Annotated in this window: 59 protein-coding genes (2 of these 59 cut by a window edge); 44 read left to right on the forward strand and 15 right to left on the reverse strand. The window is 40.6% G+C overall.

All coding sequences use genetic code 11. The features are described 5' to 3' along the window. Positions 1-70, forward strand: partial view of a citrate synthase/methylcitrate synthase gene (locus tag ACX9YW_RS05490; protein WP_460343003.1) — the 3' end only. 1,022 nt of this gene lie to the left of the window's left edge; the window shows 70 of its 1,092 coding nt (coding positions 1,023-1,092); its start codon lies off the left edge, out of view; its stop codon occupies positions 68-70. Between the two features lie 67 nt (positions 71-137). Here the strand turns inward: ACX9YW_RS05490 and ACX9YW_RS05495 are convergent, their stop codons facing one another. After that, positions 138-560: an OsmC family protein gene (locus ACX9YW_RS05495; protein ID WP_460343006.1), complete on the reverse strand. Its 423-nt coding sequence runs from the start codon at positions 558-560 to the stop codon at positions 138-140. A gap of 205 nt (positions 561-765) precedes the next feature. On the opposite strand from ACX9YW_RS05495, the gene ACX9YW_RS05500 reads away from it, so the two are divergent. The 4 genes from ACX9YW_RS05500 to ACX9YW_RS05515 all read left to right on the forward strand — a co-directional run bounded on the left by ACX9YW_RS05500 (position 766) and on the right by ACX9YW_RS05515 (position 4,025). Next, positions 766-1,587, forward strand: coding sequence for an MBL fold metallo-hydrolase (locus ACX9YW_RS05500; RefSeq protein WP_460343009.1), 822 nt, complete (start codon positions 766-768; stop codon positions 1,585-1,587). A gap of 37 nt (positions 1,588-1,624) precedes the next feature. Beyond that, complete coding sequence (locus ACX9YW_RS05505; protein WP_460343012.1) at positions 1,625-2,611, forward strand: phosphotransferase enzyme family protein; 987 nt, start codon at positions 1,625-1,627, stop codon at positions 2,609-2,611. 98 nt (positions 2,612-2,709) lie between these two features. Next, entirely contained in the window at positions 2,710-3,507 is a 798-nt protein-coding gene (locus ACX9YW_RS05510; protein WP_460343015.1) for a DUF2935 domain-containing protein, read from the forward strand. A 260-nt stretch (positions 3,508-3,767) separates the two neighbouring features. Continuing rightward, the gene (locus ACX9YW_RS05515) at positions 3,768-4,025 is read left to right on the forward strand and encodes a hypothetical protein (RefSeq protein WP_460343018.1); all 258 of its coding nucleotides are present in this window, start codon (positions 3,768-3,770) and stop codon (positions 4,023-4,025) included. 30 nt (positions 4,026-4,055) lie between these two features. Here ACX9YW_RS05515 and ACX9YW_RS05520 read toward each other — a convergent pair whose 3' ends face one another. Both ACX9YW_RS05520 and liaG read right to left on the reverse strand, forming a co-directional pair. Next, complete coding sequence (locus ACX9YW_RS05520) at positions 4,056-4,652, reverse strand: VanZ family protein (protein WP_460343021.1); 597 nt, start codon at positions 4,650-4,652, stop codon at positions 4,056-4,058. A 95-nt stretch (positions 4,653-4,747) separates the two neighbouring features. Next, entirely contained in the window at positions 4,748-5,608 is an 861-nt protein-coding gene (liaG, locus tag ACX9YW_RS05525; RefSeq protein WP_460343024.1) for a LiaG family protein, read from the reverse strand. A 287-nt stretch (positions 5,609-5,895) separates the two neighbouring features. Between liaG and ACX9YW_RS05530 the strand changes: the two genes are divergently transcribed. Continuing rightward, on the forward strand, positions 5,896-6,735 hold the full coding sequence (locus ACX9YW_RS05530) for an arylamine N-acetyltransferase (RefSeq protein WP_460343028.1): 840 nt from the start codon (positions 5,896-5,898) through the stop codon (positions 6,733-6,735). A 14-nt stretch (positions 6,736-6,749) separates the two neighbouring features. On the opposite strand, the gene ACX9YW_RS05535 is transcribed toward ACX9YW_RS05530, so the two are convergent. From ACX9YW_RS05535 to ACX9YW_RS05550, 4 genes are all read right to left on the reverse strand, one after another. Next, entirely contained in the window at positions 6,750-7,649 is a 900-nt protein-coding gene (locus ACX9YW_RS05535) for a phosphotransferase enzyme family protein (protein ID WP_460343031.1), read from the reverse strand. 12 nt (positions 7,650-7,661) lie between these two features. Then, positions 7,662-8,105 (reverse strand): SRPBCC family protein, encoded by a 444-nt coding sequence (locus ACX9YW_RS05540; protein ID WP_460343034.1) that lies wholly within the window; start codon positions 8,103-8,105, stop codon positions 7,662-7,664. A 135-nt stretch (positions 8,106-8,240) separates the two neighbouring features. Next, positions 8,241-8,399, reverse strand: coding sequence for a type II toxin-antitoxin system antitoxin (locus tag ACX9YW_RS05545; protein WP_460343037.1), 159 nt, complete (start codon positions 8,397-8,399; stop codon positions 8,241-8,243). A gap of 12 nt (positions 8,400-8,411) precedes the next feature. Beyond that, positions 8,412-9,278, reverse strand: coding sequence for an SPFH domain-containing protein (locus tag ACX9YW_RS05550; protein WP_460343040.1), 867 nt, complete (start codon positions 9,276-9,278; stop codon positions 8,412-8,414). Positions 9,279-9,480: 202 nt separating this feature from the next. On the opposite strand from ACX9YW_RS05550, the gene ACX9YW_RS05555 reads away from it, so the two are divergent. After that, on the forward strand, positions 9,481-10,668 hold the full coding sequence (locus tag ACX9YW_RS05555; RefSeq protein WP_460343043.1) for an iron-containing alcohol dehydrogenase: 1,188 nt from the start codon (positions 9,481-9,483) through the stop codon (positions 10,666-10,668). Positions 10,669-10,857: 189 nt separating this feature from the next. Beyond that, the gene (locus ACX9YW_RS05560) at positions 10,858-12,105 is read left to right on the forward strand and encodes an MFS transporter (protein WP_460343243.1); all 1,248 of its coding nucleotides are present in this window, start codon (positions 10,858-10,860) and stop codon (positions 12,103-12,105) included. 134 nt (positions 12,106-12,239) lie between these two features. Here the strand turns inward: ACX9YW_RS05560 and mprF are convergent, their stop codons facing one another. After that, on the reverse strand, positions 12,240-14,762 hold the full coding sequence (gene mprF, locus ACX9YW_RS05565; protein ID WP_460343047.1) for a bifunctional lysylphosphatidylglycerol flippase/synthetase MprF: 2,523 nt from the start codon (positions 14,760-14,762) through the stop codon (positions 12,240-12,242). 329 nt (positions 14,763-15,091) lie between these two features. Between mprF and ACX9YW_RS05570 the strand changes: the two genes are divergently transcribed. The 9 genes from ACX9YW_RS05570 (at position 15,092) to ACX9YW_RS05610 (ending at position 25,995) form a co-directional block, all read left to right on the forward strand. Next, complete coding sequence (locus tag ACX9YW_RS05570) at positions 15,092-17,116, forward strand: acyltransferase family protein (RefSeq protein WP_460343050.1); 2,025 nt, start codon at positions 15,092-15,094, stop codon at positions 17,114-17,116. A 637-nt stretch (positions 17,117-17,753) separates the two neighbouring features. Then, complete coding sequence (locus ACX9YW_RS05575) at positions 17,754-19,232, forward strand: M81 family metallopeptidase (protein WP_460343053.1); 1,479 nt, start codon at positions 17,754-17,756, stop codon at positions 19,230-19,232. Between the two features lie 164 nt (positions 19,233-19,396). Next, positions 19,397-20,269: a MurR/RpiR family transcriptional regulator gene (locus tag ACX9YW_RS05580; RefSeq protein WP_460343056.1), complete on the forward strand. Its 873-nt coding sequence runs from the start codon at positions 19,397-19,399 to the stop codon at positions 20,267-20,269. 31 nt (positions 20,270-20,300) lie between these two features. Next, positions 20,301-21,713 (forward strand): serine hydrolase, encoded by a 1,413-nt coding sequence (locus ACX9YW_RS05585; RefSeq protein WP_460343059.1) that lies wholly within the window; start codon positions 20,301-20,303, stop codon positions 21,711-21,713. Between the two features lie 86 nt (positions 21,714-21,799). Beyond that, positions 21,800-22,675, forward strand: coding sequence for an alpha/beta fold hydrolase (locus tag ACX9YW_RS05590; RefSeq protein ID WP_460343061.1), 876 nt, complete (start codon positions 21,800-21,802; stop codon positions 22,673-22,675). 200 nt (positions 22,676-22,875) lie between these two features. Then, positions 22,876-23,478: a hypothetical protein gene (locus ACX9YW_RS05595; RefSeq protein WP_460343064.1), complete on the forward strand. Its 603-nt coding sequence runs from the start codon at positions 22,876-22,878 to the stop codon at positions 23,476-23,478. A 150-nt stretch (positions 23,479-23,628) separates the two neighbouring features. Next, a complete protein-coding gene (locus ACX9YW_RS05600; protein ID WP_460343067.1) occupies positions 23,629-24,570 on the forward strand; it encodes a heme-dependent oxidative N-demethylase family protein in 942 nt (313 codons plus the stop codon). Beyond that, positions 24,567-25,022 (forward strand): dimethylamine monooxygenase subunit DmmA family protein, encoded by a 456-nt coding sequence (locus tag ACX9YW_RS05605; RefSeq protein WP_460343070.1) that lies wholly within the window; start codon positions 24,567-24,569, stop codon positions 25,020-25,022. Before ACX9YW_RS05600 ends, ACX9YW_RS05605 begins: the two co-directional genes overlap by 4 nt. Before the next feature lie 22 nt (positions 25,023-25,044). Further along, positions 25,045-25,995 (forward strand): PDR/VanB family oxidoreductase, encoded by a 951-nt coding sequence (locus tag ACX9YW_RS05610; protein ID WP_460343073.1) that lies wholly within the window; start codon positions 25,045-25,047, stop codon positions 25,993-25,995. Between the two features lie 52 nt (positions 25,996-26,047). On the opposite strand, the gene ACX9YW_RS05615 is transcribed toward ACX9YW_RS05610, so the two are convergent. The 4 genes from ACX9YW_RS05615 to ACX9YW_RS05630 all read right to left on the reverse strand — a co-directional run bounded on the left by ACX9YW_RS05615 (position 26,048) and on the right by ACX9YW_RS05630 (position 30,705). Beyond that, positions 26,048-28,045: a S9 family peptidase gene (locus ACX9YW_RS05615; RefSeq protein ID WP_460343076.1), complete on the reverse strand. Its 1,998-nt coding sequence runs from the start codon at positions 28,043-28,045 to the stop codon at positions 26,048-26,050. A gap of 146 nt (positions 28,046-28,191) precedes the next feature. Then, the gene (locus ACX9YW_RS05620; protein ID WP_460343078.1) at positions 28,192-29,178 is read right to left on the reverse strand and encodes a DL-endopeptidase inhibitor IseA family protein; all 987 of its coding nucleotides are present in this window, start codon (positions 29,176-29,178) and stop codon (positions 28,192-28,194) included. Between the two features lie 71 nt (positions 29,179-29,249). Then, positions 29,250-30,188: a hypothetical protein gene (locus ACX9YW_RS05625; protein WP_460343081.1), complete on the reverse strand. Its 939-nt coding sequence runs from the start codon at positions 30,186-30,188 to the stop codon at positions 29,250-29,252. After that, complete coding sequence (locus ACX9YW_RS05630) at positions 30,181-30,705, reverse strand: sigma-70 family RNA polymerase sigma factor (RefSeq protein ID WP_460343084.1); 525 nt, start codon at positions 30,703-30,705, stop codon at positions 30,181-30,183. The genes ACX9YW_RS05625 and ACX9YW_RS05630 overlap by 8 nt, the downstream gene beginning before the upstream one ends. A gap of 218 nt (positions 30,706-30,923) precedes the next feature. Here ACX9YW_RS05630 and ACX9YW_RS05635 point away from each other — a divergent pair, with 218 nt between their 5' ends. Together ACX9YW_RS05635 and ACX9YW_RS05640 are read left to right on the forward strand one after the other, a co-directional pair. Continuing rightward, a complete protein-coding gene (locus ACX9YW_RS05635; RefSeq protein ID WP_460343087.1) occupies positions 30,924-31,502 on the forward strand; it encodes an RNA polymerase sigma factor in 579 nt (192 codons plus the stop codon). Continuing rightward, positions 31,492-32,622 (forward strand): DUF4030 domain-containing protein, encoded by a 1,131-nt coding sequence (locus ACX9YW_RS05640; RefSeq protein ID WP_460343090.1) that lies wholly within the window; start codon positions 31,492-31,494, stop codon positions 32,620-32,622. Before ACX9YW_RS05635 ends, ACX9YW_RS05640 begins: the two co-directional genes overlap by 11 nt. Before the next feature lie 132 nt (positions 32,623-32,754). Here the strand turns inward: ACX9YW_RS05640 and ACX9YW_RS05645 are convergent, their stop codons facing one another. Then, positions 32,755-33,042 carry a YxcD family protein gene (locus ACX9YW_RS05645; RefSeq protein WP_460343093.1) on the reverse strand — a complete coding sequence of 96 codons (288 nt, stop codon included), beginning with the start codon at positions 33,040-33,042 and terminating at the stop codon, positions 32,755-32,757. Further along, the gene (locus tag ACX9YW_RS05650) at positions 33,030-33,464 is read right to left on the reverse strand and encodes a hypothetical protein (RefSeq protein ID WP_460343096.1); all 435 of its coding nucleotides are present in this window, start codon (positions 33,462-33,464) and stop codon (positions 33,030-33,032) included. Before ACX9YW_RS05650 ends, ACX9YW_RS05645 begins: the two co-directional genes overlap by 13 nt. 423 nt (positions 33,465-33,887) lie before the next feature. On the opposite strand from ACX9YW_RS05650, the gene ACX9YW_RS05655 reads away from it, so the two are divergent. From ACX9YW_RS05655 to mdh, 18 genes are all read left to right on the forward strand, one after another. Next, positions 33,888-35,606: an ABC transporter ATP-binding protein gene (locus tag ACX9YW_RS05655; protein ID WP_460343099.1), complete on the forward strand. Its 1,719-nt coding sequence runs from the start codon at positions 33,888-33,890 to the stop codon at positions 35,604-35,606. Between the two features lies 1 nt (position 35,607). Then, positions 35,608-37,467 (forward strand): ABC transporter ATP-binding protein, encoded by a 1,860-nt coding sequence (locus ACX9YW_RS05660; RefSeq protein ID WP_460343102.1) that lies wholly within the window; start codon positions 35,608-35,610, stop codon positions 37,465-37,467. 212 nt (positions 37,468-37,679) lie between these two features. Continuing rightward, entirely contained in the window at positions 37,680-39,104 is a 1,425-nt protein-coding gene (locus ACX9YW_RS05665; RefSeq protein WP_460343105.1) for a sensor histidine kinase, read from the forward strand. A 1-nt stretch (position 39,105) separates the two neighbouring features. Continuing rightward, complete coding sequence (locus tag ACX9YW_RS05670) at positions 39,106-39,678, forward strand: ANTAR domain-containing response regulator (protein ID WP_460343108.1); 573 nt, start codon at positions 39,106-39,108, stop codon at positions 39,676-39,678. 201 nt (positions 39,679-39,879) lie between these two features. Then, complete coding sequence (eutH, locus tag ACX9YW_RS05675; protein WP_460343111.1) at positions 39,880-41,136, forward strand: ethanolamine utilization protein EutH; 1,257 nt, start codon at positions 39,880-39,882, stop codon at positions 41,134-41,136. Between the two features lie 30 nt (positions 41,137-41,166). After that, positions 41,167-41,508, forward strand: coding sequence for an ethanolamine utilization microcompartment protein EutS (eutS, locus tag ACX9YW_RS05680; RefSeq protein ID WP_460343114.1), 342 nt, complete (start codon positions 41,167-41,169; stop codon positions 41,506-41,508). 15 nt (positions 41,509-41,523) lie between these two features. Beyond that, the gene (locus ACX9YW_RS05685; RefSeq protein ID WP_460343117.1) at positions 41,524-42,024 is read left to right on the forward strand and encodes a EutP/PduV family microcompartment system protein; all 501 of its coding nucleotides are present in this window, start codon (positions 41,524-41,526) and stop codon (positions 42,022-42,024) included. Between the two features lie 358 nt (positions 42,025-42,382). Next, complete coding sequence (locus ACX9YW_RS05690) at positions 42,383-43,840, forward strand: ethanolamine ammonia-lyase reactivating factor EutA (RefSeq protein WP_460343246.1); 1,458 nt, start codon at positions 42,383-42,385, stop codon at positions 43,838-43,840. Between the two features lie 27 nt (positions 43,841-43,867). Beyond that, positions 43,868-45,244: an ethanolamine ammonia-lyase subunit EutB gene (locus ACX9YW_RS05695; RefSeq protein WP_460343120.1), complete on the forward strand. Its 1,377-nt coding sequence runs from the start codon at positions 43,868-43,870 to the stop codon at positions 45,242-45,244. 1 nt (position 45,245) lies between these two features. Next, on the forward strand, positions 45,246-46,286 hold the full coding sequence (gene eutC, locus ACX9YW_RS05700) for an ethanolamine ammonia-lyase subunit EutC (RefSeq protein ID WP_460343123.1): 1,041 nt from the start codon (positions 45,246-45,248) through the stop codon (positions 46,284-46,286). An 11-nt stretch (positions 46,287-46,297) separates the two neighbouring features. Beyond that, positions 46,298-46,951 (forward strand): ethanolamine utilization microcompartment protein EutL, encoded by a 654-nt coding sequence (gene eutL, locus ACX9YW_RS05705; protein ID WP_460343126.1) that lies wholly within the window; start codon positions 46,298-46,300, stop codon positions 46,949-46,951. A 30-nt stretch (positions 46,952-46,981) separates the two neighbouring features. Beyond that, positions 46,982-48,514: an acetaldehyde dehydrogenase (acetylating) gene (locus ACX9YW_RS05710; protein WP_460343249.1), complete on the forward strand. Its 1,533-nt coding sequence runs from the start codon at positions 46,982-46,984 to the stop codon at positions 48,512-48,514. Between the two features lie 16 nt (positions 48,515-48,530). Then, the gene (locus tag ACX9YW_RS05715; RefSeq protein ID WP_460343129.1) at positions 48,531-48,812 is read left to right on the forward strand and encodes a BMC domain-containing protein; all 282 of its coding nucleotides are present in this window, start codon (positions 48,531-48,533) and stop codon (positions 48,810-48,812) included. Between the two features lie 39 nt (positions 48,813-48,851). Beyond that, positions 48,852-49,514 (forward strand): phosphate propanoyltransferase, encoded by a 663-nt coding sequence (locus ACX9YW_RS05720; protein WP_460343132.1) that lies wholly within the window; start codon positions 48,852-48,854, stop codon positions 49,512-49,514. Beyond that, positions 49,511-50,176: a hypothetical protein gene (locus tag ACX9YW_RS05725; protein WP_460343135.1), complete on the forward strand. Its 666-nt coding sequence runs from the start codon at positions 49,511-49,513 to the stop codon at positions 50,174-50,176. Before ACX9YW_RS05720 ends, ACX9YW_RS05725 begins: the two co-directional genes overlap by 4 nt. A gap of 15 nt (positions 50,177-50,191) precedes the next feature. Beyond that, a complete protein-coding gene (locus tag ACX9YW_RS05730; RefSeq protein ID WP_460343138.1) occupies positions 50,192-50,473 on the forward strand; it encodes a EutN/CcmL family microcompartment protein in 282 nt (93 codons plus the stop codon). Between the two features lies 1 nt (position 50,474). Continuing rightward, positions 50,475-50,894 carry a BMC domain-containing protein gene (locus ACX9YW_RS05735; protein WP_460343141.1) on the forward strand — a complete coding sequence of 140 codons (420 nt, stop codon included), beginning with the start codon at positions 50,475-50,477 and terminating at the stop codon, positions 50,892-50,894. Between the two features lie 32 nt (positions 50,895-50,926). Continuing rightward, complete coding sequence (gene mdh, locus ACX9YW_RS05740) at positions 50,927-51,871, forward strand: malate dehydrogenase (protein WP_460343144.1); 945 nt, start codon at positions 50,927-50,929, stop codon at positions 51,869-51,871. 98 nt (positions 51,872-51,969) lie between these two features. On the opposite strand, the gene ACX9YW_RS05745 is transcribed toward mdh, so the two are convergent. Further along, the gene (locus ACX9YW_RS05745) at positions 51,970-52,497 is read right to left on the reverse strand and encodes a GbsR/MarR family transcriptional regulator (RefSeq protein ID WP_460343147.1); all 528 of its coding nucleotides are present in this window, start codon (positions 52,495-52,497) and stop codon (positions 51,970-51,972) included. Positions 52,498-52,751: 254 nt separating this feature from the next. On the opposite strand from ACX9YW_RS05745, the gene ACX9YW_RS05750 reads away from it, so the two are divergent. From ACX9YW_RS05750 to ACX9YW_RS05780, 7 genes are all read left to right on the forward strand, one after another. Next, positions 52,752-54,017 (forward strand): quaternary amine ABC transporter ATP-binding protein, encoded by a 1,266-nt coding sequence (locus tag ACX9YW_RS05750; RefSeq protein WP_460343150.1) that lies wholly within the window; start codon positions 52,752-52,754, stop codon positions 54,015-54,017. Next, the gene (locus ACX9YW_RS05755; RefSeq protein ID WP_460343152.1) at positions 53,998-54,849 is read left to right on the forward strand and encodes an ABC transporter permease; all 852 of its coding nucleotides are present in this window, start codon (positions 53,998-54,000) and stop codon (positions 54,847-54,849) included. The genes ACX9YW_RS05750 and ACX9YW_RS05755 overlap by 20 nt, the downstream gene beginning before the upstream one ends. Further along, entirely contained in the window at positions 54,849-55,730 is an 882-nt protein-coding gene (locus ACX9YW_RS05760; protein ID WP_460343155.1) for a glycine betaine ABC transporter substrate-binding protein, read from the forward strand. The genes ACX9YW_RS05755 and ACX9YW_RS05760 overlap by 1 nt, the downstream gene beginning before the upstream one ends. 165 nt (positions 55,731-55,895) lie before the next feature. Next, the gene (locus tag ACX9YW_RS05765) at positions 55,896-56,267 is read left to right on the forward strand and encodes a GntR family transcriptional regulator (RefSeq protein WP_460343158.1); all 372 of its coding nucleotides are present in this window, start codon (positions 55,896-55,898) and stop codon (positions 56,265-56,267) included. After that, positions 56,264-57,160 (forward strand): ABC transporter ATP-binding protein, encoded by an 897-nt coding sequence (locus ACX9YW_RS05770; RefSeq protein ID WP_460343161.1) that lies wholly within the window; start codon positions 56,264-56,266, stop codon positions 57,158-57,160. Before ACX9YW_RS05765 ends, ACX9YW_RS05770 begins: the two co-directional genes overlap by 4 nt. Next, positions 57,157-57,426, forward strand: coding sequence for a hypothetical protein (locus tag ACX9YW_RS05775; RefSeq protein ID WP_460343164.1), 270 nt, complete (start codon positions 57,157-57,159; stop codon positions 57,424-57,426). Before ACX9YW_RS05770 ends, ACX9YW_RS05775 begins: the two co-directional genes overlap by 4 nt. Beyond that, positions 57,426-57,671, forward strand: partial view of a hypothetical protein gene (locus ACX9YW_RS05780; protein WP_460343167.1) — the 5' portion only. Its footprint extends 174 nt past the window's final position; only the first 246 of its 420 coding nucleotides appear in the window; its start codon is at positions 57,426-57,428; its stop codon lies beyond the right edge, outside the window. Before ACX9YW_RS05775 ends, ACX9YW_RS05780 begins: the two co-directional genes overlap by 1 nt.

Below are 57,671 nucleotides of genomic sequence, written 5' to 3' on the forward strand. Positions count from 1 at the left end.
AGAACAAGCCGAAAATAACACTCTCTTCAGACCACAATCCACCTACATCGGCCCAGTCTACTCAGTATAAATAAGCATTTTTCCAACACTTTAACACTTTAAAGGATGTGGGGACTGTCCCCACATCCTTTAAAGCGCTAAAGTGTTTTTTTGTCATTGCCGTTGATGCTGTAGCTGACGGTGAGTGTAGCGTTTAGGGAGTGGGAGACAGAGCAATATTTGTCTTTGGATAGTTCGATTGCCCGAACGACTTTTTCCTCCGGGAGGTCTCCTTCTAACGCATAGTGAATGTGAATGACGGTAAATCGTTTCGGATGTTCATCTGCCCGTTCACCTTCTACTTCCATGTGGAAGGAAGTTGGTTCTAGACGCATTTTGTGCAGGATGGAAATGATGTCAATTCCTGTGCAGCCGGCGACGGCATGAAGAAGTAATTCGGTCGGTCTCGCCCCGCTATTTTCCCCTCCAAAATCCCCTGCAGCATCCATATTGATTTCGTGTCCAGACGGAGTTGTTCCAGAAAAGGCCATTTTTCCATTCCAATTGATTGTTGATTTCATTTTTTTCCTCCTAACATCTTGAACTACTGTTAAATTTACCATTTTTAAAAGATTGATACCAAAAAAATACATGTATATTTTTGTCAACACCTCTTGGAATTTGTTATAGTTTTAATTGGAAGCAATCCGAACCTTCTACTGCTTCCTGTTGGATAAAAATTAGATTAAGCAAGAGACTCGTCCCCTTGCTTTTCAAGGAGGCTGAATGATGAAAAAAATAGTCAATTTAGATAAAATAACGGTTTTTCAAAGTGCACTTTTTCAAACGAATTCGACTGTAATCGAAACGGATGATAGTGTAATTGTGGTGGACCCGACATGGTTGCCGAATGAAGTCGAGGAAATAAGGGAATTTGTTTATGCCATAAAAGGGTCTAGACCGGTATATTTGATTTTTACCCATAGTGATTGGGATCATGTTATCGGATACCGCGCATTTCCTGAAGCGATTACAATCGGTAGCGAAGAAATGGCGAATACGGAGTTAAAACAAGACATTCTCGATCAAATTGATAAATTTGACCAAGAATACTATATTAGTAGAAATTATGAATTGGCCTATCCAACCATTGACCACCAAGTTCGACAAGATGGAGAAACATTAAAAATTGGCGGCACTAAGCTAACTTTCTACAAAGCAAAAGGACATACCGATGACGGAATTTTTACCATTGTCGAACCACTAGGGGTATGGCTAGCAGGGGACTATTTATCAGACGTAGAACCACCCTATATTTATTCAAGCAGCGTCAACTATGAGCAGACGCTAAAAATGGTCCCGAGCATTTTGGAAGAATTCCAAATTCGATTCATGATTCCGGGGCACGGCAATGTTGCTACAACCGTTGAGGAAATCATGTGCAGACAAAAAAAGGGTCAAGCCTATATTACAGATTTAAGAACGGCGCTTGCTGCGGGGGCATCTGAGGAAGAGACCATAAGACTCATAGACGGCTACCCGTTCCCAAGAGGCACAAAGCCGTTCCATCTAGGTAATGTAAAGTTAATGAAAAATGAATCAAATTAAAAGCGCCTAGCTTTTAACGAAAATTGGAGGAAACTGTTTGTTAAAGTTAAGTTTAATGAAGAAGGTAGTCGCAACTGTGGATGAGGAATGGAGAAGCCCTTTTGCAGAAAAAATTCTCGACAGTCGCTGGGACTATGATACTGGACAGGTCTACTATTTCCGCGCCAGCGCGAATGTCTTGTTTGTTTATGGTAAAGGGGAAAAGACCTATTTTTTAAGATTAAGTGATGCATCTGTAAAAAAACGAGAGTGGCTTGAAGCAGAAATTGAAATGTTGCATTATTTGCGGGGAAAAGGGTTGAAGGTCGTTATTCCGGTTAGGTCTAAAAATGAAACCTATGTCGAAACCGTTGAAACTGAGCTTGGAACCTTTCAAGCGGTCGTGTTTGAAGCGCTGCCTGGCAAACAGTTTGAAACGGAAGAACTTCCTTTGGAAAATTATTTTACATGGGGTAGTGCGTTGGGACAATTACATCATACCTTCAAGGGCATGCCGGAAAAAATTAGGCATAACCGGACGAGTTGGCGTGATCAATTAGCGTTCGTTGAGGAGAAATTACCTCAACACGAAACCGCAGCAAAAACGGAGCTGAAAAAAATCTTAGAATGGGCCACTAATAAAGAAGTAACGAGCGAAAGTTTCGGTCTAATCCATTATGATTTCGAATTAGACAATCTCCGCTGGGAAAATAAAGAGGTCGCCATTCTCGATTTTGATGACTGTGTTAATCATTGGTACGTCGCAGATATTGCCTATGCATTGAGGGATCTTTTTAAAGAAAAGATTGACTTAGAGAATGTCTTAGTGAAGGAATTTTTACAGGGATATCGAAGCAAGACAGAATTGGATGTTCGTGAGCTTCAGGATCTAACATGGTTTATGAGAATGCACCATTTGGTTATGTTTACAAAGCTACTGGAGGCGGTTGATTTAGATGATTCGAATCAACCGGAGTGGTTAAGTCAATTTAATAAGAAGCTAATTGGTTATTTAGAAAACTATAGAGTTTCCTTCATAGCCTAATCCTATTTTCCTGCTGCTTCCTAATTTTATACATATCCATTTTATTGATGAATACATTTTAAATGGTATCGAATTCGAAAAATGGGGGGCAGCAGGATATGACAAGAAATGTTGAAGAGGCGGCTCGTTTTGAACATGGCTTTTGGCTTCAGGTTTTAGGTGACCATGCGAGATTTATACATGACTCTTTGGCCGTAAGTGAGGCGGAGTCAATAGAAAAGGCTAGTCATTTTATTACGGTTTTCGATGGGCTTTTGCAAAGAGTCAGTAGTAATAATCCTGTTGAGTTAAGCGTCGTGGCTGACAAGGAAGTCCTTCAATTAAAGGATTTTAAACTGAATTTACTCGAACGCCAATTAGTAGGGAAAATAAAGATTGGGTTACCACCAACATTCATTAACCATATGCTCAATGAGTTAGAAGAATATCAACGAGTATTACAATATTTAAAAGAAGGGCAAACTCCGCCAATTTTCCATGAGTTGCACCATCATTTAATTTGGCTAATTGATGCGGCGGGTCATGCAGGAGCGATCGATGCTGATTTAGATAGGGTTGAGAAAAAGCTGAAGAAAACCAGTAAGGAATTTACAAAAACCTTTGAAGAATTCTACCTAAAAGCAGTTGAAATGGCTGGATATTTACGGACAAACTTATCAACATTTCCGGCACTGAAAAAATTTAACCAAGATGTTCGGTTAGAGATGGAAGTATTCATGGGTTTCCTCCAGGAAATCGAGGAAATGGGCTTAACAAAAGAAATGCTAGGTACCTTCCAGCCGCTAATGGCCGACCACATGTTCAGAGAAGAATGCTACTACCTTACCAAACTAGCCCAATCCACCAACCAATCAACACCCCAATGCGACCCAACCAAACCCCGTCAACAAAACTAAACCTGTACACGAAAACATTTCACCGATTTAAAGAATGATTATTTTTTAAAGCACTAAAGCACTTTAGTGCTTTAATGCTTTAAAAAAATAGGGGACAGTCCCCTGACCTTTTAAAGCACTAAAGCGCTAAAGTGCTTAAAAGATATACATGCAATAAAGCGGTGAGGTGCTTCTGTTTTGTAACGAAATCGATTTATCTTATAATTAAGTGAGTCAATTGTAAAAGTCGCATTATACCATGATGAAAGGAAGTCAGTTTGATGGATTCCACTATTGAAAAACTACAAAAGCTAAATAAATCCGTTCAAAAACTAGAAGCAGTTCTCCAAGAATTTTGGAGTAATGTCGAAGAATTAGAAGAAGAACCTGGATTTAAAAAACTAGTTAAAGAATCAAAACTAGTCGAACAACTAGAAGAATTCGAAAACTGCTTAGGCAGCATACCCGAAGATGGGACAACCGTAGCCGACCTAGAAGACGCCATCGCCGATCTCATCGACACCATTAAAACGCTTTAACACTTTAAAGCAAGTGGGGACTGTCCCCACTTACTTTAAAGCGATAAAGTGTTTAAACAATGGGTAGCTTAGGTAGCCGAGGAGGATTCCGACCATGTTGAGGATGAGGTCGTCGATGTCTAGGCTTCCACGGTGGGTGAGATATTGTAGGCATTCGATTATGCTAATAATTATGAGAGGTAGAAAGAGAAGTTGGAATTTATCCATTTTCCGCAGACATTCTCTTCTAAACATCAAATAAATCCCATAAGGAATAAACAGTCCGATATTTGCAGCTAAATTGTAAAATGCCACCAGCAAACTCACCTTCCCCGAAAGAAAGAAGGAAATGGTTGTAAAGGGAATGAGGTTATAGGAATCATAATTTTGACCACTCGGACGAAAAAACAACAAAATAATAAGGGATACTGAATATACAGTGAGAACCCAATTAATGGTCCTAAAGGACATAGAAATTGTCTCTTTTCGTATCCATAAAACAAAAATGGTGACGACAACCCAAACACAGAAAAATAATGTACTAATCACAATGGGGTGAAGGTAATCAACCAGTTGAAAAACGACCGGTGATATTAGCCCAAACACCAGTAACGAAACTAATGTCGAATAGATAAATGTATTTTTCAAAAAGTGGCACCTCATCGTAACGGTATTCTATTGATTATAGCAAAAAAAAGGTATGTACAAAGCACAAAGAAAGCAAGGGGATTAACCCCCTTGCTTTAATGAATTTCAATAATCCCACTTGAAACATCTAAGTTGATGTCATATTTGCCACTACCATGTTTGCCTTTAATAGAATGTTTATCTTTTTGGTAATTCTCAAGGTCGAAGTCATTGCGAATTAATCCACTATTAACCTCAGCATTCAGTTTGAAATCTGCATTTTTCGGTAAATCCAGACTTGCTTTTCCAGAACTAATTTCAATCTTAATATCGCCTGCCAGCTTATCCATTTCAATATCGAGGTTCCCTGATGATATTTCCGAAACTAACTCTCCACGGTAGTTTTTAAGATTCACGTTTCCGGAGCTAATATCAAGTGAACCCTTACTAGTGATTAAGGAATCAATTTTTACATTACCAGAGGAAACATCTCCTACAAAGCGCTTAGCAGAAATATACTCTAAATCAACATTTCCAGAACCTAGATCTATCGAAAGCTCTTCTAGTTTTAAAGACTTGTTTTTAGAAAAACCTTTACTTTTAAAATTGCCAGAACCGATATCGACATGTAGTCTTTCGTTATAGTCTTCAGGAATATAAACGGTCAGTTTCGTATTCTTTAAAAACCCCAACCCTTCAATCCATCTTCGTTTGTACTTAACTTTAACTGTGTCGCCTTTTTTATCAACGGTAACTTTTCCTTTTCCATCTAATTCAGCTCGTAAACTGCTACCATTAACAGGAATTATTGTCGTACTTGCGCCGGATACGTCAATTTCAATCAAATCAACACGATTGGTAATTTTGGTCGATTGGGAATCACCCTTACTATTGGACCACCACGAAAACACATTGGACTGGAAAAATAAAATATACACACCTGCAATCATCACAGCAGCAATAATTACTTTTTTCATCTAAAACCCTTCTTTCCCCTCATTTCAATAATTTTATTTTATAGCAAATATTGTAAACAGGGAATTGCTCTGAAGGTTTAATTTTTTCTAAGACTTGAGACTTAGTTTGGGTGCCTGTCACCGTTCTCCTATTTTTTTACAACTTTAGCCCCGGTCTGATTAAGGTTATTTAAGGATTCTGACTCCATATTATGTGCCATTCAATTTTAAAGGGGTTTTATTACAATTAAGGTAGAAATTATATAAAAGACCCAGGCGTTTATAATGAAACTAAAGGGGTGGTTATAATGCAATCGATCACAAACGATTACTTAGCTTTGCTGGGGTTAAAATTAGAAGCTCCAACCAATGATTATTTGGAGAAGATATGTCATGCCCATTTAAATACGTTTCCCTTTGAAAATATTAGCAAACTAATCTATTATCGGGACCGCGAGAAAAACAAGTTCGAGATTCCAGCTTATTCTCTTTTCGCAGAGCAATATACCAAATACCATTTTGGGGGAACCTGTTACAGTTTAAATTCTAATTTATATACGCTTCTGAAGGAGCTTGGTTTTAAGTGTTATTTGATTATGTTGGGAAAGGTTCATATGGGTATCGTCGTTGAAATTGAAACTGAACGCGTGTATGTGGATTGTGGAGCGGCAGCGCCGATTTTTAAGCCGATTCGGTTTGAACATAATTCAGAGAATAAAGCGCAATTTGGTGAGGATCAAGTATTTTTGAAATTAGTAAACCCGGATCAGGATGAATTTGAGTATGTTCGTTACCTAGGTGGGGTACAAAGCGGAAATAGCTGGACGTTTCATTCCAAAAAGAAATTTCAACTAAGTGATTTTTATCAAGTCATCACAGACTCTAATCAACCTGGCGCTGATTTTATGACATTACTTCGCTGTCAACTATGGCAAACAGAGCAGGGACGGAGTGTTTCTTTGGTTAATAATGGGTTGACTATCCGAAAATTTGATGGAAGCACCGAAAAATATAACTTAAACTCAGTTGCGGTGATCAAGGAAGTCATCCAGGAAGAATTCCGATTGCCACGGCTACCTGTGGAAGAAGCGATCGAGGTTTTGAAAGAATTAAACATTGATATTTTTGCAAAAAATGACAGCCAATAAGCTGTCATTTTTTATTAGTCCAAATACAAAGAAAAATCTCTTATTCCTGCGTAAGCTGCCCCACTCTTTATTTTGTCCTCCAGGTCTTGGATCGTGTAGGTCTGCCATTCCTCAAGGTTATTTTGGTCCCACACCCGATTAAACAGTTGATACAAGTAAATTTCCCTTAATTTTAGAAAGATAGGAATTTGCTTAAGAGTATCCTTGTGCAGTAGATTTTCAGATTGATAACCTTTGAAAAAGGGAGAAAGGAAATTGGCCTTAAAGCGCTCTTCATCCCCGTTGAATGAGCTATGCTGCCAATAGGCATGATAAAAAAACACCGCCATATCCTGGGCAAACCAATTATACGAACAATCATCAAAATCAATGACAACGATTTCCCCATTTTCATCGAGGATGAGATTCCCCTGATGGAAATCGTTATGGATGAGCCCGAATGAATCAGCGGTGATGACAAAAGGTGCAAGGCTCCTCAGCAGCTTCTTGTAACAGTCTCTCGTCCACGGTTCAAGGTTTTTTTCAATATCAAATACATCAGGGTTTGCATTTGAATAGACCGGACGATGATTTTCCGCTATATTAAATTGCTTCGATAATGCATGCATTTTACCAAGAATCCTTCCAAGCTTGGTAAAAGTAGATTCATTCCAGAAGGAGGAGTCCGTAACATCGAAGGAACGGCCACGGATATACTCAAAATAAGTCACGACTTTGCCGTCTCTCTCCTCAATCAAGAAGGTTTGCGGAACGGTGACTCCATTTCTATACAAATATTTCATCCATTCCAATTCCTGTAAACCTTTGGCCAATCCATTTGGATTAACAGAAATCCTCACTACTTGTTCCAAATCCGGAATATAGTAAATCTCATTGTTAAATCCACCACTAAGTTTGATCCAACTTTCATCCATATTAGATAACTCCTATTCCGAAGATTCTAATGCACGTTTTACACTTTTCAAGTGGTCGCCGTCTTCCTGTTTCAGCATTTTGACAATCAGTGGCTTGGTGAGAGTCATGATCATTCCGCTTGTTTTTACTTCACATTTAAAGTGAACATAGGTGCCGTTCGTTGATTCACTCATTTGGTAATGATAAATAACCTTTAACCCGTTTGCTTCACTTTGTGCGGAAAATGCTTCTGAAGGAATATATTGAACGACCTCTATCGTTGCTTCAGCATTTCGGCCTCTTATTATCTTTGTTTCTTTAAATTTGGAACCCACCCCAATGGGTCCATCGGTGAGTTTTTCAATACTGATAATGTCTTCATTCATTTTAGGGCCATTGCTTAAATCGGAAATGAATTCAAAGACTTCTGCAACCGGACGGCTAATGGTAATCATGTCTGAAAAGGCTGGTTTCATCAAAATCTCCCCAAAAGTAATATTTTGTCATTGATTTATTTTATCTCTTTTGATTATAGCAAACAAATGCAAAAGGCTCAGTCTAAATGTGACTGAACCTTTCATTTACTTTGCGGAAGGTTGGGAGCAACTACTCTACTCGTTGCTTGGCTTTCTACCCGCATCTTTTATAGCCTTTTTTAACAGAACTTCGATTTGTGCGTTGACACTGCGGAGTTCATCGCTTGCCCATTTTTCAAGGGCGTCATAGGTCTTCTGGTCTATTCGAAGTAAAAATTTCTTTTTTTCAGCCACACCATCACGACCTTAATAAATACTACCTGTATTCACAATTGGTTGATTCCCTTTATCAGATACAAGTGCAACCATGAGATTATTCACCATTTGCGCTTTCTTTTCTTCGTCTAATTCGACGACGCCTTCACTGCTAAGTTGCTCAATGGCCGATTTTACCATGGATACAGCCCCATCGACAATAACCTTCCTAGCCGCAAGAACGGCCTTAGCTTGTTGGCGCTGTAACATCGAGGAGGCAATTTCACTGGAATAAGCTAAATGCATGATTCTCGCTTCGATGATTTCAACACCTGCCACATGCAAGCGTTTTTGTAGATCTCTTGTCAGCTCATCGCCTACTTCATCGGAATGCTGCCGCAACGAAATTTCATAATCATTGTTGAAATTATCGTAAGGGTACTGACTGGCAATATGTCGTAATCCCGTCTCACTCTGCGTATGAACAAATCCACGATAGTCCTCAACATCAAACACTGCTTTGGCAGAATCAATTACTTTATAGACAACAACGGCGGCAATTTCAATCGGATTTCCTTCCAAATCATTTACTTTTAGTTTATCACTGTTAAAATTTAATACTCTTAGTGAGACATTTTTACGTAAAGTTAACGGGATGGAAAACCAAAAGCCTTCTTTTTTGATTACCCCTAGATAGGAACCAAATAAGGTAAATACCTTCGCTTGATTTGGCTGAATAATGGTGAATCCGCTCGCCATTAAGACAATGATTAGCCCTAGAATGACAACTCCGACAATAGAGGCGGGGTTTTCATTTAAAATAAATGATTTAAAAAGATATACTGCAGCTACCCCTAAGATGACAACAATCCCAGCCCCTATAAAACCGCTCATTTTGAATATCTCTTTTTCTCTCATACACGTTCACGCCCCATTCCTAATGAAATTGTTTTGATACTAATATGATATCACTTTGTTATCATAATGGAAACGGTTTTTTGGAAAATGGGTGGAAAAATAAAATGCAAGAAGGATTTCGATTTAATAAGTGGAAATAAGAGAAAGAATATCATCCAGCTTAATGTAAGTGTCAAAACAAACCACAAAAGGAGAGGAACAGATGAATAGTTATCGTTACTTCTGTAGTACTAGAATTGAGATGGGAATTGGCAAAACGGAACAGCTAGGAAATCTATTGAATGCTCTTCAAATCGGAAAATCGGTTTTACTAGTAAGTGATCCAGGAGTTGTACAAGCCGGAATCGTGTACCCAATTATAAATACACTTGAAAAATCAGGATTCGAGACTTTAATATTTGATTCCGTCTCACAAAACCCACGCGATACAGAGTGTTTGGAAGGTGCGCAAATTTTTAGGGAAAACAAACTAGATGCCGTTATAGCAATCGGAGGCGGAAGTGCAATGGATACGGGGAAGGCGATTGCCTTGCTTGGACCGAATGGAGGAACGCCAATCGAATATGTGGAAGGAAAACGGGCATACGCCAACATTGCACCTATTGTCTGCATCCCAACCACTGCTGGAACAGGCTCAGAGGTGACGCGTTCATCGGTTATTACCGAATCTGCTACGCATCGGAAACTTACGCTGAAAGATGCTTCTTTACGTCCAACTTTAGCGGTACTTGATCCTCGTTTGACATTTACGGTTCCGCGAGCTGTTACGGCTGCAACGGGGGTGGATGCATTAGTGCATGCCATTGAAGGATATACATGCAAAGTGACTAATCCGATCTCTCAAGCCCTTGGTGCAAGAGCGATGAGAACGATTGTATCAGCTTTACCAACTGCCTTTAAGGATGGGGAAAATGAAAAGGCACGTTATTCGATGCTGGAAGGAAGCATGCTAGCGGGATTGTGTTTTGGTTCGGCAGATGTGGCAGCCGTCCACTGTTTAGCAGAAGCTCTTGGTGGCCTTTATGATACTCCTCATGGAGTGGCCAATGCGGTGTTCCTACCATATGTTTTAAAATATAACGCGGTAGAAGAAAAAGCGATACACGCAGAAATAGCTAAGATCATGAAATTTGCAAATGAAATAGATTCCGAGGAAGTTGCTGTTGAGAAACTCATCAATGGCATTCAAGAATTTACAAACAGGTTGGAAATTCCAAAATTGAAGGACCTTCCAGGTGTGCGTGTAGAGGACTTTGATAGAATCGTAGAACTAGCTGTACAAAACAACTCCACCCCAAGCAACGTCCGAAAAATAGACCACCAAGGCTATACATCAATCCTAAAAGAGGCATACGAAGACATCCCAGTTGGCACCCAACATCGCCACTGAAACTGATAAATATCGTCAACACATGGTACTTTTCATTTTGTGGTGCCAGGCACCGATTCACTAATTTTTGGAAATCCTATAAAAAACAGCTAACTATTTTGCGTGAACTACGTGAAGTTTCCTAGTGCTTAAAGATTTTTTCGGGAGTATAATAGAAAGATACTTTTTGTAGTAGGGGAAGGAATTATGGTGGATAAACAAAATAGCAAATATAGATGGGTTGTTTTTGTGGCGGTCCTGTTTTCATATTTCATTATTGTTAGCCAAAGAACGGCGCCAGGACTGATTACTGAGGAATTAATGAAGGATTTCAAGGTGACAGCGTCGACGATTGGGTTGCTTACGAGTGTGCAATTTTTCGCTTATGCGATCTTGCAAGTGCCCATCGGCATTTTGGCAGACCGATTTGGCCCGAATTATTTTCTCGTTGTTGGGACGTTATTAAATGGGATCGGTACATTTATTTATAGTTTGGCTCCAAATGAATGGGTACTATTGACTGCAAGGTTAATGGTAGGAATGGGCGATGCCACGATTTGGATCAATTTGGTGTTGATTTTGAGTCAATGGTTTAAAGTCAAGGAATTTGTTGGTCTATTAGGTATAGCAGGGATGACAGGCAGCTTTGGCTTTTTATTGGCGACTGTCCCATTTTCGAATTGGATTGATTTCGTCGGTTGGCGCGAACCATTTTTCATCATGGGAATCGTATTATTTTTAACAGGGTTGCTGCTTTATTACGTTTTGGTGAAAAAACCAAAGCAATGGAATGAGCCTGTGCCTGGAAAAATAGCTCCGAAGCGCGAAAAAACACTTCCGCTATTGCGACGAATTTTTAGCAATCGACAAGCATGGGCGACCTTCCTTTGTCACTTTGGTTTAGTTGGTACCTATATTGGCTTTATTGGTTCATGGGCTGTGCCGTTTGGTATGAATATGTATGGGCTAAGCCGGTCGGATTCCAGTCAGCTGATTATGGTCGGGCTTTTTGGAGCGATTGTCGGTGCACCGCTTACTACCTGGATCTCTGGGCGGGTGAATTCGATAAAAAGGCCCTATATCATGGTGCATATAATCATTTTCTTAAGTTGGGTTACCTTTTTATTCTTTCACGGGAACCCACCGCTTATCTTGCTCAATATTCTATTTTTCATAGTTGGTTATGGGAACGGAGCGAGTACGTTGACTTTTGCTGTCGTGCGTAAAGCATTTGAGGTGAAAGAGGTCGGTGTCGTATCGGGTTTTGCAAATACAGGTGGTTTTATTAGTGCGATTCTTTTACCAAGTTTATTTGGGTTATTTATCGATCATTTACCGAATAACGCAGGATACCAATACGGATTTATCATACCAGTGGTTTTTTCCGCTTTAGGAATGTTTGGCGGATTTTTAATAAAAGAGAAATTGGAGACAGCAAAACAACCGTCCCTGAGCTAGGTACCGTGGGGGGGGGCGGTTGTTTTGCTGTTTTTCTGTCCTAACCTGAAAATTTCCTTTAGCGCTTTAAAGCATGTGGGGACTGTCCCCACATGCTTTAAAGCGCTAAAGGAAAGGGGGCATGCCCCCCTTTATTATTTGCCTTTACTTATTAAATAGGTTAGTTGAATCATGGTGAAGAGGAGGGAGGTTTTGCGTTTGTAACCTAAGTATTTTGGCTCCCAATGGTCGGCATATTTTTCTTTGAATCGTCTGACGCCTTGGAAGTGGTAGAAAACATGCCCCTGCCGATAAATTTGCGCGGCGATTTTTTCACTTAAAAAGGAATATTTCGAGATTCCCACATTCGCCAAAGGAGTCATTCCAAGATTAAAGCACTTGTAGCCTTGTTGTTTACCCCATTCGATGAGATTGATAAAGATGTAGTCCATCGTTCCATTAGGGGCCGCCGGTACGAAACGCATTAAATCAACGGAAAATGTCTCATGTCCATCGTACATTGGCATTAAACTGGCGAACGCAATCGCCCTGCCTTTCCGATCTCTCACCATTGCAATCGGCGCACGGGACAGGTAAGCGGGATCGAAAAACCCAAGTGAAAAGCCTTTTTCCTTCCTTCCACCTAACCAATGATCTGAAATCGTTTTAAGCTCCGCCATGCAGTCATCTGAAAAAGGAGGCTCGATTACTTCAAAGGAATAGCCATCTTTGTCAAACTTATTCCTACTAGCCCGTAAAGCCTTCATTTTGTTGCCGCTAAGTGAAAATGCTTGGACATTGACAAACCCTTCCTCACCGAGCTTGAAAAAGTCATACCCATTTTCGTGCAAGTAAGGAATCATCTCCTGACCTACTTGATAATAGATGGGCGTATAGCCATATTGATTGGTCTCATCCCGTAACTCCTCAATCGCTTTAAATATAGCCCCTTTATCTCCTACCGGATTTCCCAACACTACCAATTTGTCGGCACTGGTCTGATACGAAAACAACACCTTTTCATCCTTTGACCAATATACGGCCTTATCATGCAAATAAATCAGATGGGAAAGGGAAGTACCACCATACCTTTCTAAATGCTGGTGAATATAGTTACCATCCGCGTTGGATAATTTTTTTTCAAAGCGTTCCGGCCGTACAATCCAATAAGCAATAGACAGAATCGCCAGCGCAATCAGGAAACCAATTAGGCCGCTAAGCCATAAATCAGACGGTTCGGTGAAAATAAATTCACGAAGTTTGGCCGGAATTTTAATCGGATTTTCAGGTAAATTGGCATACCCAATAATCAAATAAAAACCGATAACGATAAAAATTCCAAGCAAGTCGACCAACATTCGGCCCCATGTATGGACAAAATTTTTCCGGTAAAAGTGATTTCGTGATATCCATAATGCCCATGCAACCAATAAAACGAAAATGGCCTCTTCATAGTTAAAGCTTTTCGAAAGCGTAAATATAGCCCCAACAATCAGCATGATGAATGCTAAATAATAGGCGCGTTTGACCCGATATTCAATTCCCCTGGCTAAACCAAGTAAGGTAATTCCAACCCCTATTGTCAGTTGATGCGATAAATTCATAATCGGAGTAGATAGGAACCCTTGCATAAATTTTAACCGTTCAATCACACCAGGGAATGAGGAAGACATCAATAACAGCACTCCGGAGGCAAAGACCAATATTGTTAAAATTAAATGGCTTACCTGACCAAGTAGAATGGTCGGCAAACCGTTCCACTTTTCGTCTACCTTTTTCCAACCATCGCGGATTAAGAGAAACATACCAATTAGAAACGGAACAAGATAATAACTAATCCGATAAAACACCAAAAGTAAAATGGCTTGCTCCTCGATTATTCCTTTTTCGGTTAATCCTAACAACATCATAAAATCAAAGGACCCTAATCCACCTGGAATCATACTAACAAGACCCGCAGACGCAGCAACAATTCCTAACGAAAGGATTTGCGGAAAAGTAACTGGTAAATTAAGAAACATAGCGATGATATAGATAATGACAAATATTGAAAACCATTCTACCGTTGAGATAGTCACAAATTTGATGGCGAAAATCCGTTCTGTTTTTTGTGATAAATTAATTCTTTTTGTCACAAGGAGACCGATGAGCATCGCCGGCAAATAAAGAGCAATCCCCCAAATCGCAAAGGATAACCACCGGTAATCGGCGAGGATCACGGAATTCGAAAATCCAAAAATATACACCCAGCATAGTACAGAGAGACCTGATAAGGAAAATAACGACAATTCGGCAATTCCTTTTAATATTTCCATTCTGTCCTTCGTATACTTTTGATAAAAGTACGTCCTTAATGCTGCTCCGGCAAAGCCGCCAAAACCCAATAAATTGGACATCGCATTGCTGGTAAAGGAATATTGCCATAATTTCGTCTTGGGAATGGCCAGCCCAAACCTTTTGGCAAAGACAAAATCATAAAAAATCATCGTCGAGACACCGAGCGATCCGACTAGAAGAATGCTACCCATTTGAAAGGAGTTTAAATCATTTAAATGTTTTTTAATTAAAGCAACATCAATATCCCCAATAAATTTTCGACCTTCACTCATAATCAAAATGAGCAAGCCTAAGGGGATGACAATTTTTAAAAACGATATGATCCTGTTTCGACTAAGCAAAGTTATTTCTCCAATCTCTTAAAAACTCTTCAGTTCATTATAAACAAATAGAATGAGCAAAGGGAAGATAGTTCGAAATAGTAAGTAATCAACCTACCCAAAAAAACGCCCTTACTTTAGTGCTTTAAAGCAAGTGGGGACAGTCCCCACTCGCTTTAAAGCGCTAAAGTAAGGAGATCTTTGTGTCAAAAAACAGGAGTATGGGCTTTTATGGCGAAATAATAATAACACAAGTTTTCATGCTTCTCATTTAACCTTTTTTGAAAACGATTTCATTTTGAGTTTAGCGAAATCAACTGAAATGACTGTGCAAAGGAGTGTAAATGCTGTTGAATGATTTGAGAACACCGATAAAAAAGTTCCGTCCCGAAATTGAAGGGGTTAGAGCAGTAGCGGCATTCCTAGTCGCCATCTATCATATTTGGATTGGAAAGGTATCCGGCGGAGTGGATGTTTTTTTTATCGTTTCAGGTTACTTAATTACCACCTCATTATTGTCGAAAATAGATAGGGATGGCGGGATTCAGTTTTTTGACTATTTGGCTGGATTGGCAAAAAGATTATTCCCGATTGCCTTTACTGTGCTTTTCCTAACAACCTTAACATCTATTTTGGTCATGCCACAAACGCAGTGGATGCAAATCATGTCTGAATCATTCACGTCCGCCTTCTACTATCAAAATTGGCAATTAGCCAACAATGCCGTTGACTATCTGGCACAGAACAATGGAGCGAGCCCATTTCAACATTTTTGGGCACTTTCGATTCAGGGGCAGTTTTACGTTACCTGGCCAATTATCATTTTGCTAGCCTTTTTTATCGCTAAAAAGGTCCTGAGAACCCCGGTCCGGAAGACCCTTCTCGCGATCCTTTTGCTCATTTTTACGACCTCAATCACTTATTCGATTTATAAGACGTCCGTCAACCAACCATGGGCCTACTTTGATACGTTTGCCCGGGTTTGGGAGTTTAGCTTAGGAGGGATTCTAGCCCTTACGATTTCTTATTTTCAGTTTGAAAAATCGGTCAATGTCATCCTTGGATGGGTAGGTCTAGCGATCATTTGTTTGACGGGAATGCTTTTACCCGTATCTAGCGTATTCCCAGGTTATGCAGCCTTATTTCCGACAACAGGCGTCATCCTGATTATTATTTCGGCCGAAAATAATAGTAGGATTGCCGTTAATAAGCTATTAGGCTCGAAACCGTTTTTATTTTTTGGTAGTATTTCCTACGGTTTTTATTTATGGCACTGGCCAATTTTAATCTTTTATTTCGCGATAATGAGGACGGATGCTATATCCCTACAAGGTGGGCTTATCATTATAGGGCTGGCGTTTATATTATCGGTTATTTCAACAAAAGGAATTGAAACACCGATACGAAAAATGAATGTCAACCATTCGCGGTTGAAGTTGGCAGCTGTTTTAATTACCTTTATGATTCCAGTATTTATTGTGAACACGACCTGGGGCGTGACGGTCAACCAGACGATGAAAGGTTTAGAAGAAGAATTAGTGGTAGAGGAGATTCTTGAAGCGGTGGCCGCACCAATTTTTACCGAACCAACCCCAAATCAACGAATTATACCTTCTACCATTCATGTAAAATATCAATTACCGGCTTTCTATGAAAATCCAGAGTGCTATTCGGAGTACAATGATCCAAAAGTAAAAGTATGTTCCTTTGGTGAAGCAGCCAATCCCGAGTATACGATTGCCCTCGTTGGCGGATCACATTCCGGGCACTGGTTCCCGGCTTTGGAGGAAATCGCCGCAACCAATCATTTGCGCATCGATGTCTACAATAAAGATGCCTGTCGTTTCTCCGATGACAATTTTAATGGACAACTCCATGATTCGTGCATGGAATGGAATAAAAAGCTGTTGGAAAAATTAATCGCCGATCCTCCTGATTATGTCTTTACTACGGCAAATATTGGCAAGGAAGAGACGATTCCCGCGGGATACCTTAGTCAATGGAGAAAGCTGGAGGGCATTACCGAGGTATTTGCTATCCGCGATAATCCAAGAATGCTCATCGACCCGCCAGTATGTGTCGACGAAGGGGAACTAACAAAATGTATGGCACCAAAAAAGGCTGTCCTATCTGATCGTTTACCTTGGGAAAACACAGAAGGGATTCCAAGCAATGTGACCTTTGCCGACTTAACCAAGCATTTCTGCGACGACGAGAATTGTAGCCCTGTTATCGGCAACATCTTGGCTTATCGTGACCTCCATCATATATCAACCTATTATTCTAAGATGCTGGCCCCTGCTTTAGCAGAGCACCTCATCCCGGCTTTAGAGAAATTAAATAAATATGCCGAATCCTCTGATACGGAAACATGAGTTTTTATAAAAAATAGCAAGAAACGAGAATGCCCTTCAACTGTCGGTGAAGGGCATTTTTTTTTGTATGTTCAATTAATCGAGAGAAAAAAGTTGTTATACCTACAAAAGTAATCTAATTCCCGAACTTCTAGATATCACTAGCGTTGAGTTATTAAATCATGGTTTATTTAGTTTCTAGAATAGTTAATAATTTATATATTCTAAAAATACAGAAAATTACGGTTGTATTATCATTTCTCTAGTAATATAATGCTAATAATAAAGTTAACACTTCAAAAATAGAAAAAACGAAAGTTTAAACTTCAAACAAAGGAAGGTGAAGATTCTATTAATAAATGGATATAACAGCCAAGAAAACTAATGAATGATAAACACATCCTGCACCAATCTACTAAGAATTGCATCCTTCAATAGATTTAACACCAATGTAAAAGCGTCTCCTTACGATTATTTCCATACTTCAAAGTTCAGTCAGCAACCACATCAAGAATGTTACATACCTTTAAAAAAACAATCCCAACCTTAGTAAAAACGAAAAGGCTATACTCTTTAACAATAGATGTCTACCTTATGGAGGAATCTATTTATTTAGTTTAGCCATATTTAATACAAATTTTAAAATGGGGTGTAAAAGTTGAAGATTATTATTGGTGGTATTGCTCATGAAACAAACACGTTTTCGAATGTTAAAACAGACGAGGAATCTTTTAGACTCTGGGGCTGGGAAAAAGGTGAAGAAATCCTAGCCAAAAATCGTTTTGTAAGAACTTTCATTGGCGGGATGATTGATCGGGCAGAAGAATTAGAAATCGATTTAATCCCTACCTTTTCAACCTTTGCGTACCCAGCAGGAATGATCACAGCAGAGGCCTTCCAAACATTGAAAAAGGAATTAATCGATGAGATTAAGAAGGCAGTAGGATATGATGCGATTTTACTATCGTTACACGGTGCAGGTGTAGCAGAGGGGACAGAGGATTTAGAAGGCTCCATCCTTAAAGAGGTACGCGCCGTTGTCGGTGATGATTTACCGATTATTATCACGCTTGATTTGCATGCTAATGTGACAAAAACGATGGTTGAAGAATCAACTTTAATTCTTGGCAATCATCTCTATCCACATACAGATAGTTACGAGATTGGTAGGGAGGCAGTGGAGTGGTCTCAGAAAATCGTTGAAGAAGGCTTACGTCCAACGATGCATTTGACAACTCTACCAATGATCATTCCAACTTCAACGACAAACCTATCTCCTGCAATGGATGTTAATGAGTTTTGCTACAACTGGGAAAAGGATGAGAACGTCATAGATTGTACTTTCTATCATGCGTTTCCATATACAAATATATCAGAACTAAGTGTGGCGGTTTTAGCTACGACAATGAATGACCCTCTTTTAGCTAAGAGAGTCGCCGATGATGTGGCTTCGTATGTATGGGAGCAGCGAGAGGAATTCTTCCAAAAGCAGCCATCTCCAAAGGAAGGAATTGAACTTGCTCTCCAACATGAAGGATTGCCCGTCGTGATAAACGAAACATCCGATAATCCTGGTGGTGGGACTCCCGGAGATGGCACCTATTTATTAAGAGCATTACTAGAGGAAAAGGTCGAAAATGCTTGCTTTGGCTTTATCTATGATCCAGAGGTCGTAGAGAAGGCCTTTAAGGCAGGGGTTGGCTCTTCGATTGAAGTCGAGTTAGGTGGAAAAACGGATACATTGCATGGTGAACCAATTTTGTTAACTGCCTATGTCAAGTGTTTAACGGATGGCAAATTTACCCAATCATCTCCGATGGGGAGGGGAGCAAAGGTAAATCTGGGCCGCTCAGTCCGTCTTCAATCTGACGGGGTTGATATCATCGTTTGCTCTGTTAAAGCGCAAACACTAGATGAGCAAATCTTCCTTTTACATGGAATCGATGTGGCTACCTATAAAATTGTTGCATTGAAATCAAGTCAGCATTTTAGAGCAGGTTTTGAACAGATTAGTTCAAAAATCATCACTGTCGATTCACCAGGATTAACAACCTTAGATTTTACAACCTTTCATTACAATAAATTAACGACAGAAGTATATCCTTTACATCCAGTTTCCTTATTAAAAACAACTTAATCTAAGGGGAGATCAACTTGAATAGGTCAAAAAAGTCAATTTTTTCTGGGGCTGGATCAACCAATTTACACCGGATCGCCCGGAATTAAATGAAGCATTAAAAACACTAATATCTTTATGATACCAATCTTTCTTATAAGTCCTAGTACATTAGGGAGAAACGCATGAAAAATATTAAACAACGAATCAAAGAAAATTATCAAGACTTAACTCAACGATTAAAAGCTGTCGCTAATTTTATGATTGAAAATCCTAAAGTCATTGCCTTATCTCCGGCTAAAGAAATTGGCAATTTAACGGGGACAAGTGAGACAACCGTCATTCGTTGCTGTCATGCTCTTGGGTATTCCGGTTACTCAGCGCTTCAGGAAGATATCCGAAAATCACTGCTGCTTCCCGAGGAAGACGAGGACTTATTTAAAGCACTTGCTGCAGGTATGAAAGCGGATAAAAATGATATTTCGCAATTTATGGAGAAGGACATTGAACACATTCGTAAAACCTACGAGCAGTTAGACCGTGCTGTCTTTATGGAGGCCGTAAACAGTATCATCGCCGCCGAAAAAATGGTCGTGATTGGATTAAGAACCTCCTATGCGCCAGCCAACTGGCTTGGGTATAGTCTCAATATTATTAAGGGAGATGTAACGGTATTTAAGGGTGATATTGATGATGCCAATTATCTAATGACACAAATTGATGAAAAATGGCTGGTCATTGCCTTATCGTTTCGAAGGTACACGCAACAAACTTATTCGTTTGTAAAAGCGGCCAAAGAAAAGGGGGCGAGAGTTCTCACTTTAACGGATGATGAACTTTCGCCCGTCGGATTGTTGTCCAATATCACGATAAAAGCGATTACCCCAAATCCAACAAGCTTGAGAGGGATGCCGACCATTTTCTCGATATTAAACGCCATCGTTTCCTGTGTCATGGTTATGGATAGTCAGAATGTTGAAAGAAAGCTAGATGAGTACAATCAATCTAGTGAATATTATTATTCTTTTTCTTATCGGCAACACGATTTTGATGATTAATAAAATGAATTCATGTAGGGTGGAACTATTTATGAAAAGCCAAGTGGAATTAAATGTATTTGAAGAAAAAGCTCAGGTGCTCATTGAAAAATATCAAATCCCCGGAGTAGCCATTGGAATCGCCCATAACGGAGCATCGATTTATGAAAAAGGCTTTGGTTATCGAAATGTGGAAAAACAGCTTCCGGTAACGATGGATACCGTGTTTGGAATTGCGTCCGTTACAAAATCCTTTACCTGTGTGGCCATCATGCAACTTCAGGAGCAAGGAAAGCTATCTGTCCATGATCCAGTAATAAAATACTTGCCTGAATTCTCTACACCAACTGAGTTTACCAATCAAATGACAATCCATCATTTTATGACACACTCAGCTGGTATTCCTCCATTGCCATCACTTTTGTATGCAAATAAAAGAAGTATTAATGCTGATCCATCAGCACAGGATTATCCTGGTTTGAAAATTCACGGGGTTGATCAAGAACCGATTGATACAGTTGAACAATTGATGGAGTTCATTGGGAAGTTAGATTTTTCCTTATTAGGCGAGCCTGGAACAGAATTTAGTTATTCCAATGACTGCTATGCTCTACTAGGAGCGATTATTGAGCGGGTGTCCGGAAAACCATACGTTCAGTATATAAAAGACTATATTTTAGAGCCTGCTGGTATGGTGAATTCTTGTTGTTTATTAGAGGAGCTACAAGATCATCAGGATATTACTTCCCTTTATGCAGCCAAAATGGTAGCGGATGGAGTGGAAGTTTATGAGGCTCCAGTTTGGTGGGATTCCCCATCGATGCGTGCAGCTGGTTATTTAAAATCGACTGTAAATGATATGTTACGTTATGCTGAAATTTTTAGAAATAATGGTCAGGTTGGCGATCGACAAATTCTTTCCCCAGAGAGTGTTGAGCAAATGATCGCCCCTCATATTGAATGTTCGCCTGGAAAGTTCTATGGTTATGGCTTAATGATTACGCCTGATTATCATGGGGCCACTCTGGTTGAGCATGGTGGAAATTTAAAAGCCATTGCCTCCCAACTCGCCATTATTCCTGAACGAGGTATTACCGGTATGATTTTAACCAACCTTGCAGGTGTTCCGGCAACAACCATCATGGCAGGGGCTTTAAATGTCGTAGAAAATCGCCCTTTTGAGGCAAGTGAAGCGAATCTGCAACCGGTAGAATGTAGCCCTGCCCAATTGACTGAATATGAAGGGACCTATGTTTCGAATGAAGGAATGAGTTTAAACGTTGAAGTGAAAGACGGCGGGTTGAAATTTTCCTCAACTGGGTTAAGCATTCAAGCGCAATATGTTGGGCAGGATTTATTCCTGGCTTCAGTAAGGGATCAAACAGAGGTCGTTCGATTTGTTCGGAATGATCAGGGGGAAATTACTCGAGTGGCTTACCATTTTAGACAATTTCCTAAAAAGTAAGGGTTCGAAATCCTTCGACACCGTTTAGTGGTGGCGAAGGATTGATTTTTTCACCCAAGAAATGATTGGAGCAAGGAGTGAGTAAATTGTTCGCACAAATTAATGGAACTAAAATTTATTTCGATATTGAGGGGTCTTCCTATGAAATTGATGGTACGACTGTCCGAAATAAGCCTGTCTGTTTTGTTTTACATGGTGGGCCGGGCGGAACGCATGTGGGCTTTAAGCCTCATTTAACCCCATTAACTTCAGATATGCAGTTCGTTTATATTGATAATCGGGGTAGTGGGTTATCTGAAAAAGGTCCTCAATCAAGCTATACACTAGAAAATAATGTGGAAGATATTGAGGCTTTGCGAAACTATCTCGGCTTGGAAAAAATCATCCTCCTTGGTCATTCATATGGCGGGATGGTAGCAATGAGCTATGCATTAAAATACCAAGAAAATTTAGAGTCTTTAATTCTAATAACCACCTCACCAAGCTTTAGGTTTTTAGAAAAGGCAAAGGCGTTTATTCAGCAGAATGGAACGGCTGATCAAAAGGAAATGGCAGATGTCCTCTGGGAAGGAAATTTTACTTCTACTGAACAGTTGCTACGTTATTACGAGGTAATGGCTCCCCTTTATCAGTTTTCATTTAAGCCTGATGCGCCTAAACCAAAACCAGTTTTTCCAGGGCAGCGTTCCTATGAAGCATTAAATGAAGGATTTGGCCATTTTTTAAGGACATACGACATACGGGAGCAATTGCCCCAGATTCTCACGCAGACGTTAGTCATTGCCGGTAGATATGATTGGATTACCCCAGTTGAGGAATCGGAACAAATTGCTGAGAAGATTCCCAATAGCAAACTCGTTATCTTCGAAAATAGCAGCCACAGCGTATTCCAAGACGAACATGAAAAGTTTATAAACGTAGTTAGAGAATTCCTTAAAACAAAAAAGAAAATATCTATTTAAATCAAAAGACCCTTTATCACTTTAAAGCATGTGGGGACAGTCCCCGAATCTTTTAAAGCGCTAAAGCACTAAAGTGCTTTGGTGCTTTAAAAAATTACATGCTTAAATGTTAAAGGGTTTATTTAATTTCCTTTTTTTTGAAACTATTTGACTGGTCTTTCGTAGGTAGTTGTAATGATAGTTTAATTGGGGGGAGAAGTATGAAACTTATAAATATAGATTCCGAGAAATGGACGCATGGGCTATACGGGATTATTATTATATTATTTTTTAGTTCATTTATCATGCCTATTGTGAGCATCTACTGGTTTCAGGACTTTTTCTATCATTCTAAATCGCATTGGATCTTCATCGCGCCATCCTCTGCCTACATAATCTTTTTTATTGGAATGATTTTACTTCCGATTGCGATATGCCTTCATCTTGTTATAAAATCAAAATTCAATTGGACATGGTATGGTTGGATTACCTGTTTATTATTCTTTTGTGCGATTCCATTTTTTTACTTAGGAATAACAAACTATTATTACCTTGATGAAGAGGGATATCATAGTAATGATTTATTTTCTACACAAGAAACGGTTTATCGTTGGGATGAGATGAAGGAACTGAAAGAGGTTTGGGTAACGAAAAATGGTAGGAGTACAATCAATCAATATTTAGTTATTACGGTTGACCAAAAGGAAATCGACCTTTCTCAAGCATTTGTCAGCAAGTACAGCGTTAAACACAAGGTATATAAGACATTGGAATCGCTCGGGGTGGAGGTCACTACTACGATGCAGGACTCTGATAATGAATGATAAAGAGCAGAAGCGCTTAGACTCTGATAGAGCTAGGCGCTTTTTTATTAGGGACAGCTTTTTTATTTTGAGATGTATTAGTTTAAAAACAATAAAAGTGCAAAATAGCATAGTATAATAGAATCAAAATTCTGAATACAGGTGAAACTTATGAAAGATGTACAAACGTTTCCTTATCCTTTTAGTGAAAGTAATGTTTATCGCTATTCGAATAACTCAGCTCCTTTACTAAACCACCATGTGATTGATGTGACAGAGCACTATTTGGATGAAATCCATTTAAAAAAAGAACTTCTAAGAAAATTTCATAGTCGCTGTTATCAATCGACTCCCCACACCTTAGAGGCTCAGTGGGAGGTAGTCGCTCTAATTATAGATGACCTAATCTCTCGGTATTCTGAACAATTTCAATTAGAAAAGAACGGTAATCATTGGACATTTTCAAATACGAAAACAAATGAGGTGGCCACCTTTACTTTCGGTGATGAAACATCCCTCGAGCTAGAGCCTTTAGATTTTATCGGTCGCCATGTTCAAGAGGATTTAATCATCATGATGCAACGGGACGGGGATTTATTTTTAGATGCGGGCCAGCTTTGTTTTCCAGCGAACTGGTCGCTTTATTTTAACTTAGGGATGAATTTCAAAGAAATCCATGCACCGATTCCAGGCTTTCAAACGAATCATTTAGACAACCGAATCCTCCAATTTTTAATGCGAATCGAAACTGGAACTCCTTGGGGGAGAAAAAATTGGGGGCTGTCGGCGGGAAATCGACTGGATACCTCTCTCGAAACCTTTTCTGAATGGGGGCAGCTTCGGAAGGAAGTAACGAAGGAGAATGCGGGGCAACTTGTCCATTTTCGGGTAGAAGACCAAAAGCTTTTTCGCCTTCCTAAAAGTAATGCCATCCTATTTACGATTCATTCTCATGTGCTGCCATTAGAAAAATTTATCAAACATTCCCCGTGGCTCCAGCAATTTTACACGATTCTACAAGAGCTTCCGGAATCCATTGTTGATTACAAAGGATTATCGCTCTATCGCAATCAAGTCTTAGAATATCTTGAAGAGGAAATGACAAAGAGATGAATAATCAAGAATTGGCATTGATTAAGGGGAAAAGGAGATATTTATTTTGTACGGATTTAAGAGGCGCTGAATCTATTAACGATATGATTCAGCAAGCGATTGCGGAAAAGGTTCCGTTTGACCATCATATCATCGAACAAGAACCTGACAACTTCATCGATATCTGGTTCCAGCAGCAAAAGATGGGCACCTATTTATACATTGTTGGTCAAAATGAATTCGTAAAGCGGGTGGAAAAGCTGGCCATAGACGCTGGTTTTTCACAATATGATAGGCAAACGAAAGTGGTTGGACATAGGAGCAAAAGTGTCATTTGTAGTAAATGTCATGCCAATAATGAAGTCGATGAAGACAGCCATATTACATGTAAGCACTGTGGTTTGGAACTGGAAGTATCCGATCATTATTCACGACGTTTGGACGCATATCTTGGCTATCATTCTATCAAATAATCAAAGCTGGAGGAGTACGACCTTGCGATTAGAAGTAAGAGTAATAAATATTATCGAAGAGACCCCTTCTATTAAGAGATTTACCTTACAAGCAACGAACCAATCCGTGCTTCCAGACTTTAGTGGGGGTTCTCATATTACAACGTATATATCTGATCCTACAGGAACAGTGGAACGACATTATTCGATTTTTAATACCACATCTGTGAAGGGACTTTATGAAGTGGCTGTCCGATTAGCTGAAAACTCAACTGGTGGGTCCTTATATTGGCATAAACAGGTTCGAATTGGTGATGTGTTGACCATAAGCTATCCTAAAAATTACTTCCAATTAAGCTTTCAAGCGAAGCATCATGTCTTTTACGCGGCCGGAATTGGGATTACCCCATTTCTGTCAATGATGAACGAGCTTACTTCGAAAAATAGTAGTTTTGAACTTCATTATGCTGCCAAATCAAAGGTTCAGTGTGCTTTTTATGAGTATTTGAGAACGAAATACCCTGATCAATGTCATTTTTATTTTTCAGAGAGTGAAGGCAGTAATCGGTTATCCCCAACCCAACTTTCCAATCATCGAATTGGTACACATGTGTATTTCTGTGGACCGGAGATGATGATTCAGGAATTTACGGCGGCGGCTAAAGGATACGGATATCCTACCTTTAATATTCACTTCGAACGGTTTGCACCTCCAACTAGAAAGGAACAGCAGGCGTTTAAGGTAAATTTTATTAAAAGTGGCAAACAGCTGGAGGTTTCGGCGGATACATCCTTATTAGAAGTACTTCAGAAAAATGGGATAAACGTTCCTTATTCCTGTCGTGTTGGTGGATGTGGGACTTGTGAAGTACAGGTGGTAGAGGGAGAAGTTGTTCATTTGGATTCATTTTTGACGGAGGCTCAAAAGGGTACCAATAAGGTAATGTTAAGCTGCGTATCTCGTGGAGTTGGGCATTTGGTGTTAGATCTATAAATCTATTTGGAAAAGGAAAGAGTCCAACAGAACTCTTTCCCCAAAGCCAATATTAGTTACGACGGTCATCAAACCAACCAATTAAATGCTGTAAACGCTCTAAGCGGTGTTTCGGTTTACCAGAGCGAGAAAGCTCATGGCACTCATCTGGGAAACGAACAAGCTTTGTTTCTACACCTAGACGTTTCAATGCAATATACCATTGCTCCGCCTGTTCCATTGGACAGCGTAAGTCTTGCTCACTGTGCAGGATAAGAGTCGGAGTTTTTACATTACGGGCATGTGTAAGCGGTGAAACTTTTAACAGCTTTTCAACATCATCCCAAAGGTCCGCATGGCCGTGCTGCCATTCGGTGAAGAAGAAGCCGATATCGCTTGTGCCGTAGAAACTATGCCAGTTACAGATACTGCGTTGCGTAACAGCTGCTTTAAAGCGTTCAGTGCGTGTCACGATAACGTTTGTCATATAACCACCGTAGCTTCCTCCAGTAACGAACAATTGGTCTTGGTCGATATAGTTGAAGTTTGCTAAAGCATAGTCAACTCCAGCCATAATATCCTCGTAATCCATTCCGCCGTAATCACCGATGACTGCATTCACAAAATCATGGCCATAACCATGGCTACCGCGCGGGTTAGTGTAAAGGACAACATAGCCTTTAGAAGCCATTAATTGCATTTCATGATGCAATCCATTTCCATATGCCGTTGCTGGTCCACCGTGTATCTGAAGGATCATTGGATACGTTTTTCCATCCTCAAACCCATAAGGCTTGATCACCCAACCTTCAATTTCCTTACCGTCGGTGCTGTTGTAATGGAAATTCTCCGGCGTAGATAAATGAACTTCATTATATAAATCTTGGTTCCAGTTCGTTACCTTCACAACGTTATCTACATTCGTTAAATCCTGTGTTACTACATCACCTGTAGAATGAGGAGTAGCTAAAACTAAAACTGCTTGGTCATCACTTACAAGGTCATAGGAAGTAACCGATGCAACGGAAGGAGATAGAGCAGCGGAGACCTCACCATCAAGGCTAACTTTAAATAACTGACAATCTCCACCAACTGTTGCGTTGAAGTAGATATGTGAGCTTGTGGCATCCCAAACAAGGCGCCCTTCAGCTGGGTCATACTTCGCATCAACCCCAACAAGGTTTCCTACCGTGTAATCAAAGCTTTCGGTTAAATTTTTCAACTCACCTGTTTCAGTAGAAAGAAGGAGAACATTCGCATTCCCTTGACTTCTTTCACCGCGAGTATGACCGGCAACAGCAAGCCACTTACCGTCCGGAGACACGGAAGGTGCATAAACATAGCCATTAGCTTGGTAGAATAAAGACTCTTCCTTGGTTGCGATATCATATTTCCAAATCGCAGGAAGATAGCCCCACTCTTGATCTTCAGCCTTTGTTCCAATGTAAAATAAATTTTGTCCATCTGGAGTGAAACGAGGCATTCCAAAATCATGATCGCCTTCGGTAATCTTTGTATAATTCTTTGTATCGATATCAAATAGGTAAACATGCTTGCGATCATCGTTATAAATACCAGCGCCATCGCCTTTATAACGAAGTCTTGTAATGACCTTTACGTCACTCTTTTCTTCTTTCTTTTCTTCGTCCTTATCAGTGTTGAGCTTTAATTCACCGCTGATTGTAAGGACAAGCTGCTTTCCGTCTGGGGACCAAGCAAACTCGCCAATTCCTTGCTTCACATCGGTTAATTGGACCGCCTCGCCACCATCAGTATGTAGGAGCCAAACTTGATTTTTTTCAGTACGGTTCGAACGGAAAGCAATCGTCTTCCCATCGGGAGACCACTTTGGAGACGTATCCTTTACCAATTTATCCTTCGAATAATGATAAGTAAACTGTCTGCCTTCACCCTTTAAATCGGTCACATAAATAGAAGAATAATAGCCATCTTTTTCCTTGTCCACATGAGTTAGGACATACGCAACCTTATCCTTCGCAGGAGACACCTGAGGATCCCCAACAAACTTAAACTTACACAAATCATCTGCCGTAATCGGACGCTTCGTCATCAAAACAACCTCCAAATAATAAACTATGAATCTATTTTAACCATTTCGGCAATCGAAGTAAAACATAATATTCAAAATTAATTGAAAAATGGTGACAGGCACCGTTATGGTAAACTTGGTGCCTGTCACCGTTATGGTAAACTAACTTATTTAAAGCTTTTCAAAATCGCTTCGATTTGTGTTTCTTTTAGGCTGCCTTTGATGATGTAGAGGTCGAAGGCTAGGTTTTGTTTTTGGTCGATGATGTAGTAGTGGGTTTGTTTGACCGTTTCTGTTTTGCCGTTTTTGGCGATGGATTGGATTTCTAAATTCACGGCAACGACCGGGAATGCATAGCCTTTTAACTCGTTTTGGTCAATCATTTTTGAATGATTTGGGAGTAGGTTTTGAATTTTTTGCGTTTGTGAATTGTAGGTTAAAACATCCAATCCACCGACAAACTTACCTTTATCTGAAAAAGTAAATGAATCCAATCCGGTATTAATTTTTAATTCGACAGGTAAACTTAACTGATGATTTTTAACTTGAATCTCTTGAGTCGTTTTTACCGCGTAAGGAATCTTGCTAATTCTCCATTCCTTGCTGTTGATTTTTTGAAGTTCCACTTGGTATAGGGCCGTTTCAGCGGTTTCACCAACCGGAACGCTCAACTGATAAACATTCGTTTTTTTATCGGCTTTGACAAAAGTGACTGTCGCTTTTGCCCATTTTAATAACGAGCCGCCATCTGCCTCTAATTGAGCCAACTTTCCATTCTTCTGGATGAATGCTTGAGCGGCGAAAAAGTTTTCCGCTTCCTTAGGTGTTAAGGATTTCTTTAATAGAGCAAGAAGTTCACCCTTCGTATCAATGTCGCTTGCAAGATAGCGATAGACCTTACCGTTTTGAGTAAACGTTTTGTATTCGCCATCCTTATAATCTCCACCTCGCTGGACATAGCTGTGGGCAGACGCATAGTCCGCGGCAAGCTTTACAATTTGAGCCTTTGTTAAAACCACTTCGTTCTTTTGCTTACTTGCCGAGATCGTGTACTGGTTAGCCTCAGCAGCCTTTGAGACGGTTGGGTTAGAATAAATCGGTGAGAACAAAATCGATAAAGCTAAACCGGAAAGAACTAATTTATTTGTTTTCATATCATCATTACCTCCAATATTTTTGACACAAAAATAGACGAGGCAACAAGAAAAAGGTTGCAAGGTTAGGATTATTTTTCCACAACGGACAAAATAATTTTTTCCATTTCTTCTTTTGGTAAAATATCAGCAATCATAACTATTTTATAAGCTGACTGTTGCCCTTTCTCTGGTACCGAAATCCTCATGCCGCTAACATTTGTGTCAGATGAATGAGCGTAATCAAGGGAATAACCTTTATAAGAATATGAGTCCACCCTTTCAAACGAGCGCCTCGAAACTTCATCTTCTGTTTCGTTTGAAAGAATGAACATTCTAAAGCCAAACTCGCCGCTTAGATACTCCATTTGCACAACGGGGTTTTCTGTGGGACTTCCTTCATCTGTGTTAGCCTTTGCGAAAACTAATTGATAACCTTTAGGTACATAGGTTGGGAATTGAATGGGATAATGTGCAATCGACTTCGCCTCTTCCATCGAAAAGCTCGTTTCGTTTGTAATGATTTTTTCATATGGTTCAAGTTCCGCTTGAATCTCTCCGAGCCTCGTTTGTTCCGCCTTCGTTAAGTGCTTGATATTCTGCGTTTTAACGCCATTTTCCATCACATTCATTTTTTCGACTAATGGACTAAGTTCCTGCCAAAGCTTGCGATAATGGCTGAACTCGGCTTCGGTTAATACCTGTTCGGCTAGAGCTAGATGCTGTTCGAATTTTAGTAACTCGACAGATGTCGCGACGGGGTCGACTTTTTTTACATTTTCTTCAGAACTGAATATCTGGCTAATCAAGGTTTGGCCAGCATTGACTAGATTCGTGGTTCCTCCCTGCGCAATCGCCGAACCGGTTAAAAGGATTATCGCGGCTGCAACAGCAATTAGAGGCACCTTATTTTTTTTCTTAGGTACGTGATTCATTTCCTGTTTTGCCTGATTCACACCCAAAATGGCTCTTTCTCGTAATTCTTGTGGAATTTCAATCTTCTCCATCTCGTTTCGAATTTGATTAGCCACGAATTCCAACTCCCTTTCCTTGTTTTCTCAGCTTATCTAACGAACGGTACACTATCGACTTAACAGTGCCTAACGGAATTTCCAAAATCTCCGCGATTTCACTAAATGTATGAGAGTAATAGTATTTTAAGAGAACGATATGTTTCTCCTCGTCGGTCAACATCTCTACTAAATCCTTTAAGGTGATGGATAAGCTTAGATCCTCATCCTGTGCTCCAAGCCATTCGGTATAATCCGGTTTTAAGTAGATAACCTTCTTTTGCTTTCTTAACAAATCGGTTGCACAACTCATCGCAATTTTGATGAGCCACGTTTTGAAAAAAGGCGGATGATTCAATGTGCCAATGTGTTTAAAAGACCTATAGGCTGTTTCCTGGACAACATCGAGGGCGTCTTCTTTATTTTTCAAAAAAACATATGCCGTCCGATAGATATCTACTTCATACCTTTGAAATAGCTCCAGAAAGGCAGCATCATCACCCCCTTGGGCGGCTTTTACAAGTTCCACTGTATTCATCACTACTAACTCCTTTATCTTTGCGACTTCAACCATTAGACGGATGACCTATGTATTTGGCTTAATAATTTTAAAACTTTCAACATCAATGCGATAGTATTCTATAGAAATTAGCATTTTTTTACGAGATACAAAAAAAAATGAACCCAAACTGAAACCAAACCTTCTATTGGATTCGTTTATATTTATAGAACAGCTTGTTAGAAGGAGGTCCAACGTTGAAGAAGGAACAGGAGTTATTGCAACAAATAAGGATGGGAGAATCAGAGGCGTTTACCTATCTGGTAAAAGATTTGCTTCCGACTGCCTACAAAAAAGCGTTTTTAATACTGAGATCCAAGGAGCACGCCGAAGATGCACTCCAAAATGCGTTAGAAGGAGCTTATTTAAGCATTATGAAAAATAAAGAGATGCCCAATTTTAAAGCATGGTTTCTTAGTCTTGTTTATTCAAGGTCGATTGATATTTATCGTAAAATCAATCGCCACTTACAAAATGATATCGATGCTGATTGCGAAGCACAGCTTAATATGAGCTATCAATCCGCCCAGCAACTAGCCATAAAAAAAGAAACAAAGCAGGAAATGTTGAGCAAAATTTTAAAATTAAAAAGAGAGCAAAGTTTACCACTGTTTTTACATTATTACGAAGACTTGGCGGTTGCTGACATTGCCCTGATTCTTGGTGAAAATCTTAACACCGTGAAAACAAGAATGAAACGTGGCAAACAGCAGCTTAGGGAAATCTTAAAGGAATCGCAAGCCTTAATTCAGGAGGTAAAGACGCATGGAATATAGAAAAGAAGACCAGATTAAATCTTTGGAGGATTTACAGATTCCTAGCTCGTTGGATCAATTTTTAAAAGAACTGCCAGGTCGTTATCAGAATGGAGACATGAACAAGGAGGTGGAAGAACGAACCGAGCATGATTGGCTACTTTTTCAACAACGATTGAAGAAGAAGAAGAAAAACCGACTAATCGGTCTATCGTCATCCTTAGTAGCTGCTTGTTGTCTATTTGTTGGCGCAGCTTTTGTATCGCCGGCTGTCGCTGAGATTGCCTCTGAGATTCCCTATCTCAACCTAATCTTTAAATCGAAACCACTGCACGAAGAAATTGAAAAGGCCCTTAAGGCGAAGAAAATCACCTATCGGCAATTAAGGGTTGATATTCCAGATAAAGATATTACTGTTAATATTGAAGGGCCTAAGAGCTACTATCAAACAGTGAAGCAACCAACCGAAGAATTAATCAGGGGGATATTAAACGATAAAAATTATGATGCTTATTCAATAAAGGTTACGCATGGGGTTAGTCCTGAAGAGGCAGAACTTCTGCGGAAGTTTCAAGAAGCTGAAGAAAGAAATAAAGAATTATCTGCAGAGCTAGACCAGGTTTCCGAATCTGTTTATGAGGTTTTAGCAAGGTTTGGCTATGACAAAGGCGGTGTGGGAGTTAGCAAGGGACGGATTGATTTAAACTATATTCCAAATACCGAGACAAGGGTAGAAGAAATGAAAGCTAGTATCATCGAGAAGTTAGAGCAAGAGGGGCTATCAGGCTATAAAGTGAAAGTGTATCTATATGATCCAACCTTAGTGGATAGAGAAGAACGTTTCCTACCTCTATACCATGCCATCACCGAAGGGCTGGTGGGGAAAAAGGAATACAAAGTCAAAACAGTCGGCTATACAAATAAATATAAAGACCGTTTCTATATTTCGGTAGCTACAACCATTTCACCTGATGATATTGATAAAGAGGAAACTTTAGAGAAAATCGAAAGAACAGTCCGCGAATTCCTTCAATCTAAAGAGGCATTGAACACCATCCAAAACGACCAATACGAAATTGTCATCCACAGCAAAAAGCAAAAAGAAAAACTGCGGATCATCAAAAGTAACGGCTTGGAGTAAACCTTTTGGATGATATATCTTGTGGCCACCAATCCAACATAAAAAAAATCACTAAAAAAGGCGTAGAGAACCATTCTCTACGCCTTTTTTGGTAAAAATTAGGATATTGGTGACAGGCACCGTTAAGCACCATTAACTAGTAACTGCAATGATCCCTTCCTCATCATCAAGTTCTAGCTGGATTCCGACATATGGGTCTCTGTTCATGTATTCAGCTAACCACAAACGCAGTGCTTCGATAATGTTTTGGGTAATCAAAACCTGTTTCCTTTCGCCAACGTATGCCTCTGCTGAAAAGCCGTAGTCATCGTCGTACATTAATTCGACTTCTACTTCTTCAGGTCTAATTTGCTTTTTCTGAGCAATATAAACGCAAACCGCATTAATGATATCTTGCTCGGAGATGATTACCTTGCCCATGGATTCGAATCCTCACGGCGCTTTTTGTTTTTGTACATGACATAAACTTTGCGAATAATTGAAATTAAGAAGACGATGGCAATCATATTAATCAGGAAGCCAAGAATGGAACCGAGGAATCCCATGTTCGCAAATAAACTACCAAATAATAGTCCAGCTAAACCACCAACCATAAGACCTTTCATAAAGCCTCCGGACTTCTTCTTATTAGAAGAAAATAATGACGGGCTCTTGGTCGTCGAGGTACTCTTTTTTTGTTGGAAAATAGAATTATTATTGGTGCTGTTGTTGTTGTTAAAACTTCTTTTACCAGACTTATAGCCTTTTGCCTCAACAGTATTTGTGTGATCCTGGAATACAACGCTACCAAGTGGTGAAAAGATAAGTGATGCGGTAAGTAAAGCGGCAAATAGTTTTTTCATGTCTTATTTCCTCCAATATATTTTAGTTTTGGTTGCCATGTTCAATTGGAAAACCTCTTACAAGTTAAATCGCCATGCTCAACTCCTGTATATCAAATAAAAAGACCTTCACCATAAGTTGGTAAAGGCCTATTAATCGCATAATTATCCCTTTACCAATATGGCAAAGGTCTCGCAAACAACATCAAAGTTGCCAGTTAAGCCGGTGGCCGATAGACCACGTAATGACGACATAACTGTCAGCTACTCCCCTTTGGAGTTACATAAGCACAGTGATTAAACTGTAATTATATTTTAATATAACTTGCAAAAGCAGTCAACTGTTTTGATGGATTGGGAGAAATTAGGAGGTTGGTGCCTGTCACCACAATTTATGTTATATTCTATTATATATTTAGTGTTGCTAAGGATTGGGGAATGCATATGGGGAATTTTCAGAAGTATCTAAAAAGTTATTGGAAGCCGTTTAGTGTGGCGGTGTTGTTTTTGACGCTGGAGGCAGTTTGTGACTTGCTGCAGCCGACGATTATGGCGAAGATTGTTGATGTTGGGGTCGTCAACCGGGATTTGGATTATGTTTTTAAAATGGGAGCGGTCATGATGGGCGTCACTTTACTCGGGGCAATGGCAGCGTCTACGAGAAGTATTGTCGCTAGTATTACGTCGCAAAACTTTGGCTCGGAATTGCGCTCCGACCTTTTCCGAAAAATCCAACATCTCTCATTTAAAAATATCAACCGTTTTGACCGGGCCTCGTTGATTACGAGATTAACGAATGATGTATCGCAAGTACAAATGTTTATGAATGGCTTGATGCGAATTTTCGTCAAAGCCCCGCTATTAGCCATCGGCGGGTTAATCATGGCGACAAGACTAAACATTCATCTATCAATCGTTTTAGCTATCGTGGTGCCAATGGTGGCAACCCTCATTATTTTCAATATGAAAATGAGCTTGCCGCTTTTTGCAAAAGTGCAACAAGCTCTAGATAAAGTAAATGGCGTCATGCGTGAGTATTTATCAGGCGTGCGAGTCGTAAAAGCATTCAACCGGTTTGATTATGAGATGAATAAATTCAGTGGTTTTAATGAGGAATTGCAGGATAAATCGGTAGCCGTTTCACGCGTCATTGCGTCGATTACGCCATTTATTATGCTGGTCATGAACCTAGGAATTGTAGCCGTTCTTTGGTTCGGAGGCTACGGAGTGGACAAGGGAACGATTCAAGTCGGTCATGTCATTGCCTTTACCAACTATATGACGCAAATTCTATTCTCATTAATGATGATTACCATGGTGTTTAACATGTTTGTTCGCGCAAAAACCTCGGTAGGTCGAATTGGCGAGGTTTTAGCCGAAGTAGATGACATGACTTGGCAGCATGACACAACTATAAAAGGTGGCAGAATTGACTTTGAAAATGTTTCCTTTTCTTATGAGGGGGCGTCAGGAGATCCAGTCCTGAAAAACATTTCCTTCACCTGTATGCCAGGCGAAACCGTCGGCATTATCGGCTCCACTGGATCAGGAAAGAGCAGCCTCGTAGGACTGATTCCGCGTTTCTATGATATTACCACTGGTAAAATTAAAATCAATGGGGAAGATATTAGCGAGATTAATCCAAAGGCATTAAGGGAAATGGTCGCCATCGTCCCTCAAAAAGCAACCTTATTTACTGGGACCGTTATCGAAAATATCCGCTGGGGTCGTGAAGACGCCACCCAAGAAGAAATCGAATTAGCGGCGAAAATCGCCGATGCCCATGGCTTTATTAGCGAATCCCCGGAAGGTTATGAAACACGAATTGGACAGGGTGGGGTCAATTTCTCCGGTGGTCAGAAACAGAGGATGTCGATCGCAAGGGCACTTATTAAGAAACCGGAAATATTAATTCTCGATGACAGTACTAGTGCCGTAGACGTGGCAACGGAGGCAAGAATTAAAGCATCTTTGAAAAAATATGCCGAAGGATTAACCAGCCTTCTTATTGCCCAACGGATCTCATCAGTCATTGATGCCGACCGAATTATTGTGTTAGATGATGGGGAAATCGTCGGAAATGGCAAGCATGTGGATTTAGTAACAAATTGCCCAACTTATCAAGAAATCTACCAATCGCAGTTCGGTAAGGAGGTGCTCTAGGATGGCTGAAAAAACAAACCAAGAGCAAAGGGAAAACCTGCCACCAATTCCAGGTCGCCCAGTTGGTGGGGCAGCTCGTTTTCGTGGCAATATAGTTAAACCTAGAGACTTCAAGGGAACGATTAAACGACTGTGGTCCTATTTTGGCAAAGAGAGAAAGCTATTAGCGACAGTGTTTTTCTTTATTTTAATAGATTCTGTGATTGTTCTATCCGCACCTTTCTTCATTGGGAAAGCAGTCGACGCCATGTCTTTAGGGGAAAAGGTTGATTTTGGGTTGCTTCATGTGACGGTGATTTCCCTATTAATCGCCTATCTTTCCAGTACCTTTTTGAACCTTTCGCAAGGCTGGATGATGGCAGGGGTGGCGCAACGGATTGTGAAAAGGCTTCGGACACATCTATTTCAAAAACTGCAGAAGCTTCCCGTCTCTTTCTTTGATTCTCGTACTCATGGAGAGATGATGAGTCGGTTAACGAATGACATTGATAATGTAAGTAATACCATCTCGCAGACAACCACCCAATTAATGTCTGGTTCAATTGTGATTCTTGGTTCACTGATAATGATGATTGTTTTGAGTCCCATTTTGACGATCGCCACTCTTGTGACAGTGCCATTAGTATTTTTACTAACAAAATCAATTGCCAAACGAACTAGGGTGCTATTTAGAAACCAGCAGAAGGAATTAGGGATGCTAAATGGCCATATCGAAGAAACGATTTCGGGTCTAGAAGTGGTAAAGGCGTTTAACCACCAAGAAAAAGCGATTGCTGAATTCGAAGAAATGAATACCAGACTGCGCAGGGTGGGAACAAAGGCACAGATAGCATCCGGTTTTCTCATGCCCATCATGAACGTCATCAATAACTTTGGCTTTACGATTTTGGCCGTTGTCGGTGGTTATTTGGCCGTTAAAGATCTGATTACGATTGGGGTCATTGCCAGTTTCATTACCTACTCGCGCCAATTTGTCAGGCCACTAAACGATTTAGCTAACATATTTAATATCCTGCAATCGGGAATTGCGGGGGCGGAACGGGTTTTTGAAATTCTTGATGGAGAGGAAGAACCGAAGGACCACCCAGATGCGATTCCACTTGTCAATCCTAAGGGCGTTGTTGAATTTAAGAATGTGAGCTTTGGCTACCGTGCTGATGTACCGATTTTAAAAAATGTCAGCTTTAAGTCGGAGGTTGGCAGCAGCACAGCGTTGATTGGACCGACTGGTGCTGGAAAAACGACGATTGTCAATCTATTGACCAGATTTTATGATGTGACGGAAGGGCAAATCTTTATTGATGGTCGCGATATTCGCGAATATACAAGAGAAAGCTTGCGGAAATGCTTTGGAATTGTACTGCAAGACACCTATTTGTTTTCCGGAACTATCATGGAAAACATTAAATACGGCAAGCCGGATGCGACGAATGAGGAAGTCTATGCCGCCGCAAGAATGGCAAATGCTGATCTTTTTATTAATCGTTTGCCTAAAGGCTACGAAACAGTCCTATCTGAAAATGGCGGTAATCTAAGCCATGGGCAAAAACAACTATTGGCCATCGCAAGAGTGATTCTTAGCCAGCCAGCTTTGTTGATTTTGGATGAGGCAACGAGTAGCATTGATACCCGCACCGAGCTTCATATTCAAGATGCCCTCGGGAAAGTGATGAAGGGGCGAACGAGTTTTATTATTGCTCATCGATTGAATACGATTCGCGATGCCGATACAATCATGGTTATCCAGGGCGGAGCAATTGCTGAAAAAGGGAATCACGAAGAGCTTATGGCCGAGCATGGAATCTATTATGCGATGATTTCCAATCAATATCAGGCATTGCAGAATGTTGGCAATTGCTAGAATCGGAGTGAAATTCGCACAACTAAAATAAATATTACCTAAACATACCAAAGGCGTTAACTCATCGATGGTTAACGCCTCTTCCAGTAAAAGATACTTGACTACCCATTTAAACATCACCTACAATTATTCTCATTAAGATAATACTAATGCGAACTTTTCACCGCATTACCTTTCTTTTCCTTGAATATCTGAACAGGAGACTTACATCAATGAATTACAACTCTGTGGAAGAACTTTGTAGATTACATACAAATCTATCGGAGGAGGATGTTCAAAGAATTAAAGAAATCTCCATCCAATTGCCTTTAATTGCTGACTTAAATAAAGCAAATGTGTTTGTGGATTGCCCGACAAAAGAGGGAAGGCATGCGATTGTTGTCGCAGAAGCAATCCCAACAACAGCTAAATCCGTTTATAAAAAACCTGTCGTTGGTAAATTTGCTTATGAGGCATTTGAACCCTCTGTCTTTTATACATTAAGAACTGGAAAACCAATGTTTCTTAATAGAGCCTTAACACAAGAAGGGAGAACGGTTGATCAAAGTGTTGTCCCCATCAAAGGTGCTCAAAATAAAATTATTGGGACGCTCATCATGGAAAAGGATGTCAGTGACCAGCTTTTGCGACAGAAAAAAATGGAAGCGTTGTCAGAAGCGACCGAAACGCTTAGTGAAATCCTTATTGGGATAACGGAAAATAGGCCGATTATTTCTGAAGTCATTGAAGATTCCTTATTCCTTATAGACCATGATGGAAGAATCCTCTATAAAAATCCGGCAGCCACCAACTTAGTAGAAGAAATAGGAGTAAAGGGCTGTAGTGAAGGGGAATTACTAACCAACTATTTTCCTATTTTAGCAGGAATTCTTCAAGATTCTGAAGAATTACTAGTACAGGAAATCAAGATTCACCATAAGGTTCTCCAAGTGAAAAAAATAAAACTTGGTCAACAGGAAAAGACGAATGGCACCTTTATTATTCTCAAAAACGTGACCGAGCTTCGAGAGAAGGAGCGAGAATTGATTGTTAAATCAGTTGCCATCCGCGAGATCCATCACCGGGTAAAAAATAATCTTCAAACCGTAGCTAGTCTATTAAGACTACAAATGCGGAGAGGATTACCGGAGGAAAGTAAGGTCCATTTCGTCGAAAGCTTAAATCGAATTACCAGTATTGCCTCCGTCTATGAAATTATTCTATCGAATGAAAATGTGGACGAAATTGATATTTATAGCCTAATCGAAAAGATTGGCAATATGCTCGTTTATGAAGCAGGGCATGAGAATAAAAGAATTGTGATTGATTACTCTGGGGAAAGGCTTATGATTCCTTCCAATAAAGCTGTTTCATTGGCATTAGTCGTGAACGAGCTCATTCAAAATTGTGTGAAACACGCCTTCGATTCGAAAACAGAAGGTAGAATAGACGTTTATTTTCAAAAAACAAATCAGCATATTACGGTTCAAGTCATTGATAATGGAGCTGGTTACTCGCCTAATGCGAAGTCATCCTTAGGTCTCGATATTGTTAAAATGATGATTGAACATGATTTGTCTGGAAATTTCTATATTGGTCCACTCGAAGCAGGAACGATTGCTAAAGTAACATTCCCGATGGAAAGGGAGATGAGATAGCATGAAAAAACGAATAATTGTCGTTGAGGATGAATCTATCGTCCGTCTAGATGTTTCAATGATGTTAGAGGATGCTGGTTTCGAAGTAATAGCCCAAGTGGGTGACGGGGAAAAAGCCATTGAACTAGCTTTTTCGCTTAACCCAGATTTAATCATCATGGATATCAAAATGCCAAAATTAAATGGTCTCAAGGCTAGTGAAATTATTTCAAATCGAACGAATATCCCCATCCTCCTTTTAACCGCCTATAGTCAAAAGGAATATATCGATAAAGCAAAGCAATCTAATATTGTCGGGTACCTAGTTAAGCCGATTTCGGAAGTGAACTTAATACCTGCAGTTGAAATCGCCTTGCAACAGGCTGAAAACGCAAAAGCTTATCGTGAGCAAGTAGAAATCATGAACATGCAACTTGCAGAGAGAAAGACAATTGAAAAAGCAAAAGGGATTATCATGAAGAAATTTAACTTACCTGAAGATGATGCCTTTAAGAAAATGCGAAAAATCAGTATGAACAAACAGGTTACTCTGGAAAATGTGGCGAAGCAAATTATATTAAAATATAATGCTTAATTCTTATACAAGTGAATAGGCCGGGCAAAGGTGCTCTGCGGTTTTAGTCCAACTAATACCGCACGGCACCTTTTTGTCTTTTTTAGGGTTGATGAGGACCAATTTCTTATGTTTCTCACTCTCAGTTGGTAAGGTCTTCCACTAGTAGGAACGTTCATTTTCCGTTTAATATATAAATAGATTCAAGGAGGGGTATTAACAATGGAAATGATAGGTAATATAGTTATCTACATTATCATGACCTGTGCGGTTATAGGGGCAATAGCAGCTATTCGTAACAGTGATGATGGGCTAGGTGCCCAATTTATGGAAGGTTTACATGCGGTCGGTCATATTTTCGTTCCTGCTGCAGGGATTATGGCATCGATACCGTATTTATCATGGTTTATTGACAAGGTTTGTGGTCCATTCTTTGCAGCAATTGGTGCAGACCCAGCACTTGCGGCAACCTCTATTCTGGCAACCGATATGGGTGGTTATCAATTAGCAGAGGTGTTAAAGCAAACGCAAGAGGGTTGGATCATGGCGATGATCGTTGGTTTCATGGCTGGAGCAACCATCGTATTCTCGATTCCTATGGGTCTAGCCATGCTAGACAAACGTGACCATAAATATATGGCACTTGGCGTTATGGCTGGAATTTTAACGATTCCATTTGGTGCACTTATTTCTAGTACGCTTATTACTCTTTCAAGTTCAACATTCCGTGATTTTATCAATACATCCGGAGAGGCAAAATATCAATTCGCCCTTGGGTATGGACAAATTCTATTAAACTTAACTCCACTATTAATCTTTGTGGTTGTGCTAGCAGCTGGACTTTATTTCCTACCTGATTTTATGATTAAGGCGTTTATGTGGTTTGGTCGCATCATGGATGCTGCGATTAAGCTTGTTCTTGTATTCTCAATTGTGGAAATCTTTACTGGTCTATTTTCGAATGTGTTCGGTAGTTGGGGCTTTGACCCGATTATGGCGGATGCGAAGGATCAATTCCGTGCCTTAGAAACAGCTGGTTACATCGGGATCATGTTAGCAGGGGCTTTCCCAATGGTTTACTTACTGCAAAAATATGCAGGCGGACCTTTGGAAGCATTTGGTCGTAAGCTTGGTTTAAGTAAAGAAGGTAGTGCAGGACTTGTGGCGACTATCGCCAATATTCTTGCCATGTTTAAATTGGTTAAAACGATGCCGCCGAAGGATAAGGTCATCAATATTGCTTTTGCTGTTTGTGCAGCTTTCCTATTAGGTGATCATCTGTCCTTTACAGCAAACTTCCAACCGACATTAATTTTACCAATTATGATTGGAAAACTTTCTGCAGGTGCCATCGGGATTGGTCTAGCTTATTGGTTATCCGTTCCTAAAGCACTGGAACTGGAGAAAAAAGATCGTGAAGCTGGGATTATTGGTAAGGACGAATACTTACCTAAAAAAGATGTAAAAAAAGCAGTATAATCAATGCTAGTCATCTAGGAGGTCCATAAAATGAGTGAAGAGAAAAAGCGATTTATTCAGGAGTTCGTACCGGGGAAACAAGTAACGTTAAGCCACTTAATCGCCAATCCTGATCCCGATATGTTCGAGAAACTTGGCATCCAGCAAGCTGGAGCGATGGGAATCCTAACCTTAACACCGAGTGAAACAGTTATTATTGCAGGGGATTTGGCAACGAAAGCAGCTGATGTAAAAATCGGATTTTTAGACCGCTTTACCGGAAGTCTAGTGATTGTTGGTAGTGTTTCCTCTGTGCAAATGGCAATGGAAGAAATTAATCGTTTCTTATCCGAAGTGTTAAGATACACACCTGCAGAAATCACAAAGTCTTAAGGGGACGAGGTATATATGGTAAGGAAGAACAGAGCAATGTTAATCGGTTCAATTGGGGCAGGAAAATCCACTCTAACGAATGCGCTATTAGAGCGCAAAGTTGAAGCCGTGAAAACCCAATCATTGAACTATTATGACTGGATTGTCGATACACCTGGCGAATATACGGAAAATCCTTTTTTCTATAAAAATATTATGGCCACCGCTCTTGAAGTGACTCATGTTTTATATTTACAGGATGCCACGAAGCAACGGACGATTTTTCCTCCTGGCTTTAGCACTGGCCTTAATAAACTGCCAATCGGAGTCGTCACGAAATGTGATTCCGAACAGGCAGATGTTGAGGAAGCTATTAATAGATTAAAAAAAGTTATTCCGAAAGGACCGATTGTCGTATGTTCGTCTTTTAGCGGAAAGGGCTTACAGGAAATTCGTGACCTTGTGAAATGTCATTCACTGGAAGAGATGAGAGAATATACGAAAACCGTTGCTCAGGATACCGTCATTTTTGTCTGAAAAACTTTCCAATTGGCCTTAAATCCTTTACAAATTTGAGAGCGTATTCTATATTAATAGAGAACAAGTGAATCTATCAGGCAAAGGCGCCTTATACAGTTATCATCGATATGATAACTAGTATGAGGTGCCTTTTTTTATTTAGTTTTTGGCTGTGTTAAAGAATAATGTTGTTTTTGCACCTGTTGATTGAAGCGGAAGGCACTCGACTCCTGCGGGATGAAGCGGCCAAAGGTGAGACCCCGCAGGAGCGAAGCGACGAGGAGGCTCACCGGACGCCCCGCGGAAAGCGAGTGCCTGTAGCGGAAATCAACAGTCAAATTAAACACAGCCTAGTTTTTGGATTGAGGTGATTGAGATCAAGCGCTACGAGCCTCAAAGAGAGGAAATACTAAGTGCCGGTATTGATATCGGGACAAGTACCACAAAAATCGTAATTAGTAGATTCTCGCTTATGAATATGGCAGGCGGAATGCATATGCCTCGAATTGAAATCGTCAATAAGGAAATCCTGCACCGCAGCCCGATTTATCGGACACCGTTGCTCTCGGCGACCACAATCGATATCAAAGCGGTAGAGGAATTGGTTACGAAGGAATATAGGAAGGCTGGAATCGAGCCAAATGAAATTCAAACCGGAGCCGTAATCATAACGGGTGAAACGGCAACAAAACAAAATGCTCAGGAAATGGTCCATACCTTATCCGATAAGGCGGGGGAGTTCCTCGTTGCCACAGCAGGACCCGATTTAGAGGGCATCATTGCGGCCAAAGGTTCAGGTGCCTATGAGTATTCCAAAAGAACAGGAAGAGTCATTGCCAACATCGATATTGGTGGAGGCACAGCCAATGTTGCCGTCTATAAATCGGGTAAGCTATGTGGAACCTGCACCCTTCATATAGGTGGTAGATTAATAGAGTTTGAGCAGAACCAAATTCGGAGCATTTCTTCACCTGTCAAACAAATGTTTCAACAGTGGGGATCTACCGTTCAAGCGGGTGGTTTTCGCTATAGTTACCAAACAGAGATTCGGAAGCTTACTGACTACATGGCAGCTGTGATTGCTAGGATGCTAAAGCGTGAACTGTTACCAACCGATCAGCCATTACTTCTAGGACATGCTCCTGATTGGAATGAAGACATTGATGCGATTATGTTTTCAGGTGGAATCAGTGAATGCATTTACCAATATGAGCTCGGGACACCGAAAGTTGCCCATTATGACGATATAGGGGAAACGTTGGCGTCTTCTCTAAAGGATAGCAAGGAATTGACGCAATGGACTTGGGTAAAACCAACAGAAACCGTTCGAGCCACGGTTCTAGGAGCCGGAACTCAAACGACAGAAATCAGTGGAGCGACCATTCATGCTGAGAGTAGTGATCTACCGTTACGGAATTTACCGGTTTATGGGATTTCTTTCGGACAACAGCTCGAGGAAGGACTGGAACGAATCAAATCTGGTGTACAGCAAGCCTTGGACATCTATGATCCGCAGCGAGAGGGACAAAATTTTGCTCTTTATCTGACGGATATGCCCTATTTAGGGTTTCGGGATGTACAAAAGTTAGCCGAGGCGATTCTCCTAGCTATTGAATTGAAGCCGAATAAGCAACAACCGCTCGTTATCGTACTAGAGAGTGATCATGCTAAAGTATTGGGACAAACCATTAAAGTACAAAGTCCAACCCAAAGCATTATTTGTATCGACCAGATAAACGTTGAGCATGGCGATTATATCGATATTGGCAACCTCTTACAAACCAATGTCGTTCCAGTCGTCATTAAGACTTTAACATTTCATCATGGAGATTGAATTTACAGAAAGGAGGATTTCATCCATATGAAGCTGCAGACAAACTATTTAGGAACGATCTATCAATTTTCGTCCCTAAAGGATTTATTTGCGAAGGCAAACGAAGAAAAATCAGGGGACCGCTTAGCCGGCTTAGCGGCAGAAACGGTTCAGGAACGGATTGCCGCAAAGGAAGTATTAAGTCATTTAACGCTTTCTCAAATTCGTGAGAATCCATTACTAGCGCCAGAAGAGGATGAGGTTTCTCGAATCATAGAGGGCACAATTAACACACCTGTTTACGAATCTATTAAAAATTGGTCCGTGGCCGAGCTTCGTGAGTACATATTAGATGACACGACAACAGGCGAGGATTTAAAACGATTGAGCAGAGGGCTAAACAGCGAAATGATTGCCGCTGTTGCAAAGATTATGTCGAATTTGGATTTAATCCACGCTGCTAATAAAATTGAAATTTTAACAAAGTGTAATATTACGATTGGTTACAAGGGAACGCTTCCTTCACGGCTACAGCCGAACCACCCTACCGATAATGTTGAAGGGATGATTGCTTCTTTAAAAGAAGGCTTATCCTACGGAATGGGTGATGCTGTCATTGGCATTAATCCTGTAGACGACTCAGTTGAGAGTGTGAAGCGCCTGCTTCAAGCGACTCATAATTTTATCAATGAATGGGAAGTGCCGACGCAAAACTGTGTTCTTGCCCATGTAACGGCTCAAATGAAGGCGATTGAGCAAGGAGCACCAGCCGATATGATTTTCCAAAGTATCGCGGGTACGGAAGCGGCAAACCGTTCATTCGGAATTTCCGCGTCCTTATTAGAAGAGGCCAATGCGATGGCCAAGTCATTAGGAACTGGTACGGGCCCACAACGTCTGTATTTTGAGACGGGACAAGGCTCGGAGCTCTCAGCGGAAGCCCATTTTGGAATCGACCAAATGACTCTAGAATCTCGTAACTACGGTTTTGCCCGTCACTATGATCCATATATTGTGAACACAGTAGTAGGCTTTATCGGTCCAGAGTATTTATATAACAATAAACAAGTTATTCGTGCCGGTTTAGAAGACCATTTCATGGGTAAAATGCATGGCCTTCCAATGGGTGTGGATGTTTGTTATACAAACCATATTAAAGCAGACCAAAATGATATTGAGGACCTTGGAGTGTTGTTAACGGCTGCGGGCGTCAATTTCGTTATTGCTACACCGATGGGTGATGACTGTATGTTAAATTATCAGTCACTTAGCTATCATGATGTTGCAACATTAAGACAAACTTTGAATAAGCGTCCTTCACCAATCTTTGCCGAGTGGCTTGAAAAAATGGGAATCTTCGAAAATGGCAAGCTAAGTAAAATGGCAGGAGATCCAACAATTTTTTCAAAGAGGGGAGTGAACTAACTTGAATCCTGAACTCGTTGAAAAAGTAACCAAAATGATCTTGGAGAAGATCCATGAGCAAAAGAGTAGTGAAACAACAAAAGTAGAGTCTAATACCGAATCACAACCAGCGGTTAAGATTTGGAATCATGCAGAAAGTTCTAGTGGAAAATCAGCTAGTCATACATCTAGTCCAAGTTCCCTACTAGATACAAAAACAGATAAGGGTTCAAACGATTTAATTCAAATACGTAGTTACACCAGCTCAACACCGGCAACTTCCACTAAGAGGGAAGTTAGCATGGTTAGTAAGCCTGAGGCAGCGAAAAATAGCAACGGAATCCATAACCCGTATAATGCGGAAGAATTAAAGGATTTGATGAGTAAAACACCGGCACGAATTGGAATTGGTCGTGCGGGACTACGTCCAAAGACGAACGCATTATTAAAGTTCCGCTTCGATCATGCTGCAGCAGTGGATGCGGTTTATGGAAGTGTCAATGAAGAGTTATTAAAGCGCCTTGACCTTTTTAAAGTAAATACACAGGTGAATGATAAAGAGACTTATATTCTCCGTCCTGACCTGGGTAGAAAGCTTTCTGATGAGGGCAAGCAAATGATTTCCAAAAGCTGTCGCAAAGCACCAACTGTGCAAATTATTGTTTCAGATGGCTTAAGCTCAAGTGCGATTGAAGAAAATGTCGAGGACGTTTATCTATCCCTTCAGCAATCATTGAAGAGTCTAGGCATTGATACAGGAACTCCTTTTTATATTGAAAAGGGACGTGTAGCCGTTATGGATGATGTTGGGGAGCTTTTAGAGCCAAAGGTTGTTGTTTTATTAATTGGCGAGCGTCCAGGACTAGTAAGTGCTGAGTCTTTAAGTGCTTATTTATGCTTTGAGCCACGCAAAGGAACGATAGAAGCAGACCGGATGGTAATCTCCAATATTCATAAAGGCGGAATTCCGCCAGTTGAAGCAGGGGCCTATCTAGGAACTGTTATTCAAAAGATATTAAAATATGAAGCTAGCGGCGTGACGCTAGTTCAGAAGGAAGGCTAGGGGGTAGGAATATGGCTTTAGAACGAATTCATGCTGAAATATTGGCTGTTCGATTAATTCCAAATGTTGACCCTGATTTAGCAAAGCAATTTAATCTTGCCTCACATCATCGCAGCGTAGCGATATTCACCTCAACGGTTGACGATATTGGCTATACAGCTCTTGATGAGGCTACCAAGCGTGCTGATGTAGAAGTGGTTTATGGCCGCTCGTTCTATGCAGGTTCAGGACATGCATCAGGTCCATTGTCAGGAGAAATGATTGGGATTATTGCTGGACCATCTCCCGATGAAGTGAAGAGCGGGATGGAGGCAGTGTTGCAAACGGCGGAATCAGATGCCTATTTTGAAGCACTTAATCCTGAAAAAACACATGCCATTTATGCTCATGTGGTTTCAAGAACAGGCTCTTACCTGTCAAAGGAAGCGGGAATTGAAGTGGGCGAGCCGTTAGCATACCTGATTGCTCCGCCATTAGAAGCTGTATATGGTTTGGATGCAGCCTTAAAGGCAGCCGATGTGCGCTTAGTGAAGTTTTTCGGACCACCATCTGAAACCAACTTTGGTGGCGGCTTACTGACTGGAACTCAATCCGCTTGTCAGGCAGCTGCAGATGCTTTTCGTGAGGCGATTTTAGACATTGCCCAAAATCCAACAAAATATTAATACATCAATGTTATTAGGGAGTGTGTAATGATGCAATTTGATCAAGACCTCCAATCGATACAGGAAATGCGCAGTGCTGTACAACGTGCGAAGGAAGCACAATTGAAATACATGTCCTACACACAGGAACAAGTAGATAAAATTGTGAAACATGTAGCTGAAGTGGCTTTCTCACATTCACTTAGCTTAGCGCAAATGGCCGTTGAAGAAACAGGCATGGGTATCGTGGAACATAAAAAAATTAAAAATGAAGTAGGTTCAATGGCTGTCTATGAATCTATTAAAAATGAAAAAACAGTGGGAATCATCCGTGAGGACCATGCAAACAAAATAACAGAGGTTGCTTATCCGTACGGTGTGGTTGCTGGAATCATTCCAACAACAAACCCAACTTCAACTGCGATTTTTAAAACGTTAATCTCGTTAAAAACGAGAAATGCGATTGTGGTAAGCCCACATCCACGGGCAAAGAGATGTACAGTTGAGGCATTAAAAATTTGCAATGAAGCGGCTATTCAAGCTGGGGCTCCGGATGGACTAATTGGTTGGATCTCAATTCCTTCTATGGAAGCGACTAATCAATTAATGAAACACCGCGACGTGAATCTGATTTTAGCAACAGGCGGTGGAGCATTAGTGCGTGCTGCATATAGCTCAGGGAAACCGGCTTACGGCGTAGGACCTGGAAATGTCCCTTGTTATGTGGAAAAATCAGCGAATGTGGCAAAAGCTGTATCGATGATTGTTGATAGTAAGTCATTTGATAACGGGACTATCTGTGCGACTGAGCAAGCGATTGTCGTTGATCGCAATGTCCAACAAATCCTTATTCGCGAATTAAAGAATAATGGTGCTTATCTTCTAAATGCCGAAGAAAAAGCGTTGCTTGAAAAGGTTATCGTAACGACACCTGGGCACTTAAATCCGGCGATTGTCGGTCAACGGGCTGTGAAGATTGCCGAAATGGCTGGTGTTAAAGTACCTGCTGATACTAGAGTTCTAGTAGCAGAAGAAACACGAGTTGGTAAGGATGTTCCATTCTCGCTTGAAAAATTATCACCTGTATTTGCTCTATATACAGCTGATAGTTATGAGGAAGCAAAAGAGTATTGTATGAAGCTTCTAAATCTTGGCGGTAGAGGTCACAGCTTGTCACTTCATACGAATGATGAGAATGTTGCAAAGGAATTTGCTTTAGAAATGCCGGTTTCAAGATTAATGGTTAATACGCTTTCTTCGATTGGAGCAGTCGGAGCTACGACGGGCTTAATGCCGTCACTGACCCTTGGCTGTGGTTCATTCGGTGGAAACATTACATCTGATAATGTCACAGCTCGCCATTTGATCAATATTAAGCGAATGGCATATGGCACGAAAGAGGTTTCCTTGCCAAAACCATCAGCTACTACAGCTTCAGCAAAAACAGTAGGCAATGGTAGCGAAAATGTCGAGCAAATTGTTGATCAAGTGTTAAAACAAGTTACTCTTGGCTCATCTGAGGTTGATGCGAAAGTAATAGCTGAAATGGTGAATCAAGTTATTAAACAATACCAAAACAACTAATTAGGAGGAATTTAAAATGGCAACAACAGCATTAGGAATGATCGAAACAAAAGGATTAGTAGCATCAGTAGAAGCAGCAGACGCAATGGTGAAAGCAGCTAATGTTCATTTAGTAGGAAAGGTTCATGTTGGTGGCGGAATCGTAACAGTAATGGTTCGTGGAGATGTAGGTGCAGTGAAGGCAGCAACAGAAGCTGGAGCAGCTGCTGCTCAACGTTTAGGTGAATTAATGTCTGTACACGTAATTCCACGCCCTCACAACGAATTAGAAAGCATCTTACCGAAGCTAGAAGCGTAATTTGATTTTACTAGTTTAATAAGTTAGGAGCATGAAACGATGAATCAACAAGCCATACAAGCAATTATTGAAGAAGTCGTATCAAGATTAACCAATACCACTGCTTCAGCTTCAGGCGAGCTTGGGATTCCGATGGCTGTTTCTGCTCGACATGCTCATTTAAGCCAAGCTGATCTGGAAGCCCTTTTCGGTGAAGGCTATCAGCTTACCAAAAAAGCAGACCTATCCCAACCGGGACAGTTTGCCGCAAACGAAACCATTACCATTGTGGGACCAAGAGGGAGCATTGAAAACGTGCGGATTCTTGGTCCTGCGCGTCAATTAACCCAAGTGGAAGTGAGTCAAACCGATTCCATAAAGCTTGGAACGAAGCCACCTTTACGTGAATCAGGCGATATTAAGGATTCTAGTCCCATCACCCTTGTTGGGCCAAAAGGAAGTCTTTATAAAAAGGAAGGCCTCATTGTTGCGCAAGCTCATATTCATATGACACCTGAAGATGCAGTTCTTTTCCGTGTGGAAAATGGTGAATATGTCAAAATTGAGGTGGACGGACCACGTCCGGTCACACTGGGCAAGGTTCTGATTCGTGTTTCACCTAGGTATAAGCTGGAAATGCATGTCGATACAGATGAAGCGAATGCGGGATTTATTTCGCGAAAAACAGTTGGTAAATTAGTGAAGATCGAGGGGCAAGCATGATGGACCGCGATTTAATTGCTCAGGTTGTCGCAGAGGTTATAAAAAGACTGACTTCCTCTGAAGAAATAGCTGGAGTGAAGGAAGCAAAGCCTAATCTCTTAGTTTTCGGCAATGTGAAACGCCTAAGTATTCCATTAACCGAAACTATTTCGGCCCGTTGGAATATGATTGGTGGGCAATCTCTGGATGACATCGAACGGTTTTCCCCGGAAAAGGTGCTATTTTTAGATGCATCGCAGGATCTACTCGTAAAAGGGGCAATTGGATTAACGGATACCCCTGAAAGTGAAGCGCTAGCCCGCAGTATTTGGGCAAATATTCCGGTCACGCTAATTCCAACTGATTTTTTAAGCAAGTATTTGTTTGCGGACCCGGGGGCGTCGTCGAATCGGGAATATCTTTTACAAATTAAAGGATATGTAGAGCAACTGCAAAAACTTGGTGTTAGTGTGGAAACCTTGGAGGCAGCTTTTCAAAGTGTCAGCCAGCTTCAAGAAGCTAGCCAAGCTTCAGAGAAAGCAACTGGTAAAAAATTGCTAACGCAGAGAGATGTTCAGGCATATAAGGGAAAGCAGATATTGGTTGATGAGAACACCATTATTACCCCTTTAGCGCGCGATACGGCTCGTGAATTGGGAAAAACGATTGAATTACGGAAATAGAAAGGGGCGAGAGTCATGCAAATGGGAACAATTATCGGTAATGTTTGGGCAACTCGAAAGGAAGATCATCTTGCCGGATTGAAGTTTCTTTTCGTGCAACCTGAATTACCGGATGGTACCATTGTTGACCCGCCTTTTGTCGCTGTTGACCGAATTGGTGCAGGAGTGGGCGATCGCGTTCTTGTCACCCGTGGCAGTGCGGCTGCCAATATGACGGGTGAGTTGAAGCTACCGATTGATGCTCTTGTCATTGGTATAATTGATTCGATTGATGTGGAAAGGAAAGAGGTGAACTAACATGGGTAGAGCATTAGGCATGGTAGAAACGAGAGGGCTAGTAGGCTCGATTGTAGCCGCTGATGAGATGCTGAAGTCAGCAGATGTTCGTTTAGTCAAACAAGAGAAAATTGATGCTGCGCTAGTAACGATACTCATTCAGGGAGATGTCAGCGCTGTTCAAGCAGCAGTTGATGCCGGTAAAGCAGCAGCAGCTCGTGTAGGCGAGTTGATTTCCGCACATGTGATTCCTCATCCGGATGAAGATATTAAAGATGTATTACTAAAGGATGTAAAAAAAGCAGTCGTTCAAAAAGAAGCGGAAAAGAAAGAAGCACCGGTTGAACCGACTGGGAAAGAAACGAAAACAGCTACCAACAAGAAGAAGCAAGAAGCAAAAGACAATAACCCAGAGGAACCAACCTCAAAAGAAGGGAAATGACTTCTTGATAAAAGTGGAACGGAGGAGAAATAATGGCATTTAAACGCAGAAAGATTGCGGTTATCGGCGCAGGTTTCACCGGAGCAACTGCAGCTCTAATGCTGGCTCAAAAGGAACTTGGCGATATCGTATTAGTAGACATCCCTTCTCAAACCAATCCTACTAAAGGAAAAGCGCTAGATATGCTAGAAGCTAGTCCTGTTCAAGGCTTTAACGCAAATATCACAGGTACATCAAGCTATGAGGATATTCAAGACGCCGACGTCGTTCTCATTACAGCTGGTTTACCAAGAAAGCCTGGAATGAGCCGCGATGATTTAGTGGCTACCAATGAAAAGATTATGGTTGATGTATCGGAAAATATTCGTAAATATGCTCCGAACAGTTATATAATCGTATTAAGTAATCCTGTGGATGCAATGACCTATGTTTGTTATAAAACAACGGGCTTCCCGAAAAACCGTGTCATTGGTCAATCAGGTGTTCTTGATACGGCTCGTTTTAATACGTTTGTAGCCCAGGAATTAGGTGTTTCGATAGAGGATATTTCAGGATTTGTGCTTGGTGGGCATGGGGATGAAATGGTTCCTTTAGTACGCTATTCCTATGCTGGAGGTATTCCATTAGAGAAGCTTATTCCGGCAGAACGGATTGCAGCCATCGTCGAAAGAACGCGTAAAGGCGGCGGTGAGATTGTGAATCTACTCGGACAAGGCAGTGCCTATTACGCTCCAGCAGCATCGATGGTTCAAATGGCAGAAGCCATCCTTAAAGACAAAAAGCGGATTATACCTTCTATTGCTTACCTAGAAGGAGAATATGGCTACCAAGACATCTATCTAGGCGTTCCAACCATCCTCGGAGGAAACGGAATTGAAAGCATTATCGAAATTCCACTTACAACCGAAGAAAAAACAGCACTAGACAAATCAGCCAACTCCGTCAAAAACGTCATGAACATCCTAACCACCAAATAAAAAACACTTTAGCGCTTTAAAGCACAGCGGGACAGTCCCGCTGTGCTTTAAAGCGCTAAAGTGTTTTTATGTTTATTTCGAAATTTTTTGGGGTAAGTCTATTTAGGAATGAACTCAAAGATTTTCTTGGATTCAAAACTGTCGACTAAGCGATTCAGCCAATCATAGTATTCGAGTGCCTCGGTTAGTTTCGTAATGTCCGTCTTTGCCTGGGATTTAATGCTTTCATCGGTGGTTTCGTCTTCAAGCAACTGGTGTAATTCACCCAAGGACTTTTCCATTGCCGAAACATTGATGTTAATTCCGGCTCTCCATTTGATGGAGAAGAAGTCGATAAAGGTTTGGTGCCAATCCAGCTCAGCTTGATACAGATCCTTTCGTGCTCCCTTTTTCCACACTTTATCGACCATTTTTAACTCCAATAAACTGCGGACAGATGTACTCATACTGGTTTTACTCATTCCAAGTTCTTCCTTCATATCATCTAATGTGAGAGGACCATCTTGGAAATATAAAGCACCGTATAAACGTCCGATGGATTCGGTAACCCCGTACAAATTCATATTTTGCGAAATGGCATCAATCACCCGTTCGCGGGCGCATGCTAATTTTTCTTCACCATTCATATCTATTTCACATCCATTTTACATCCATGTACTTAATAAGAGTAACATGTTTTTTTTAGAAGTAAAGCCTTCACCTTAGGAGGAATCTGGAGTAATTTGGAGCATTTATATGCATTTGTATTATTCGGTTCGTACAGTTTTTTCTGCACGAACTATATGACCGAATATGCTGATATACCAACTTTGCCCAACGAAACTAATTAATCCTACAATTAAGAGGTGCCATTGGAAAAACGAAAAAACGAGGTGAATAGATGAATACTATACCAAAAAAGATAAGCGTTCGAAATGTCACTAAGGTTTTTGGGAAATCGAAAAAGGCGATACAGCTATTAAATGCTGGAGAAACGAAACAGAGTATCTTAAAGAGAACCGGGGCAACCATAGGAGTCAATAAGGCTAGCTTCGAGGTCGAAGAAGGAGAAATTTTCGTTATTATGGGCCTGTCGGGAAGTGGGAAGTCCACTTTGGTAAGAATGTTGAATCGACTCATTGAACCAACGATCGGTGAAGTGCTTATTGATGGCGAAGATATTGTCAAAATGACAAAGGAACAACTAAGAAGAGTGCGTCGTCGAAAAATAAGTATGGTGTTTCAAAAATTTGCACTATTTCCCCATCAAACCGTTTTAGAAAACACGGAATATGGGCTGGAAATCCAGGGAGTAGCCAAAGAAATACGAGTTGAAAAAGCAATGGCTGCATTAAAACTTGTTGGTTTAGAAGGGTATGAAAACCAATATCCGAACCAGTTAAGCGGCGGGATGCAGCAACGAGTTGGACTTGCCCGTGCCTTAGCCAATGATGCAGATATCCTCTTAATGGATGAGGCGTTTAGTGCCCTAGATCCGCTGATTCGAAAGGATATGCAGGATTTTCTGATTGAATTGCAAGGCAAGATGAAAAAAACGATTGTGTTTATTACACATGATTTAGATGAAGCACTCAGAATTGGCGATCGGATTGCCTTAATGAAGGATGGGGCGATTGTGCAAATGGGTACACCGGAAGAGATTCTAATGAATCCATCAAATGACTATGTTGAGAGATTCGTAGAGGATGTTGATTTGTCCAAGGTGTTAACGGCCAACTATGTGATGAAAAGGGCAGAAGCGGTTTCTGTCGAAAAGGGGCCAAGGGTGGCTCTGCAAATGATGAAGGAACTAGGAATCTCGAGTATCTATGTGGTGAATAAACAGAAAACCCTTCTTGGTGCCGTGACAGCTGCAGATGCAAGGGAAGCGATAGAGCGAAATGTCGGACTAATGGGCGTGTTAACGGACGAGGTAACAACCGTTGCACCGGATACGATTCTAACAGATTTATTTGACCAGGTTTCAACGGCCTCGATTCCAGTCGCTGTTGTCGATGACAATAAACGACTTCTTGGGATTCTGGTAAGGGGAGCGGTCATCGGAGCATTAGCCGGAAATCATCCTGTCTTTCATCGTTTCGGGGAAGAGGAAACAGAATCGAAAATGGCAATGGAGGTGAAAATACATGGACCGATTACTTCCTAAACTGCCAATTGCCGATTGGATTGATGCAGCCGTTAATTGGCTTACGATCAACTTAGAATTTGCCTTTGATGGAATTACCTCTATTTTGCAACTGATTGTTGATGGGCTGGTTGCTGGAATGGAGATTATCCCAACCTATTTATTTATTATTCTTCTAACTTTACTCGCATGGAAATTAGCGGGAAAAGGGATGGCCATTTTTACATTGGTTGGTTTATTTTTAATTGAAAATCTTGGGTACTGGGAGCCGATGCTTGAGACGCTGGCACTGGTTTTAACAGCTGTATTTATTTCGATTCTATTAGGAATTCCAATGGGAATTTGGGCTTCACAAAATCAAGTAGTCAAACAATTTGTCACCCCCGTTTTAGACTTTATGCAAACGATGCCCGCCTTTGTTTACCTCATACCTGCCATTTTCTTTTTTAATATTGGGGTTGTCCCAGGTGTGGTCGCTTCCGTTATATTTGCGATGCCACCAACGATCCGCTTAACCATACTCGGAATTGGGCAAGTTCCGGCGGATATTATTGAAGCAACCGAAGCGTTTGGTTCAACAACCGGTCAGAAGTTAATGAAAGTACAGCTTCCGCTTGCCATGCCAACGATTATGGCGGGAATAAACCAGAGTATCATGCTGGCCCTTTCAATGGTGGTCATCGCATCAATGGTTGGTGCTCCAGGTTTAGGGGCAGATGTGTATCGAGCTGTCACACAAATACAAATCGGGAAAGGATTTGAGGCAGGTCTTTCCATCGTCGTTATTGCGATTATACTCGACCGAGTCACTCAGAATGTCGGAAAAAATAAAAAGCAAGGGAGATCGATCTAATGAAGAAAAAATGGCTGAATCTGTTGGGATTGGCTTTACTGATAATGGCACTTGCTGCTTGCGGCGCAGATAAAACAAGTAGTGGGGAAGAAACGTTAGGGGAAAGCGTAGATTACAAGATTATTGGGATTGACCCTGGGGCTGGCATTATGAAGGCCACCGCCAAAGTTTTGGAAGACTATGAATTAAAGGATTGGCAGCTAGTAGAAGGTTCAAATGCGGCGATGACGGCTACGTTGAAGAAGGCTTATGAAAAAGAAGAGCCCATTATTGTAACTGGATGGACACCACATTGGTTGTTTGCCAAATTTGATTTAAAATATTTAGAAGATCCTAATGGTGTTTATGGACAAGAAGAAACGATTAACACGATTGTTAGAAACGGCTTAAAGGATGATATGCCTGATGCATACACGGTATTGGATCAGTTTAACTGGACGCCGGAAGATATGAACATCGTCATGAATGCGATTTATGATGGTGAAGATCCAAAAGAGGCGGCTGCCAAATGGGTAGAAGATAATACTGATAAGGTAAGTGAATGGACAACCGGGGCTAATAAGGTTTCAGGTGATAAAATCACACTAGGCTATGTGGCTTGGGATAGCGAAATCGCTAGTACGAATGTGATTGGCCAGGTTTTATCCGACCTTGGATACCGAGTAACCCTTATGCAAGTTGAAGCGGGGCCAATGTGGACGGGAGTGGCTGATGGAAGTTTAGATGCCCATGTAGCTGCCTGGCTGCCATCCACCCACGCCGACTACTATGAAAAATATCAAGGTCAATTTGAAGATTTAGGTGAAAACCTAACGGGAACGAAGTTGGGATTAGTCGTACCGGCATACATGGATATTGATTCTATTGAGGATTTGAAGTAAATGAAACAATGAGGTTGCCCATAAATTTATTCAATAGGATGTGCAAGCGGACAGAGACCTGTCCGCTTTTTTTGTTGTTACACTTATGTATGAACCCATTGACTTTGGAAAATTAATGTTATATGGTTAGTTACATAAGTAACTAACCAATTAGGTGGTGAAGGTGTGAAACAATTAATTGACGATGGTCGGCCTATTTTTATTCAAATCGCAGAGCGCATTGAAGATGACATTATTGAAGGAGGGCTACCCGAGGAATCTCAGGTTCCATCTACAAATCAGTTCGCAGCATTTTACAAAATTAATCCGGCAACCGCCGCAAAAGGTGTCAATTTGTTAGTGGATGAAGGGATTTTATATAAGAAGCGGGGGATAGGAATGTTTGTATCAGAGGGAGCGCGAGAAAAGGTGATTAACAAACGGAAGGAACAGTTCTTTGAAGAATATGTCATCACAATGATCCATGAGGCAAAGAAATTAGGGATAACAGTTGAACAATTGACGGATATGGTTCGGAGAGGAGATGAAAAGGCATGAAGAAGGTCGTTGAGGTAAGACAGCTGGATAAATCATTCGGGGAATTCAAGGCGATAAATGATGTAAGTTTTACGATGGAAGAAAATAAAATTTACGGTTTGCTAGGAAGAAACGGAGCAGGGAAAACCACGTTAATGAAATTAATCACAGCTCAGTTATTCCCGAGCGGTGGTGAATTATTAGTTTTTGGTGAGAATCCCGATGAAAATAGAAACGTATTAAGTCGAATTTGTTTTATCAAAGAAGGGCAAAAATATCCAGATAATTTTAATGTAAATGATATTTTAAAAGTGTCAAAGTCTTTATTTCCGAACTGGGATGAGGAGTATGCGCAAATCTTAGTGAAAGAGTTTAATCTCCCTTTAAACAGAAAAGCAAAGAAATTATCTAGGGGTATGCACTCTGCAGTTGGGATTGTGATTGGCCTTGCAAGTAGGGCGCCGCTGACCATTTTTGATGAACCGTATTTGGGACTTGATGCCGTTTCACGAGAACTATTTTATAACAGGTTAATGGAGGGTTATTTAAATTACCCGCGTACTGTCATTCTATCTACTCATTTAATTGATGAGGTTAGCAACTTGCTAGAGCATATTATGGTTGTGGATAAAGGTCGGCTCATGATTAATGAAGAGGCCGAGAATTTACGTGGAATGGCCTATACTGTAACCGGCCAAAAAACAAAGGTTGAAGCATTTATAAGTGGTAAGGAAGTTATTCATCGTGAGCCTTTTGGCGGTTTGCTGTCAGCTACAGTCATTCAAAGCGAGAAGCATGTGGAGACCAGTCTTGCAGCCTCGAGCGGGCTTGAAATATCACCTGTTTCCTTACAGCAATTAGTTGTGCATCTCACAAAAGGTGAATCTTTGCAAAAAGGAGCGATGGACAAATGAATATAAATGGTGTATTAAAAATGTATCTAAGAGATAAATGGGCGTGGTTTTTCATTCCGACGATTATTCTCACATCCGTTTTTATTCTAAATTTTATCGTCAGCCTGTTTATTTCTAACGATGAAAAGTTTTATACAGGTGGGATCTCCTATATCTTTGTATATATGCTTGTCATGGGCATTATTGTTGTCACACAAACCTTTCCTTATGCCATCGGAATGTCGGTAAGAAGAACAGAACAGATTATTTCTTGGGGACCGCGATAATGGGTTTTTTGGTTCATCTATTATTCGGCGCTATCCTTGTCGCATTTTCTGTCATTGAAAATGCAACAGACGGATGGGGAGGACGATTCCACTTTTTCCACTTTCCATATTTAAACGATGGATCCGTTTTGGAACAATTAACAGTTTATATTATTTTATTTATTAATCTGTTTTTTTTCGGCTTCGTAACAGCCAGTATAGCTCGTCGTTTTGGAGCTAGAGGTCTTATTATCACTGCTGTTGCC

Source organism: Pseudoneobacillus rhizolycopersici, from assembly GCF_054786815.1.

Excerpts from the sequence above, each read along its gene's own strand:
- ACX9YW_RS05495 (WP_460343006.1), bottom strand. The coding sequence starts at position 560 with ATGAAATCAACAATCAATTGGAATGGAAAAATGGCCTTTTCTGGAACA.
- ACX9YW_RS05500 (WP_460343009.1), top strand. The coding sequence starts at position 766 with ATGATGAAAAAAATAGTCAATTTAGATAAAATAACGGTTTTTCAAAGT.
- ACX9YW_RS05510 (WP_460343015.1), top strand. The coding sequence starts at position 2,710 with ATGACAAGAAATGTTGAAGAGGCGGCTCGTTTTGAACATGGCTTTTGG.
- ACX9YW_RS05515 (WP_460343018.1), top strand. The coding sequence starts at position 3,768 with ATGGATTCCACTATTGAAAAACTACAAAAGCTAAATAAATCCGTTCAA.
- liaG (WP_460343024.1), bottom strand. The coding sequence starts at position 5,608 with ATGAAAAAAGTAATTATTGCTGCTGTGATGATTGCAGGTGTGTATATT.
- ACX9YW_RS05530 (WP_460343028.1), top strand. The coding sequence starts at position 5,896 with ATGCAATCGATCACAAACGATTACTTAGCTTTGCTGGGGTTAAAATTA.
- ACX9YW_RS05535 (WP_460343031.1), bottom strand. The coding sequence starts at position 7,649 with ATGGATGAAAGTTGGATCAAACTTAGTGGTGGATTTAACAATGAGATT.
- ACX9YW_RS05540 (WP_460343034.1), bottom strand. The coding sequence starts at position 8,105 with ATGAAACCAGCCTTTTCAGACATGATTACCATTAGCCGTCCGGTTGCA.
- ACX9YW_RS05550 (WP_460343040.1), bottom strand. The coding sequence starts at position 9,278 with ATGAGAGAAAAAGAGATATTCAAAATGAGCGGTTTTATAGGGGCTGGG.
- ACX9YW_RS05555 (WP_460343043.1), top strand. The coding sequence starts at position 9,481 with ATGAATAGTTATCGTTACTTCTGTAGTACTAGAATTGAGATGGGAATT.
- ACX9YW_RS05580 (WP_460343056.1), top strand. The coding sequence starts at position 19,397 with ATGAAAAATATTAAACAACGAATCAAAGAAAATTATCAAGACTTAACT.
- ACX9YW_RS05585 (WP_460343059.1), top strand. The coding sequence starts at position 20,301 with ATGAAAAGCCAAGTGGAATTAAATGTATTTGAAGAAAAAGCTCAGGTG.
- ACX9YW_RS05595 (WP_460343064.1), top strand. The coding sequence starts at position 22,876 with ATGAAACTTATAAATATAGATTCCGAGAAATGGACGCATGGGCTATAC.
- ACX9YW_RS05600 (WP_460343067.1), top strand. The coding sequence starts at position 23,629 with ATGAAAGATGTACAAACGTTTCCTTATCCTTTTAGTGAAAGTAATGTT.
- ACX9YW_RS05605 (WP_460343070.1), top strand. The coding sequence starts at position 24,567 with ATGAATAATCAAGAATTGGCATTGATTAAGGGGAAAAGGAGATATTTA.
- ACX9YW_RS05615 (WP_460343076.1), bottom strand. The coding sequence starts at position 28,045 with ATGACGAAGCGTCCGATTACGGCAGATGATTTGTGTAAGTTTAAGTTT.
- ACX9YW_RS05620 (WP_460343078.1), bottom strand. The coding sequence starts at position 29,178 with ATGAAAACAAATAAATTAGTTCTTTCCGGTTTAGCTTTATCGATTTTG.
- ACX9YW_RS05630 (WP_460343084.1), bottom strand. The coding sequence starts at position 30,705 with ATGAATACAGTGGAACTTGTAAAAGCCGCCCAAGGGGGTGATGATGCT.
- ACX9YW_RS05640 (WP_460343090.1), top strand. The coding sequence starts at position 31,492 with ATGGAATATAGAAAAGAAGACCAGATTAAATCTTTGGAGGATTTACAG.
- ACX9YW_RS05645 (WP_460343093.1), bottom strand. The coding sequence starts at position 33,042 with ATGGGCAAGGTAATCATCTCCGAGCAAGATATCATTAATGCGGTTTGC.
- ACX9YW_RS05650 (WP_460343096.1), bottom strand. The coding sequence starts at position 33,464 with ATGAAAAAACTATTTGCCGCTTTACTTACCGCATCACTTATCTTTTCA.
- ACX9YW_RS05655 (WP_460343099.1), top strand. The coding sequence starts at position 33,888 with ATGGGGAATTTTCAGAAGTATCTAAAAAGTTATTGGAAGCCGTTTAGT.
- ACX9YW_RS05660 (WP_460343102.1), top strand. The coding sequence starts at position 35,608 with ATGGCTGAAAAAACAAACCAAGAGCAAAGGGAAAACCTGCCACCAATT.
- ACX9YW_RS05665 (WP_460343105.1), top strand. The coding sequence starts at position 37,680 with ATGAATTACAACTCTGTGGAAGAACTTTGTAGATTACATACAAATCTA.
- ACX9YW_RS05670 (WP_460343108.1), top strand. The coding sequence starts at position 39,106 with ATGAAAAAACGAATAATTGTCGTTGAGGATGAATCTATCGTCCGTCTA.
- eutH (WP_460343111.1), top strand. The coding sequence starts at position 39,880 with ATGGAAATGATAGGTAATATAGTTATCTACATTATCATGACCTGTGCG.
- eutS (WP_460343114.1), top strand. The coding sequence starts at position 41,167 with ATGAGTGAAGAGAAAAAGCGATTTATTCAGGAGTTCGTACCGGGGAAA.
- ACX9YW_RS05685 (WP_460343117.1), top strand. The coding sequence starts at position 41,524 with ATGGTAAGGAAGAACAGAGCAATGTTAATCGGTTCAATTGGGGCAGGA.
- ACX9YW_RS05695 (WP_460343120.1), top strand. The coding sequence starts at position 43,868 with ATGAAGCTGCAGACAAACTATTTAGGAACGATCTATCAATTTTCGTCC.
- eutL (WP_460343126.1), top strand. The coding sequence starts at position 46,298 with ATGGCTTTAGAACGAATTCATGCTGAAATATTGGCTGTTCGATTAATT.
- ACX9YW_RS05710 (WP_460343249.1), top strand. The coding sequence starts at position 46,982 with ATGCAATTTGATCAAGACCTCCAATCGATACAGGAAATGCGCAGTGCT.
- ACX9YW_RS05715 (WP_460343129.1), top strand. The coding sequence starts at position 48,531 with ATGGCAACAACAGCATTAGGAATGATCGAAACAAAAGGATTAGTAGCA.
- ACX9YW_RS05720 (WP_460343132.1), top strand. The coding sequence starts at position 48,852 with ATGAATCAACAAGCCATACAAGCAATTATTGAAGAAGTCGTATCAAGA.
- ACX9YW_RS05725 (WP_460343135.1), top strand. The coding sequence starts at position 49,511 with ATGATGGACCGCGATTTAATTGCTCAGGTTGTCGCAGAGGTTATAAAA.
- ACX9YW_RS05730 (WP_460343138.1), top strand. The coding sequence starts at position 50,192 with ATGCAAATGGGAACAATTATCGGTAATGTTTGGGCAACTCGAAAGGAA.
- ACX9YW_RS05735 (WP_460343141.1), top strand. The coding sequence starts at position 50,475 with ATGGGTAGAGCATTAGGCATGGTAGAAACGAGAGGGCTAGTAGGCTCG.
- mdh (WP_460343144.1), top strand. The coding sequence starts at position 50,927 with ATGGCATTTAAACGCAGAAAGATTGCGGTTATCGGCGCAGGTTTCACC.
- ACX9YW_RS05745 (WP_460343147.1), bottom strand. The coding sequence starts at position 52,497 with ATGAATGGTGAAGAAAAATTAGCATGCGCCCGCGAACGGGTGATTGAT.
- ACX9YW_RS05750 (WP_460343150.1), top strand. The coding sequence starts at position 52,752 with ATGAATACTATACCAAAAAAGATAAGCGTTCGAAATGTCACTAAGGTT.
- ACX9YW_RS05755 (WP_460343152.1), top strand. The coding sequence starts at position 53,998 with ATGGACCGATTACTTCCTAAACTGCCAATTGCCGATTGGATTGATGCA.
- ACX9YW_RS05760 (WP_460343155.1), top strand. The coding sequence starts at position 54,849 with ATGAAGAAAAAATGGCTGAATCTGTTGGGATTGGCTTTACTGATAATG.
- ACX9YW_RS05770 (WP_460343161.1), top strand. The coding sequence starts at position 56,264 with ATGAAGAAGGTCGTTGAGGTAAGACAGCTGGATAAATCATTCGGGGAA.
- ACX9YW_RS05775 (WP_460343164.1), top strand. The coding sequence starts at position 57,157 with ATGAATATAAATGGTGTATTAAAAATGTATCTAAGAGATAAATGGGCG.